This is a genomic window from Streptomyces sp. A 4/2 (genome assembly GCF_940670765.1).
Classification (GTDB): Bacteria; Actinomycetota; Actinomycetes; order Streptomycetales; family Streptomycetaceae; genus Streptomyces.
Genome location: NZ_CALNVW010000025.1, coordinates 1 through 57671 on the forward strand (window position 1 = coordinate 1; position 57671 = coordinate 57671).

Sequence of the window (57671 nt, forward strand, 5' to 3'; positions counted from 1 at the left end):
CCATCGAAAACAACCGACGACAACGCAGGGAAGAACAACGGCGGTGGCGGCGGAGCCAAGAAGCCCCCACCGGACGACCCGCTCAAAGACGTCATGATCCGGAACACCACCTCGCAGAAGTGCGCCGCTCCCGCCCTGGCCAACGGTTCCGCGGGCAGCCCCCTCGGCCAGTACACCTGCGGCTCGAACCCCGCCGAGGTCAACCAGGTGTGGACCTTCGACACGGTGTTCAAGGGCCAGGGCCCGCACGGCTCGGACCTCGTCCAGATCCGTAACAACACCACCGGCTACTGCATGGATGCCCCCGCCAACGCCGCCACGGACAACGGCACACCGACGTTGCACGAGAACGCGTGTACCCGGTCCCACGACGGCAACCAGCTCTGGTACCTGGAGACACGGCCGGACAGCGGCGGGCTCAACTACTGGATCCGCAACTACTCCAGTAACTCCAAGTGCCTGAACGTCACCGGCTTCGCCAGCAAGGGCGAGGACATGGCGGAGGGCAAAGAGGTGTCCGCGTACCAGTGCAGTGACACCGACGACCAGGTATGGCGCCTCGTCAAGGCCGGTCAGAACTGACCCCGGCCGGCCCTCGCGGAACGAGGGCCGGGCGGGGCACCGTTCACCAGCCCACGTCGCCCGGGACCAGGCGGCCCGCCTTGCGGTACTCCCGGCGGGCACCGGCCAGCAGGTCAGCCGTGGCGACCGGCTCGCCGCGGCCCGCCGCCGTGTAGGCGGCGGTCACCACGGCGCTGCGGATGGAGCCGCCCGACAGCTCGAAGTCCCGTGCGCACGCGCTCGGATCGATGCTCTCGGCGCACGGCACATGGGCCAGGCTGTGCCGCCACAGGGCGAGCCGCTGCTCGGCGTCGGGGAAGGGGAAGTCGACCACCAGGTCCAGGCGCCGGGTGAAGGCGTCGTCGATGTTCGCCCGCAGATTGGTGGTGAGCAGGGCGATGCCGTCGAAGGACTCCAGGCGCTGGAGCAGGTAGGCGCTCTCCATGTTGGCGTAGCGGTCGTGCGCGTCCTTGACCTCGGAGCGCTTGCCGAAGACGGCGTCGGCCTCGTCGAAGAGCAGCACGGCGTCCGTGCTGTCGGCCTCGGTGAAGATCCGCTCCAGGTTCTTCTGGGTCTCACCGACGTACTTGTCGACGACCGAGGAGAGCTGGACCACGTACAGGTCCAACCCCAGTTCCCCGGCGACGACTTCGGCGGAGAGCGTCTTACCGGTGCCGGAATCCCCGGCGAACAGCGCCAGTACGCCGCGGCCCCGGCCGCCTCCGGCGCTGAGCCGCCAGTCGCCGAGGACCCGGTCGCGGTGCCGGGCGCGCAGGGCCAGTTCCCGCAGGTGGCCCAGGCGTTCCTCGGGCAGGACGAGATCGTCCCAGCCGACGGCGGGCCGGATCCGGCGGGCGTGCCGCTCCAGGCCGGAGGCGGACTGCTGCCGGGCGGCGAGCCGCACGTGGTCGGCGGTGAGCGCGGTCCCCTCGAACGCGGCCAGCTCCCGTGCCGTACGGGCGGCGCGGGCGATCCGGTCGCCGCCGAGGCGGTACGGGGCGACGGACGCGGCCAGGTCGAAACCCGGGTCCTCCTCCGTACCCAGACCGAGGGCGGCCGACCAGGTGTCCACCGCCCCCGACGCCGTCCGGGGCACGTCCAGCACCAGCGGATCGCTCTCGCACCACTGCGGGTCGTACGGACCCGTCCCGGCGAACAGCACCGGTACGTCCGGCACCGCCAGCGCCCGGATCAGCGGGCCCGGCCGCTCGGGCAGCGGAGACACGACGATCGCGCAGCCGCGCAGCCGGGCCTCGCGGAGCAGTTCCGGCACCGGGCCGTACGGGGAGGTGCCGTGCCGCTCGTCGGGGGCCGGCTCCGCGCCCTCGGCGCCCTCCGCGCGCCCCGGGCCGCGGGCGGGCGCGAGCTCGGGGGTGAAGTGCAGCGCCTCGCGGCCCGCCGCCCGCAGCACGGTGGCGGCGCACCGGAGTCCGTCGCCGTCCCGGCGCTCGCGCAGGTACACCGTGAGCGGGGTGGTGGCGAGGTGTTCGGCGAGCAGCGGCAGCGGTGACTCAGCCTGCGGCGCGTACGCCCCGTCGGCGTGGGTCTCCAGCGCGCGCACGTACCCGTCGAGCGCGGCGTCCGGGGCGTCGTCGCCGAGCAGATGGGCGGCCAGCCGGTCCGGTACGCGCAACGAGCGGCTGAGGAAGGGCCGTTCCGGCTCCTCCACGATCAGCAGGCCGAGCGCGGACAGGGGTGCCGTACGGCGGAAGCGGTCACGTGCCGCGGCCCGGGTCGGCGGCAGGCCGCACACGTCGAGTGCCAGCCCGACCGTGGCCCGTCGGCGGCTGACGTCGTCGTTCAGATACCCGTACAGCGGCTCGAAGCCGCGGTCGAGGTCCGGGGCGAGCGCGATGAGCAGCACATCGGTGTCCAGCGCGGTCAGCTGGAGGCTGCGGGCGAGCCGGTGCAGGCGGTCGTCCACCGCGGGGACCTCCGCCGCGCCCGCCCACTCCGACGGGCCGTCGGGGTGCCCGTGCGCGGCGTACCGGGGATCAGCGAACCGTCCCAGGTGGTGCTGTACGGCCTCGCCGGAGAGGTACAGGCCGCGCAGCGGGTCGGCCGCGGTGGGGTCGCCCTCGCTGCGCTCCTCGACCAGACCGGCCACCCGCTCGCGCAGCCGGGCCAGCCGGGCCAGCAGTACGCCCTCGGAGGCGTCGGGGCGCGCGTCGGCGCCGACGGGGGAGTCGACGGTCACCGGGGACCCGCTCCGAACCGGACCGGAGCGGCGGACGCGCGGACGCCGCCCGGGTCCGGCGCCTCCCACACCTTGTGGCGCTCCTGGTGCCCCCGCTCCTCGTCCTCCAGGGGACCGTCCATCTCGCGGGCCCGCACGACGGCGCCCTCGGTGACCGGCGGTCCGGCGTCGTAATCGGGGTACGCGGGGAACGGCACCGTGACAACGATGTCCAGTGAAGGTTTCAGTCCGCCGCCGAGAGCCGACCAGATTTCGGCCAGCGAGCGCGACTCCATCTGAATCCCGGAGATGGCCAGCGGCACGCTCAGGCCGAGTTCGGCGAGCGCGGCGGGCAGCTTCTCGGGCGGAATAAGTTCATGCGGCAGCAACGTTGCCAACGCCGCGGAGAGCAGCCGGTGTTCATCTTCCGGACGCTTGGTCCAGGCGGTGATGAGGTACGACAGCCGGAACCAGTGGGGCGGTTTCCTCCGGCGTACGACGACTCCGCGCTCGTCACGGACGTCGAGCAGTCCGCGCTCACGACGTCTGACGTCCTCGCGGATGTCGTAGAGGTAGACGTCGAAGGCGGGAGCGTTGCGCCGGGCCGCCCACTCGCGGGTCGGGGCCTCGAAAGCGATCTCGATGTCGGCGCCGGTCAGGGCGCCGCCCTTCAGCAACGTCCTGAGGAGTTCATCCACTTCGTGAATCACGAGATGTATCCCTCCCGCAGGGCATAAGCGACGGCGTGCGTGCGGTTGCGCAGCGCCAGGCGGGTGGTCAGACCTTGCATGATGTTTTTGACAGTCCGTTCCGAATACGAAAGTTTCTCGGCTATCTGCCCGGTGCCCATTCCGTCCGCCACCAGTCGCAGCACATCGGTCTCACGCGGTGTCAGGCCCGACGGCCGCACACCGGAGGCACCGACCGCGGTGGTCCGCAGGGTGCCGACCTGGTTGATGAGCCGCCCGAGCAGGTCGGAGGGCAGGTCGCCCTCCCGCCGGTAGGCCGCGACCACGGCCCGCAACAACCGCTGCGGAGTGGCCTCGTGCCGCCACACGATGGCCCCGACCCCGCATTCGAAGACGTCGAGCAATTCCGTCTCGCGGATCATGCTCACCACCAGAACGGCTTGCAGCCCGTCCTTGCGTACGAGGCGGCGCAGCCACGCGAGTGCGGCCGGGTCGGGGGACTCGGCGAGCAGCACGGCCACACCCTGCTCCGGGACTTCGGACTCCTCGACGAGTTCGACCACCGGGTGCTGCCGCAGTTGACTGATCATCCCCTCGCGCAATATCGGGTCCGGAGCGTGGACCACGACAGGAATCCGCTCGTCGGGTTCCAAGGGGATCGACCGTGAAGAGTCGTGCAATTTCTCTCCTCTGGAGCGAGGTCGTACGCCAGCCCGCTATAAGGATTCGGCGATCCGCATAGTCTCTGTCGTTCTGGTATTGACGGGAAAAAGATCCCCGGGCCCACAATCACGCCGGCAACTCAGTCTCTGGTTCCCTGTTGTACCACTTTGCCTCGGGGTGACTATTCGCGGTCCTGAGCTGCGGCGGGATCGGTCTGCCGACACAACTACCCTCCGGCCCGGAACCGTTGCCGAGTGCGATGGCGCCCATCTCCCGACGTCGCTGACCTGTTGCTTCCGTCCCGTTCGCAGGGCACCCGAAGTGACCTGCGCGGACCGTGACTTCGAGTGGCGGGATCGGAGCATGTCCGGATCCCGAGACCCCGACGAGTCGTCGCGCGCCGGCGTCCCCCTTCGTCGGGCGGGCGCGTGAACTGGCGGAGATCGAGGCGCTCATGGACCGCGTGCCCGCGGACGGCGAGGCGGGCGGAGCGCCCGCGATGTGCCTGGTGCACGGGATGGGTGGCGTCGGCAGGACCGCGCTGATCCGGGCTGCGGCGGCACGGGCCGGCGCGCGGTTCGGTGACGGGCGGTTCGAGGTGAATCTGCACGGATTCTCCCCAACCGACGCGCCATCCGCACAGAACCGAGGGAGCGCGGTCCGTACCGACGCGGCCCCGTCGGCAAAGAACGAGGCCGTCGCCCTGCTACGCGCGGTGGGGCAGGTGACGGAGGCGGACGCGATGGGGCAGGTGACGGAGGCGGACCTCACGCAGGCGAACCAGGTGACCGACCGTGTGCTCGCCGCGGCCGGCCGCTGGCTGCGACGGGGCTTGATCCCCCGGACGACACCCTGACCGGAAGGCCTACGCCCCCGCCAGCAGTGGGTCGTAAGCGGTCGAACGTCGCCGTCCCGACATGAAGGACAGGAAGTCCTTCACGAACGCGCTGCGGGAGTACCCCGCGTCCGCGTCGGCCACCGTACGCCCGAAGGCCGTCCGGAACAGGGCCCGGTACTCGTCCGCGTCGATGAACTCGTTGCCGTCCGCGTCGGTGACGTCGAAGAGCACTTCCGCGACCCTGATCAGCGCGGGACCCGCCAGGGAGGGGACCGCGGCGGCGTACTCCTCCTTGCTGACGCGACCGTCACCGTCGGTGTCGAGGGCCGCCTGGAGTTCCTTCCACCACTCGGCGTACGCCTGGTAGAGCCTGGTCTCCGCCGGCTCGTCCAGATCGAGCCGCGAGGCCAACTCCCGTGCCATGGACGCCAGATCGGGCCACTCCAGATAGCCGTCGCCGGTCTGGTCCAGGACTTCGGTGAAGAACGCGTCGGCGCTGCGCTGCGGCCCGGGTCCCCCGGGAGGAGCGGGCTGCTCGGCGAACGGTGTGACCAGCCGGAACAGGGCACCGGCCTGCTTCATCCGGCCACGTAGCGCGGTGAGCGTCGCAGCGGGCGAGGCGTCGCCGTCCGAGGACTGGAAGAGCAGGTCGGTGAGGCTCTCGGTCCGGAGCCAGTTGTCGGGCAGGAAGCGTGCCAGGCCCGCGGCCACGTAGGCGCTCTGCATCAGCGTCCGGGCGCCGGGAACGTCGGGCAGCCCCGCCCGCCGGCGGAAGGACTCGGGCAGGGACGCCACCGTGATGGTGCCGATGACCGGGCCCGCGAGTGCGCGGCCCGCCGCCCATACGGTGGGCAGGCCGTCCAGCAGGGGCGGCGCCGGAAGATGGTCGAAGAGCCGGTAGAGGATGATGCGCAGCGCCTCCGTGTCCTCCAGTTCCTCCTCGACCATGCGGTCGTAGTACGGCCAGAACTCCGCCAGAGTGGGCGGCAGATGACCGGCCGCGTCCCCCAACACGGCGAGGAATGCCTGGTATTCGGCGTAGAGCTGCTCCATGGTGGTCTGGTCGAGCGGCTGCCCGCTCAGTCGGCACATGGTGACGGAACTCTCGAAGAGGGTCGCGACCACCCAGGCACGGACCCCGGGGTCCATCGCGTCGTAGGGCCGCTCCCGCGCGTCGGTACCGCTCAGCCGCGCGTGCATGCGGTTGAGCCGCGCCGCCTCCCGCTGCCGCACGTCGTCGTCGGGGCCGAACATGCGCTGCAGGCTCATCAGGGTGTTGCGCAGCCGCCGCCACGGGTGCGCGACGAACGACGAGTTGTCGATCAGCGCCGCACCGACCTGTGGGTGGGCTGCCTCCAGCACCGTGGCCCTGATCAAGGCAATGGCCCAGCGCGGGTCGTTGAAGAACCGGTGGAACTGCGAGTCGGGACCGAACAGGGAGCCGAGCCGCGGCGCATCGTGCATCGGCTGCGCGGGGTCGCTCGGGTGGTCGGTGGGTCCGGAACTCGTCGAACTGGGGTGGCTGCTGCCGGTGTCCGTCACGGGTGAAGTTCTCCGTTCGCGTGCGGCGTCACACCGCCGAAGCGGCGATTGCGTTGCTGGTAGGCGTGCAGGCACTCCACGAAGTGCGACGCGCGGAAGTCGGGCCAGAGCACCGGCGGGAAGATCCACTCGGCGTAGGCCACCTGCCAGAGCATGAAGTTGGAGATCCGCTGTTCGCCGGAGGTGCGGATGACGAGATCCACGTCGGGGGTGTCCGAAAAGGGCAGGTGAGCGGCGAAGCGCTGCTCGTCGACGGCATCGGCGGACACCCCGCTGCGGATGAGGGACCGTGCCGCCTCGACGATGTCCTGGCGCCCGCCGTGGTCGAACGCCACGGTCAGCGTCATGCCCCGGTTCGTCCGGGTCAGGGTCATCAGGTCGGCGAAGTCCTGGGCCAGCGGCCCGGGGATCCTCGGGTCCGCCACGCCGAGGAACCGGCAGCGGATGCCACGGGCGTGCAGCAGCGGGGCGTGTTTGCGCACCACGCGGCGGACCAGGTGCATGAGGAAGTCGACCTCGCTGCTGGGGCGTTGCCAGTTCTCGGTGGAGAACGCGTACAGGCTCAGCCACTTCACTCCCGACGTGCGCGCCGTCTCGATGACGTCGATCGCTGTCGTCTCAGCGGCCCGGTGACCCGAGGTACGCGGGAGGGACCGCCGCGTCGCCCACCGGCCGTTCCCGTCCATCACACACGCGACATGGCGCGGCACGTCCCGGTTCCGGCCCTCACCGGCCGGGGCGCGTGCAGGGGCGGGGACGGACGCCGCCCGCGCAGGGGCGGGGACGGACACCGCAGCAGGAGCGCCGTCCGCTCGTTCAACCGTCATCCGTGCTCCCCCGGTTGCCGCAGCGCCACTCAGATCGACCCTCAGCAGAGTGCCGGGCCCCGGGCCGGCCCACATCGCGATCCGGGCAGGTTCACCCCCAGTACGGCAGTACGACTTTCACCTGATCCGCCGTGAGCCCCGGAGGGAGCGGGGAAGTCGTGCGGGGGCCCGGCGGACGGGTGTGATGCCCGGGTCGGTGGGCGAAGTGTGGGTGCGGTCGTGGTGGACTGCGCGTACGGCGAACGGAGAGACAAGGTGGCGCGCGGCATGGCCGAGGACGGTAGGGACCAGGGGTATCTGCTCGACAACCAGCAGTCGGAGGCGGGCATCCGTTTCGGCGCGCTGGCCGAGCTGTTCGATCCGGGGACGTTCCGGCACATCGACCGGATCGGCATCACCGAGGGCACGCGGTGCTGGGAGGTCGGCGCCGGTGGTCCCTCCGTTCCCCTGGGTCTCGCCGAGCGGGTCGGGACCACGGGACACGTGGTCTGCACCGACATCGATGTGTCCTGGGCCCGGGACGCCGCCTCCGACACCGTCGAGGTCCTGCGCCACGACGTCGCGGCCGACCCTCCGCCCCCGGGCGGTTTCGACCTGGTGCACGCCCGGCTGGTCCTGGTGCACGTCGTCGACCGCGCCGAGGCACTGCGCCGCATGATCCAGGCGCTGCGACCCGGTGGTGTGCTGCTCCTGGAGGACGCCGATCCAGGCTTGCAGCCGCTGCTCTGCCCGGACGAGTCGGGCCCCGCACAGCGGCTGGCCAACCGCCTCCGGTCCGGGTTCCGCGAACTCATGGCGGAACGCGGCGCCGATCTCGCGTACGGCAGGACGCTGCCCCGACTGCTCCGCGAAGCAGGCCTGTACGACGTACGGGCGGACGCCTTCTTCCCGATCACCTCCCCGGCCTGCACGGTTCTTGAGGCAGCGACCGTGCGGCAGATCCGTGGCCGGCTCGTGGCGGCGGGGATCGCGACGGACTTGGACATCGATCTCCACCTGTCGAACGTCGCCAGCGGCCAACTGGACCTGGCGACATCCCCGATGATCTCCGCCTGGGGGCGTCGCCCGTAGCCGGTGGCGAGGTGACACCTCACCGTCTCAGCGGCCGGCGGTGGCCCGGAGAGGTGGATCGCTCCGGCCCGGACCACCGCCGTCCCGCCGGGCACCGCGAGTCGGGCTCACGCGGCAGCGCTCTCCCGCCGCTCGTCGGCAGCGGCCTCGAACTCCTCCGGGCGTCCCTTCCTGGGCAGCAGGAAGGTGATGGCCAGGAAGGCGGCCAGGAGGCATGCCTGGACCAGCAGCGCATGGTGGAAGCCGGTGGTGAAGTCGCCCGTCCGGGCACGGGCGAAGAACACGGAGCCGAAGACGGCGACCCCGATCGAGCCGCCGATGGACTGCACCGCCGACAGCACCCCGGACGCCGAGCCGATCTCGTCGTCGTCCACCGCGGCGAGGACGAAGCTGAACAGAGCGGCGATCACCATGCCCGCCCCGATCCCGCAGACGGCCACCCCGGGTGCCACGTCCCAGATGCTGAACGCCGGTCCGAGGTGGCCGAGTTCGTACCAGAGCAGGGCCGCGCCGCCGAGCTGGACGAGCGGGCCGATCTGGAGCACCGCGCGGCCGATCCGGTCCGCGAGTACGGCTCCGCTGACCGCGCCGCCGATCGCGGTGCCCACCGCCAGCGGCAGGTTGCCCAGCCCCGCGTCCCCGGCGGTGAAGTGCTGACCGATCTGCAGGTAGAGGGTCAGGACGAGCTGGGTGCCGACCAGCCCGCTGAAGAACAGCGCGATGCCGCCGAGCCCGACCGTGAACGCGGGCTTGCGCAGCAGGGCCGGGGTGACCAGCGGCTCGCGCCCCCGGGCGGCCGTACGGCGCTGCTGCACGGCGAAGAGCGCGAACCCGACGGCGGAGGCGGCCATGCAGAGCCAGGTCCACAGCGGCCAGCCGGCGTCCTGGCCCTGGTTCAGGGGCAGCACGAGCAGTGCACAGGAGACCGCCACCAGGACCGCGCCCACACCATCGACGATCACGGTGCGGTCGCCCGGCTTCCTGGGGACGAACCTCGCGGCGACGGCCAGGGCGGCGATGCCGATCGGCACGTTCACCAGGAACACCAGCCGCCAGCCGAGCCCGAAGAAGTCCCCCTGGATCAGGCCGCCGCCGAGCACCGGACCGACGATGCCGCCCAGCCCCAGGACCGGGCCGAAGATGCCGAAGACCTTGGCGAGTTCGGGGCCGGAGAAGTTCTCCCGCAGCAGGCCGAGACCCTGCGGGAGGAGCATCGCCCCGGCGACGCCCTGGAGCAGCCGGAAGGCGATCAGCGACTCGATGTCCGGTGCGCCCGCGCAGAGCAGTGACGTGGCCGTGAACGAGGCCAGGCCGATGAGGAACATACGGCGCCGCCCGTACCGGTCACCGAGCCGGCCGCCCAGGATCAGCCCGGCGCCCAGCGTGAGGGCGTACCCGCCGATCACCCACTGCAGGCCGACGGAGGTCGCCCCGAGGGACTTCTCCAACGCGGGTCCGGCCACATTGACGATCGACGCGTCCAGCAGATCCATGATCTCCGCGACGAGCATCACCACGAGGATCAGCCACCGCCACCGGTAGGGCGGCGGTGCGGCCGGGTCGGCACTCATACTACCTCAGTTCATTGGTTACCAATATTCTTAGCAATATCGAGAGTATCCTGACCGGCATGGACGTCGAACCGCCTGCCTCCGGACCGCCTACCTCCGGACCGTCCGCCTCCGGAGCGTCCGCCTCCGGTGCGGTGCCCCGCACGGACGGCGCGGGAGACATCCGTGACCAGCTGCGGCAGCTGACCCTGAGCCAACAGCGGTTCGAGCGGCACCTGGGCCGGGAGCTGCGGGTGGACCCGGCCGGACTGGCGGTGATGGACCATCTCGTCACCGTCGGGCCGACCACACCCACCGACCTCGCCCGCCGCCTGGAGGCCTCGACCGCGGCGACCACGCTCGTCATCGACCGGCTGGTGGCCGCCGGTCACGTCAGCAGGCAGCCGCATCCCACCGATCGCCGCAAGGTGATCGTCACCCCCGCCGACCACTGGGAGGCGACCGCCTACCAGTACGTCTCCCCGCTCGTCGAGGGCGTCACCGCCGCAGCGGAGGCCCTGCCCCCGGGGGAACAGGCCACGGTCGCGGGCTTCCTGCGGAAGATCGTCGGCGTCTACGACGAGGCGACCCGCGTCTGATCCGGACGGCCGGACCCGGCCGGGGCGCGCCGCCCCGTACGGCCCGCGAGGTTTCGACAGGCGCGGAACGCTCATGGCGCTACCGTCGGGTCCACGGCCCGCCGGGCCGGAGCGTCCCGCGAACAGCCCTGCGGAAGGAACCCGGCCCGATGAACCCCTTCGAGGAATTCCGCGCACTGCACCACGCCTCGCACCGGGCCCCGCACCACGCAGGGCCCGGCGCGTCCCCCGAAGCCCCGCTCGTCCTGCCCAACGCGTGGGACCACGCCTCGGCCGCCGCCCTCGCCGCCGCCGGGTTCCGGGCCATCGGTACGACCAGCCTCGGCGTCGCGGCAGCCGCCGGGAAGGCCGACGCGACGGGCGGCACCCGTGCGGAGACCGTTCGGCTCGCCCGTGGCCTCGCCCGGCTGTCCGCGCTGATCAGCGTGGACATCGAAGGCGGCTTCAGCACGCACCCGGACGAAGTCGCCTCGCTGGCAGTCGAGTTGGCCGACGCCGGCGTGGTCGGCGTCAATATCGAGGACGGGCGGCCCGACGGTTCACTCACCGGCGTCGACCGGCAGTGCGAGCTGATCCGGGCCGTGAAGGACGCGGTGCCCGAGCTGTTCGTCAACGCCCGTACGGACACGTACTGGCTTCCCGGGCACACGGAGCAGACCACGCACCGGGCCGAGGCCTACCAACACGCGGGTGCGGACGGCCTGTTCGTCCCGGGCCTCCAGGACGCCCAGGCCATCTCCGCACTGACCGGGAACCTCCGGGTGCCGCTCAACATTCTCTTCTCGCCCGCAGGGCCCTCCGTGACGGAGCTGGCCGCGCTGGGCGTACGCCGGGTCAGCTGCGGTTCGCTGCTGTTCCGGGCCGCACTGCAGGCGGTCGTGCAGACCGCCGGAGCCGTCGCCACGGGCGCCGCCCTGCCCACCGGGATCCCCTCGTACGCGGAGGCCCAGGCGCTCTCCACCCGCTTCGCGTGAGGACCCACCGCCCCCGCCCTCGCACCGCGCCGCCACGAACCCGCTACCGGCGGGCGCCGTCCGCCACGGGCAGCTCCAGTTCGAACCGCCCGATGCCCGCGGTCGTGACCATCCCCGCCCGCTCGTAGAGAAGATGCGCACCGGTCAGGCTCTCGCTGTCGACGTCGAGCCCCACGGAGCCGGCCCCCCGCTCGGCGAAGAGCGCGAAGGACGCCAGCAGCAGCGCCCGGCCCAGACCGAGCCTCCGCGCCTCACGGCGCACACCCAACTGACCGACCTCACCGGCCACGTGGCCCTCGACCTCGCGCTCCCGGCAGAGCGCCGCGCCCACGATCCGTCCACGGCGTTCCGCGACGAGCCAGAGCGCCGGGTCGAAACCGTCGTGGAGCAGGTCACCGGCCCACTGCTCGTACGAGCGGCTCACCCGGCCCCAGTGGTCGCCGAACGCCTCCTCGACACACGCGTGCACCCGCCGCAGATCCTCCGGAGTCCCGTCGCAGGCACGGAGGCCGACGCCGTCCGGCCACACGGGCGCGACCGCCGGTCCGCCCAGGGCCATCCGCATCCGGAGGTGGATCCGGGTCCTGCTGTACCCACGCGCGCGCAGCATCCGGTCGGCGGCCCCGTCGAGCAGCACGTGGTTGACCAGGGCCACGGGCGCGGCATCGCCGGCGGCCGGGACGCCCGGCGCCATCTCCGCGGCACGCGCCTCCATCCAGCGCAGCAGCGCCGTCCCGATACCGGCGCCGAGATGGGCGGGGTGGGTGTACGCGTCGGCGAAGATCCGACCCCCGGCCGCCGCGGCGCTCAGCTCCGCGTACCCGCAGACCGCACCGCCCGGCCCGGTCACCACCCGCACGTCGTCGGCCGTGTCCAACTGCGCCCACACATGCCGGAATTCGTCGTCGGTCCGGGCCGCTGCCGTGGGATCGTGCGACCGGGCCGCCTCGTTCACCGCGTGGACCACGGCCGGAAGTTCTGATTCCTTCGGAGCACGTATCGCGTATCCGGCGTGCATGGGGAGTCTCCTCGCTGGTCGGCCGTGCCACGAAATTGCGGCACATATCCGCAGGTGCGCCCGGGGCTTCGGGACACACCCCCGGAGCGGCTGGATATACCTACGCCGGAACATATATGCGGGGAAGTCCTCACTGAACTCCTTTTCCCCGTAAGGCCCTTCACGCGGGACATCGACCGAGGTCAGAAGAGGCTTCCCGAGCAAAGCACGGACAGGGCGGACGGAACGCGGGGCACGGCGAGAGCGTGGCCGCGCACTCCCTGTCGCCGCGCAAGAGAATTCCCCTCACGGCCCGCGAGCTAAAAGAACACAGTTCAGGTATTAACGGAAGGCGGGTTCCCGGGCGCTCTCGTATGCTGACCGAGTCATGTCATCAGAGGAATTCCTCCGGGCCCGCAGGCCGGAACAGAAGCAGCAGCGGCGCGAGACCATTCTCTCGGCCGCCCGCGGGCTTGCACAGGAGCACGGCGTGCGAAAGGTGACGCTGGGCAGCGTCGCCGAGGTCGTGGGCCTCGCCAAGTCCAATGTCATCCGGTACTTCGGGACCCGGGAAGAGATCTTCCTGGTGCTCACCGCCGAAGGCTGGCAGGAGTGGCGGGAAGCGGTGACCGTAAGGCTGGACGCGGGCGAGGACGCCGTCGGCGCGCTCGCCGGGACACTCGCCGGGCGACCGCTCTTCTGCGACCTGCTCAGCCTGACCGCGACCATCCTGGAACACAACATCTCGCTCGACGCGGCACGCGCCTACAAGCACACCGCGCTCGCCAGCGTCGCCGCACTCGGTGCCCGGGTCTCCCGCGCCCACCCCGAGCTGACCGAACGCGAGGCGGTCGACCTCGTCTCGACGGCAGGGGCACTGGCCGGAACGCTCTACCCGATGGCGACGCCGCCGCCCGTACTGGCCGAGCTGTACGCCCTGGAGCCCGAACTGGCCGCGGCCCGCCCGTCGCTGCTGCCGACGCTCACCCGGATGCTCTCCGCGCTGGCCGTCGGTCTGCCCGCGCTGCGCTGACACCCCGCACGGCGCCGACACCCGAACGCCACGGCCTTGTTGGCTCCGCGCGGTGGTGCGGGAAGAGATGCGATCACTCCGAACGCCTCTCCCCGTCCCCGGAAGGACCCGCGTGAGTACAGCCCGTCGCAGCGCCGTGGCCGCACTGGCCGCCGCCGCCCTCGCCGGCCCGCTCCTGCCGACCCCCACCGCCACCGCACGCCCCGCACCCGCCACGTCCGGACCGGCGCATCCGGGAACGGACCACGCGAAGGAAGCCGCGCAGCTCTCCCGGGAGCTGGTGCGGATGTCGTCCGCCGAGGACGCGTACCGGCATCTGCGGAAGCTCCAGTCCATAGCCGACGCGAACCACTCCACCCGCGCCGCCGGAACGCCCGGCCACGAGGCGTCCGCGCAGTACGTCCACGACACCCTGCGGAAGGCCGGTTACCGGGTCTCGTACCAGACCTTCGGCATCACCTACATCGAGACGCGGGCCGAGAAGCTCTCCGTCGTCACGCCCGGAGCTCCCGCGCGCAAGGCGACCGTGTCGGCCATGTCGTACACGAAGTCCACCCCGGTGGGCGGCATCGAGGCCGCGCTCGCCGCCGTACCGCTCGACGCCACCACGGGCTGCGAGGCGGCCGACTACGCAGCCGGGGCGTTCACCGGGAAGATCGCGCTGATCCGCCGCGGCGGCTGCACCTTCACCGTGAAGCAGGCAGCGGCGGCCGGCGCGGGCGCGGTGGCCGCGCTCATCTACAACGACACCGGGGGCGTGCTCTCCGGCACCCTCGGATCCGCCGCGGGCGCGAAGATCCCGACCGGCGGGCTCTCCGGGGCCGACGGGACGGCCCTCGCCGCCGACGCCGCGAAGGGCGCGACCGTCTCCCTGGAGATCCGCCAGCTCCAGGAACCGCGCACCACCCGCAACGTCGTCGCCGAGACACCGGGCGGCGACCCGGCGCACACCGTGATGCTCGGCGCCCACCTCGACTCGGTCACCGCGGGCCCCGGCATCAACGACGACGGCTCGGGTTCGGCCGGTCTCATCGAGGTCGCCCAGCAACTCGCCAGAACCCACCGGCCCCTCGCCGACAAGGTGCGCTTCGCCTGGTGGTCGGGGGAGGAACTGGGGCTGCTCGGCTCGGGCGCGTACGTGAAGGGGCTCACCGCCCCGCAGAAGAAGCAGATCGCGCTCTACCTCAACTTCGACATGATCGCCTCGCCGAACTACGCCCAACTCGTGTACGACAGCACCGCCCCGGCGCCCACCGGCACGGCCCCGGCCCCGGTCCCCGCGGGTACGGACCGCCTGACGAAGGGCATCACCTCCTTCCTGGACCGCAGGCACGTGCCGCACGAGGCCACGGCCTTCGACGGCCGTTCCGACTACGGGCCGTTCATGGCGGCGGGCATCCCCTCCGGCGGCAGCTACACCGGCGCCGAGGAGCTCAAAACGGCCGCCCAGGCCGAGAAGTTCGGCGGAACGGCGGGGGTCGCGCTCGACGCCTGCTACCACGCGGCGTGCGACACCCTGAAGAACATCGACATGACGGCGTTCGACCTCAACATCGACGTCATCGCCGACGCCGTGGGGACGTACGCCTACACCGCCGGCCCATCGGCCCGGCCGTAGACCGACCGTCCCGGACCTACCGGAGGTAAGAGTTCCGCTCGCGACCCTTCCCTTCCCGGCACATTTCTGCCGTTTTGTGGTGCTGCGCCATGGCTGCGCCCGGTGCTGCTTCCCCGGTAGGCTTTCCGTGTGATCTTCAAGCGCATCGGAAGCGGACGGCCGTACCCCGACCACGGCCGGGAATCCACCCGCCAGTGGGCGGACGTCGCCCCGCGCCCGGTCCGGCTGGACCAACTCGTGACCACCAAGGGGCAGCTGGACCTCGAAACGCTGCTCGCGGAGGACTCCACCTTCTACGGGGACCTGTTCGCGCACGTGGTGAAGTGGCAGGGCGACCTCTACCTGGAGGACGGGCTGCACCGCGCCGTACGGGCCGCACTCCAGCAGAGACAGGTACTGCACGCCCGCGTGCTCGACCTGGGCTGACGACTGGTCCTTTCGGGGCCTTTTTTGCCCATCCGGCGGTCATCAGATGATCGGTTAGTTCGCATCGTCTCCGCGCCGCACTACGCTGCGCTCATGAGCATGCTCACACCCCCCGGCATGGGCGGAAAGTATCGCATCACGGGCGACAAGTACCCCCGGATGCACCGCCCCCGACGGCATGGCCGTCTCGTCTTCGGGGCGGTGGCCGCAGTCGTCGCCCTGGGCCTGATCGGCTGGGGATCGGTGCAGCTCATCGACGTCTTCACCGGCAGCTCCAGCAAGGCGTCGGCCGCCGGTCAGCAGCACGACTGCAAGGTCGCGGGCTCCCCCGCGCCCGCGCCGCCGAGGTCCCTGCCGAAACCCGCGAAGATCAAGGTCAACGTCTACAACGCGACCCCGCGCGGCGGGCTCGCCAAGACCACCGCCGACGAACTCAAGAAGCGCGGCTTCACCATCGGCAAGGTGGGCAACGCCCCGGCCGCCTACGACAAGAAGATCGCGGGCAAGGCCGTGCTGCTGGGCGCCGCCACGACCTCGCCCGGTTCGTTCGCCGTCCTCGGTACGCAGCTCAAGGGCGCCCAGGAGAAGACCGACGCCCGCAAGACAGGCGACGTCGACCTGATCATCGGCACCGGTTTCACGTCCCTGGACGCCAAGAAGGACGCCGCCAAGGCGATGACCACACTGGCCCATCCCCTCCCGGCGCCCTCCGGAAAGTGCTGACGCCCCGCACCGGGCGGCCGTAGCGAGCATCCTCGCGACGGCGCCCGGCAGGCGCCCTGCGGCTACTCGGCCGACCCGTACATCCGGTCGCCCGCGTCGCCGAGCCCCGGCACGATGTAGCCCTGCTCGTTGAGCCGCTCGTCGACCGCGGCGGTGACCACCGTGACCGGCGTACCGGCCAGTTCGCGCTCCATGACCTCGACGCCCTCCGGCGCCGCGAGCAGCACCACGGCGGTGACGTCGTCCGCGCCGCGCTCGATCAGCTCCCGGATCGCGGCGACCAGCGTGCCGCCGGTGGCCAGCATCGGGTCCAGCACGTACACCTGACGGCCCGAGAGGTCGTCAGGCATCCGGCTCGCGTACGTGGACGCCTTCAGCGTCTCCTCGTCGCGGACCATCCCGAGGAAGCCCACCTCGGCGGTCGGCAGCAGCCGCACCATGCCTTCGAGCATCCCGAGGCCCGCCCGCAGGATCGGCACCACCAGGGGACGGGGGTAGGAGAGCTTCACGCCCGTCGTCGCCGTGACCGGCGTGTCGATGTCGACCTGCTCGGTCCGCACGTCGCGGGTGGCCTCGTACGCGAGCAGGGTGACCAGCTCGTCGGCGAGCCGCCGGAAGGTCGCGGAATCGGTGCGCTTGTCACGCAACGTGGTGAGTTTGTGCGCCACCAGCGGGTGGTCGACGACATGGATACGCATACGACAACGGTAACCGGGCCCCGAACCGCCCCGCGCTGGCATCACCCGCCCGGTTCAGGGGAAGGTGGGGGCGTACGAAGGTGGTGTTCCATGCCCGAGCCGGAGAACGAGGGCGCGCCCGAGTGCGGGAGCGCCCAGGAGACCGCCGCCGACCGCCGGCGGCGCCGCGCGCAGTTCCTCCGTGAGCTGAACGAGGCGAAGGAGCTGCGCGACCGCGTACAGCCCAGGCGCGCCAAGGTCGCGAGGATGCGACAGGCCATGCGTATGCGCACCTTCCGCTGGTAGCCGCGCACCGGGGTTTTACCGCCGATGGCCTACCAAGGTTTTACCGGGTTCAGGAAGCAACACGCAGACCTGAGGCCGAAGACCTCTCGCGGAGCGCATGTTTCTGCCACGATTCCCACTGGGCGGGGCACAGCGCGCCCTTTCGAGAGACACCCCTTAGACCAGTGGGAGAGTCACGGTGTACTTCGCCGCACTGCTCGCGCGCACCGAAGACGGGTGGGAAGCGAGCGACACGGAACTCGACGACGTGGAAACCCTCAGTGATCTGACCGACCTCGCCCGGGAAGCCTCGGGGGACGAGGACACCGTCCTCGTCTTCATCGAGCAGGAAGGCGCCTGGTTCGGCGTCGTCCGGGTCGACGGAGAGGAAGATCCGCGGATCTACGTCTCGGACGCCGCAGCCGCCAGCCGTTCCTCGTACGGGGAGATCCTTCTCACCGACGAGCTGCTCGGCCGGGATCCTCAGGACCCGGACGCCCTGGAAGAACTAGCCGATCTCGACGGTACGGAGGACGGTGAGCACGCGGAGGAAGAGGACGACCCGGCCGACGAGAGCGAAGCCGTACCGCCGGGACCGCTGGGGGACATCACGATCCTTGCCGATCTCGGAGTGGCCGAGGAGGACCTGCTGATGCTCGGTACGGACGCACTCGCCGACATCGCCGAAGCCCTGGGCGCCGCCGATGTCCTGGAGACTGTCCGGTAGCCGGACCACCCGGTGGCCGGAACTCCGACGGCGGACGTTCCCGGCCACCGGACCCACCGGACGGACTCCCGGACGAACGAGCAGATGAACGATCCCGTACGTGACCCCTGGGCCGAGCCGATGCGGCTGGCCCTGGCCGAGGCCGCACGCGCGGCGCGGGCCGGCGACGTGCCGGTCGGCGCCGTCGTGCTGTCCGCGGACGGCACGCCGTTCGCGGCCGGCCACAACGAACGCGAGGCGACGGGCGACCCGACCGCGCACGCCGAGATCCTCGCGATCCGCCGGGCCGCCGCGGCGCTCGGCGAGTGGCGGCTGACCGGCTGCACGCTGGTGGTCACGCTGGAACCCTGCACGATGTGCGCGGGCGCGATCGTCCAGTCCCGGGTGGACCGGGTGGTCTTCGGGGCGCTCGACGAGAAGGCGGGCGCCGCGGGTTCGCTCTGGGACGTCGTACGGGACCGACGGCTCAACCACCGGCCCGAAGTCATCACCGGGGTCCTCGCGGACGCGTGCTCGGCGCAGCTGACTTCCTTCTTCAGGGACCGCTGACCGGCCCCCAGGGTGGCCGCGGGACAGCCGTCGGCGACCACCTCTCCGGGGCCGATTTCGGAGCACGGCCGACCTTGGGCTAAGCTCTCTCTCGGTAGCGTGTCCGAGCGGCCGAAGGAGCTCGCCTCGAAAGCGAGTGTGGGGAAACTCACCGAGGGTTCAAATCCCTCCGCTACCGCCAGCAGGATCCGCCCCCGACCTGGAAACAGGCCGGGGGCGGTTTTTTTGTGCCCGGAGGCCTCGGATGACGAGATGTCAGCGAGTGGTTCCGCGCTCCGGTGAGGTCGACCCGGTGAGCGGTCACCGACCCTCCCGGGGCACTCCCGGGACCCTCCCGGACCTGGTTGACCTGGACGTTGCCCGCTGTTCGATACAGGGCGGAGCACTCCCGCGAGCGGCGGCCGGACGCGCTCGCTTTCGGAGGATCCGGGAGAAACGCTCCCGTTCCCGCGACGGCGTCAACCGGATCCCGCCGCGTACCCGCTACGTGTCGTACACAAAGTAAAACGCGGCGTGTCCCTGGGTAAAGGGTTGGTCATGTCTGTATAGGTATACGCGTCTTCGTAAAGAAGGCGCATTTCGCCGAGCCCCGACTCATCTCCCGAGCCCCGGTGGCTCCCGGTACCCGTCGCCGGAGTTCGCATCACCCGGGGCGGCACCGCTCAACACCTGTTCCATCCAACGGAATCACCGAACTCCGAACTGCCGCCCGGCGCGTCGACGACGAACCGGGCGCCGGTTCGCGATTCAACGGCAACTGGCAAGGAGACGCTGTGCGTTACGGAACCGCGCTGAGGGAAGAAGTCCACTCTCCGGGCACGACTCCCCTCATCGGCATTTACGACATGTACTCGGCCTCCGTCGTGGCCCGGCACTACGACGGATTCTTCGTTTCCGGATTCGGCTTCGCCGCCTCCCACTACGGGCTCCCCGACATCGGCTTCATCGCCTGGCCGGACATGGTGGCCTTCGTGGAGCGGCTGCGGCTGGCCTTCCCCTCCCACCACCTGCTGGTCGACATCGACGACGGCTACGTCGATCCCGAGGTCGCCTGCCACGTGGTGCAGCGGCTGGAACGGATCGGCGCCTCGGGCGTCATCCTGGAGGACCAGAAGCGCCCCCGCAGGTGCGGTCACGCGGACGGCAAGCAGGTGCTCCCGCTGGAGGAGTACCTGGAGAAGCTCAACCTGGTGCTGGAGAGCCGGAAGGACCTGGTGGTCGTCGCGCGTACGGACGCCACGGAGGAGGCCGACATCCTGCGCCGGGCCGAAGCCCTGGCGGAGACCGACGCGGACGTCGTCCTGGTCGACGGCGTGCGCAGCGTCGAATGGATCAAGCGCATCCGGAAGGTGGTCGGTGACAAGCCGCTGCTCTTCAACCAGATCGCGGGCGGGAAGTCCCCGAGGCTCTCGCTCTCCGAACTGACCGACCTGGAGTGCCAGGTGGCCATCTACAGCACCCCCTGCCTCTTTGCCGCGCACGCCGCCATCGACAGCGCGCTGACGGATCTCAAGCAGTCCGACGGACGGCTTCCCGAGTTCACGGCCCGCGACGGGATCGGTGTGCAGCGCTCCACGCAACTGCTGGAGAAGAACATCAGCAGGCATCACGCCGTGAGCGCGCCCGTGCGTGCGTGAGCGGGTCCGCGAACGCCTGGCACGAACGCCTGGCACGAACGCCTGGCACGAATGCCTGACATGAACGCCTGACGTGGGCGCCGACACCACGCCAGGAGGGGCGGTCCGGCCCTGTGCCGTTCCGCTCGAACGCCGGGGCCCCGGTGGCGCACCGCACGCGCCACCGGGGTTCCGGCGCCCTTCGAACCCCAGCGAATCAGGCCGTGTCCGGACCGGGACCGCGCGGCCGGGAAAGAGAAACCGGACCATGGGAATCACCTCGCCGAAGGCGCGGGCCGCCCTGGCGATCGTCCTCGGGGCCTTCTGCCAGGGCCAGTTGGCCGCCGGTGCCGCCTGGGCCGACGCCCCCGACGGCGGCATGGAGACGCATCACGGACCTTCCTTGATCACCATTGACAACTCCAACGCGGACTCCTGGCTGGAAGTGGACCGGACGCTCAACATCCTCGGCCCCTTCAGCAAGGGCACGGCGGGCAGTGACCACGACGGCGGCGGGGGCGCGATCGAGCAGACCGTGACGGGTTCGCAGAACGGGGGCGTCCAGGCCGCACCGAACGAACGCGGGGACGACGAGGGGGACGAGAAGAAGAACGAGGGGACGACGGAGCCCGGTGGCGGGACGAAGTCCGGTGGCGCGAAGTCCGGGAGCGCGGCGACCGGAGGGGACGACGACGAGGGCGACGCCGACCACGACGCCACCTGCAGGCGGCACGGAAAGGAGGCGAACACCGCCTGCCGGACCTCGCGCTGACCCGGACCCGGCGGAACGAGAAGACGGGCCCCGACCATCACGTCGGGGCCCTTCGCACGTCCCGGGGAAGACCCGTCGCCGGCCCGGCGCTGATCCGGCAGGGGCCGGCACGGGCCCCGAGTGGCCCGTGGGGAGCCTCCGGGGCGCCGTGCACGCCCGTCCCCCGAAGTCCCTTGATCCCCCGGCACATAGTCCGGTTAGACTCTCGCGACTGCTCAGGGAGCTCAGGGGAGGCAGGGCCGAACGGTGCCGGTGAAGAAGGTCATTCTCTACATAGTCGTCGTTTTTGTGCTGTACACGATCATCACTTCACCCGCCAAGGCCGCCGAACTCGTGCAGGTAGGGTTCGAAGGAATCTCGAATGCCGCAAAGGGTGTCGGTCAGTTCATGACCGAACTGGTGAGCTGAGTCCGTACATCTGTGAGGGGTGCTCCTTGATCCGCCATCTGGTCCTCTTCAAGCTCAACGAGGGCGTCACGCGTGACGAGCCCCGCGTCGTCGCTGCCGCGAAGGCGTTCGCCGAGCTCGGCGAGATCATCCCGGAGGTGGAGTTCTGGGAGTGCGCCTGGAACATCACCGACCGGCCGATCGCCTACGACTTCGCCATCAACTCGGCCGCCCGCGACACCGATGCGCTCAAGCGGTACATCGAGCACCCGGCCCACCAGGCAGCCGCCGGGCAGTGGCGTGAGTTCGCCACCTGGGTGATCGCCGACTACCCCTTCTGAGCCGCCCCCGAGCCCCTCGGGCGTACGGCCCCTCACCTTCCGGTGAGGGGCTTTTTCCGTTTCATCCCAGCTCGCCAACCAACACGACGTTATGCGGTGCTTGCACACAGTGCACATGTCTTGTGATGCTATGACCGCTTTTGACGGATGAGTTGACTGAAAAAGGGGTGGCGTTGACCGTGCCGGCCAGTACTGCGCCTGAAGTTCCGCCCCAGACAGCCCTGACCCCGTCTGCACAGGCCCAGTCGCCCCAGAGCCGGTCCGCGCAGGCCCAGCCCGAACAGGCCCCGTCCGAACAGGCCCGGCCGAACCAGCCCGACATCGAGGAGACGCCTCCGGCGAAGAGCCGTGGCGCGGACACCAGGGCGCTGACCCAGGTGCTTTTCGGCCAGCTCAAGGGGCTGGAGCGGGGCAGCGCCGAGCACACCCGGGTGCGGTCGGCGCTGATCGAGGCGAACCTGCCGCTCGTGCGGTACGCCGCCGCGCGGTTCCGCAGCCGTAACGAGCCGATGGAGGACGTCGTCCAGGTCGGCACCATCGGCCTCATCAACGCCATCGACCGCTTCGACCCGGAGCGCGGCGTCCAGTTCCCGACCTTCGCGATGCCGACCGTCGTCGGCGAGATCAAACGCTACTTCCGGGACAACGTGAGGACCGTCCACGTCCCCCGCCGACTGCACGAGCTGTGGGTCCAGGTCACCGGGGCCACCGAGGACCTGACGACGATGCACGGCCGGTCCCCGACGACGGCCGAGATCGCCGAGCGGCTGCGCATCAGCGAGGACGACGTGCTGTCCTGCATCGAGGCCGGCCGGTCGTACCACGCACAGTCCCTGGAGGCGGCCCAGGAGGGCGACGGGCTGCCGGGACTGCTCGACCGGCTCGGTTACGAGGATCCGGCGCTGGCCGGGGTCGAGCACCGCGATCTGGTCCGGCATCTGCTCGTTCAACTGCCCGAGCGGGAGCAGCGGATCCTGATGCTCCGCTACTACAGCAATCTGACGCAGTCACAGATCAGCCAGGAGCTGGGCGTGTCCCAGATGCATGTCTCCAGGCTGCTGGCCAGGAGCTTCGCGCGGCTCCGGTCCGCAAATCGAATCGAGGCGTAACCGGTACGGGTGATCCGTACACAGGGCGGAAATGCCCCACACCCCCTCTTTCCAGCGCAGATTTGTCGACTTGGCGCTACAGCGCGTTGCCGACATGTGACATTCTGCTGGAACCGCGTTTGCCGCAGTCCCCCCTCCGGTATTCAGGTGGAGGCTGCGTTCCTCCGACGGGAGCGTCCGCCGCGACCGTCCGCGACCTCAAGGGGGTGGCATGTCCGCAGAACAGGGCAGCTCGAAGGTGCTCACGAAAGACGCACCTGAGACACTCAGCTCAGAATTGCCGAGCTCTGGCGCCATCGACACCCGCACTCTGTCCCGCTCCCTGTTCCTGCGGCTCGCCGTCCTGGCCGGCCAGGAACCGGACAGCCCGGAGCGCACTTACGTACGGGACACGTTGATCGAGCTCAACCTGCCGCTGGTGCGCTACGCGGCAGCCAGGTTCCGCAGCCGGAACGAGCCCATGGAGGACATCGTCCAGGTCGGCACCATCGGCCTGATCAAGGCGATCGACCGGTTCGACTGCGAACGCGGCGTCGAATTCCCGACGTTCGCGATGCCGACCATCGTCGGTGAGATCAAGCGCTTCTTCCGGGACACGTCCTGGTCGGTACGGGTCCCGCGCCGCCTCCAGGAGCTGCGGCTGGCGCTCACCAAGGCCAGCGACGAACTGGCCCAGAAGCTCGACCGTTCGCCCACTGTTCCCGAACTCGCCCTGGTGCTGGGCGTGTCCGAGGAGGACGTGGTCGACGGGCTGGCGGTGGGCAACGCGTACACCGCGTCCTCGCTCGACTCGCCCTCCCTGGAGGACGACGGCGGCGAGGGCTCGCTGGCCGACCGCCTCGGCTACGACGACACGGCGCTGGAGGGGGTCGAGTACCGGGAGTCCCTCAAGCCGCTGCTGGCCAAACTGCCGCCGCGTGAGCGCCAGATCATCATGCTGCGGTTCTTCGCCAACATGACGCAGTCGCAGATCGGCGAGGAGGTCGGGATCTCGCAGATGCACGTGTCCCGGCTGCTGACCCGCACGCTGGCGCAGCTGCGGGAAGGCCTGATCGGAGAGTGACGTGCCCCCGGACCTGATCTCCGCCGGAGTCGGGCCCGGGGCAGGGACCGGACACAGGCCCCGGGCGCGGACGGAAACCGCTGCCCGCCGGGTTCCTAATTGACGGTCCGTCAGAGACACTGGCGCGATGCGACGCCAGCACTCAGCAATCGCCGCCACCGCAACCGTCCTCTGCCTGGGCGGTCTGGTGGCCGCCTGCGCGGGCGGTACCGCCGACCAGGCCTACGTGGCCGTGGGCGCCGCAGGCGCGGGGCAGACGGCCACCGCCCCCGTACCACCGTCGGGCAAGGTCACCCTGACGCCCCTGGGCGGCCCAGGAGCGTCCTCCGGGCCCGGCAAGGGCGGGAAGTCCAGCGCCGGCGGCTCCACGGCCCCAGCGGGCGCCCCGGGCGCCGGAACCCCTGACGCCCCGGGCACGCCGGGTGCGTCCGGAGCCACGGGCGCACCGGGAGGCGCGGCACCGGGCTCCAGGACCCAGGGCGGTACGGGCACCGGCGCCGGGGGCAGTCCCGCCCCGGGCGACCCCGGCAACTCCGGTTCCGGTCAGTCCCCTTCGGACCCTCCGGCCACCCCGGGACAACCGGGTAACAGCCCGTCGGCCCCGCCGTCGGGCCCCGCCGTACTGAAGATCGGCGATCCCGAGCGGACCGCCACGGACCAGCGCTGGTGCGAAGAAGTGACCGTGCGCTTCAGCAACACCGGTGGTTCACCGATCGCTTCGGGCACGGTCACCTTCTCCACGCACGTCATCGGCGGGGCGGGTGTGGACTGGGCGACCCTGGAGTCGTCCCAGCCACTACCGGGGCCGATCGCCGCCGGTACGGCCCTGTCGAAGACGTACACCGTCTGCGTGGACGACTGGCGGGTACCGCTGGGGATGCACATAGAAACCCGCAGCGTCTCCGCCGACTGGAAGTGACCAGCCGGAACACCGGAGGCTGCGGGAACGGGGCAGTAGAGGACAGGTCCTAGCCGAGCGCGAGCACCGCGACGCCCACGAGAACCACGATCACGGCGACGACCGCGACGATCACGCCGATTCTCGGGCCCGACTGCTGCTGCGGGGGAGCCGCCGGCTGCGCGCTCTGCGGTGCGCCCTCGTCGACGAAGGCGCGGAACATCTGGGTGCTGCCCGCCGGGTCGTAGTTGCCCTCGGGGCCTTGGGGCGCTTGGGGGTTGTGTGCCATGAGGCAGGACCCTAGCGAACCTGCGGGTTCCGCCCAACCCCCGTACCTGCGGGCAGATCGCCCGAAGCGGCCTCCGCCACCTCATTGACCTCACACATGCAAACCTTTTTGGTTTCCTTTGCCTTTCTCAGACGGATTTAATTTGCTTGAGGCAACCAACGGAACTTATGGTTGCCTCAAGCAACAACATAGGGAGGTGTCATGGCCACACAGAGTCAGTACGAAGAACTGGCCAGACAGCTCAGCGCCATCGGCGCGGTCAAGCGGGGCCTCTCCCGCATCCTCCCTCCCGAGTGTCCGACCGGGTCGGCCGCTGTGTTGTCCCTGCTGGGCCAGCACGGCGAGATGCGTATGAGCAGGCTCGCCGAATTGCTCGCCGTGGACATGTCGGTGACCAGCCGGCATGTGGCACACGTCGCGGAGCACGGCTGGATCGAGCGGTCCCCGGACCCTGCTGACAAGCGCTCCCGCATCCTGCGGCTCACCCCCGCAGGCACAGACATGCTCGGCCTGCTCGCCGAGCGACACATCGAATCCCTCGCTCGCACCCTCAGCGACTGGTCCGACGACGAAGTCGGGCAGCTCAATGTGCTCCTGGACCGCCTGCGCGCCAGTTTCGGCGACTGCCGGGCCTGGGCCGGACAGCACGAGCACACCCGTACATCCGCGTAAGTAGAGAAAAAAGGAACTTCATGGCTACGACCACACCAGCCGGTGTGCGGGGCGGCCACGCCAAGCACGGGGGAAATACCACCCCCGGAGACAGTGCGCCGATGACGCACCGGCAGATCATGGAAGCCCTGTCCGGGCTGATGCTCGGCATGTTCGTCGCGATCCTGTCGTCGACGATCGTCACCAACGCCCTGCCCAAGATCGTTTCCGATCTGCACGGCAGTCAGTCCTCGTACACCTGGGTCGTCACCTCGTCGCTGCTGGCGATGACGGCCACCACCCCCCTGTGGGGCAAGCTCTCCGACCTGTTCAGCAAGAAGCTGCTCGTCCAGATAGCCCTGATCATCTATGTGCTGGGCTCGGCCGCGGCCGGTCTCTCGCAGAACTCGTCGACGCTGATCACTTTCCGTGTCGTCCAGGGCATCGGCGTCGGCGGTCTCTCGGCCCTCGCGCAGATCGTGATGGCCGCGATGATCTCCCCGCGTGAGCGGGGCCGGTACAGCGGCTACATCGGCGCCACCTTCGCAGTCGCGACGGTCGCCGGACCGCTCCTCGGCGGTGTCATCACCGACACCAGCTGGCTCGGCTGGCGCTGGTGCTTCTACGTCGGCGTGCCCTTCGCGATCATCGCGCTGATCGTTCTGCAGAAGACCCTGAAACTCCCCGTCGTCAAGCGCGAGGTCAAGGTCGACTGGGGCGGCGCGTTCTTCATCGCGGCGGCCGTCTCGCTGCTGATGGTCTGGATCACCTTCGCCGGTGACAAGTACGACTGGATGTCCTGGCAGACGGGCGCCATGCTCGGCGGCTCGATCGTTCTGGGCCTGCTCTTCGTGCTCGTCGAGTCCAAGGCGAGCGAGCCGATCATCCCGCTGCGGCTCTTCCGCAACCCGACGATCACCCTCGCCTCGGTCGCCTCGCTGTTCGTCGGCGTCGCGATGTTCTCCGGCACCGTCTTCTTCAGCCAGTACTTCCAGCTGGCGCGCGGCAAGTCGCCGACGATGTCCGGCGTGATGACGATCCCGATGATCGGTGGCCTGTTCATCTCGTCGACCGTCTCGGGCCAGCTCATCACCAAGACCGGCAAGTGGAAGGCCTGGCTGGTCAGCGGCGGCATCCTGGTGACGGCCGGACTCGGCCTGCTCTCCACCATCCGGTACGACACCGCGTACTGGCACGTGGCGGTCTTCATGGCGCTGATGGGTCTCGGCATCGGCATGATGATGCAGAACCTGGTGCTCTGCACGCAGAACCAGGTCTCCCAGCAGGACCTCGGCTCGGCGTCCTCCACCGTCTCGTTCTTCCGCTCCCTCGGTGGCGCGATCGGCGTCTCGGCGCTGGGCGCGGTGCTCGGCAACCGCGTCACCCACTTCGTCTCCGACGGTCTCCACGACCTCGGCCCGAAGGGCGCGGCCCTGGCCGGCAAGGGCATGAGCAGCGGATCGGTGCCCGACATCAGCAAACTGCCGCAGCCGCTGCGCTCCATCATGGAGAGTTCGTACGGGCACGCCGTCGCGGATGTCTTCCTGTACGCGGCGGTCTGTGCCCTGGTCGCCTTCCTGGTGACGCTGTTCATCAAGGAGGTCCCGCTGCGGACCCGCGCCGTGGGCGCCCCCGAGGGGGAGGCCGCTGCGGCCGAGGTCCCGCCGGTGGCCGACGCCGTACCGGCCCCCGCGGTTTCCCGCGAAAGTGTTCCGAGTGCTGAGGAGACGATGCCGATGCAGTCCACCCCCACCCCGGGTATCGCGATCCACGGTGTGGTCCGGGGCGCCGAAGGCGCACCCGTGGGCCGTGCCGCCGTCACACTGATCTCGCTGGCCGGACGCCAGTTGGGCCGCGCGGTCGCCGAGGGCGACGGCGGTTACACGGTCGACGCGCCGGGCTCCGGTTCGTACGTCCTGATCGCCTCCGCCGACGGCTTCCAGCCGCAGGCGTCCACGGTGGTCGTCGGGGACGAGGGCCTGTCGTACGACATCCTCCTCTCCGGTACGAGCGGACTCGCCGGCATCGTGAAGTCCGCCGACGGCGGCAAGGCCGTCGAGGGCGCCATGGTCGTCGTCACCGATGTGCGCGGCGATGTGCTGGCCACCGGAAAGTCCGGTGCGCAGGGCGAGTTCACCTTCGGTGAGCTGGTGCCCGGCTCGGTGACCGTCGCGGTCAACGCGACCGGCTTCCGGCCGCTGGCCCTGCCGGTCGACGTCGGCGGCCAGGGTGTGACCCGTATCGAGGCCGCCCTGGAGTCCGGCTCGCTGGTCCAGGGTGTCGTACGCGGCGGAGCCGAGCGGCGCCCGCTGCCCGACGCCCGGGTGACCCTGGTCGACGCGGCGGGCAACGTGGTCGCCACGGCGACCACCGGGATCGACGGGGCCTACGGTTTCGCCGACCTCAACTCGGGCGAGTACACGGTCATCGCGACCGGTTACCCGCCGGTGGCGGGCTCGTTGACGGTCGCGGGGAGCGGCATCGACGGCCACGACATCGAGCTGGCCCACCCGGGCGAGTAGGACCGGTTGCCGGCGGGTCCCAGCAGGATCCGTACGGTCTACGCACAGGCTGCCCCAGCGGATGTGGGGCACGGGCCCCGGGCGTGGTGGTGGCGAGCAGGGGACGGCCCGCCACCACCACCCGGGGCCCACTTTTTGAGGGAGAGTAACGGGATGGGACTTCGCGCACAGGTACGGACCCGGGACGGCTGGGCCGTACAGCACGCCGTGGTGACGGTGACCGACATGACCGGCGCCCAGGTGCTCCGGGCGGCCGTGGACGAGAACGGCGCGGTCAGCGCCGACGCGTCGCTGGCCCCCGGCGCGCACACGGTCATCGTGACGGCCGTCGGATACGCCCCCGCCGCGTCGACGGCGTTCGTCACGGCGAGCGGCCGGGCCGATGTGGGCACGGTCGTACTGGCCAGGCAGGGCGGCGTGGAACTCCCGCCGCCGGGAACATGGACGCTCGACCCGGCGCACTCGTCGGTCGGCGCGGTCGCCCAGCACCTCGGCATCTCCAGCGTGCACGGCAGGTTCACCGAGTTCGTGGGCCGCGTCGAGATCGCCGAGGACATCGAGAAGTCACGGGTCGAGGCGGTCATCGCCGCCACGTCGATCGACACGGGTAACGGCATGCGGGACGGCCATCTGAAGTCCCCGGACTTCCTGGACGTCGAACGCTTCCCGGAGATCACCTACAGCAGCACCGGTGTGATCCCCGCGGGTCCGGACCGCTGGACGGTCAAGGGCCGGCTGTCGCTGCACGGCGTGGTCCGTGAGGTGGACCTGGACCTGAGCTACCTGGGCACCGGCCCCGACCCGTGGGGCGGCGTCCGCGCTGCCTTCCGCGCCACGGCCGAACTGCGTCGCGACGACTTCGCGATGAACTACAACCAGGTGGTCCAGGCGGGCATCTCCGCCATCGGCACCACGCTCAAGATCGAGCTGGACATCCAGGCGGTCCAGGGCGACTCGCTGCCCGCGGTCTGACACCGTCCGGCGCGCGACGCGGCCCCGGGAGCGAGCCCCTACCGGGCCCGGCCCCGGGGCCGCTGTGCCGGGGCCGCTGTGCCGGGGGCCGAAGGGTGTCGGCCCGGAACGGTCGCGTCTCCCGCGCGGGGCCGGACGTATCGTGCGGGCATGGCACCCCACATCGCGACCAACACCACCGTCGACCGGGCCGAGCTGCTGGACTTCCTGCGGACCCGGCACCGGGCGATCCTGCTCACCACCCGTACGGACGGCCGTCCCCAGGGCTCGCCGTTGACCTGTGGCGTCGACGACTCCGGACGGATCGTCATGTCCACGTATCCCGAGCGCGCCAAGACCCGGAACGCCAGGCGGGACGCGCGGACGAGTGTGATCGTGCTGTCGGACGAGTGGAACGGGCCGTGGGTCCAGGTCGACGGGACGGCCGAGGTCATCGACTCCCCCGAGTCCGTGGAACCGCTGGTGGAGTACTTCCGCACCATCTCCGGCGAGCACCCGGACTGGGACGAGTACCGCGCGGCCATGGTCAGGCAGGGCAAGTCGATCATCCGGATCACGCCGGAGCGGTGGAGTCCGATCGCGACCGGCGGTTTCCCGGCGCGGCTGGCCTCCTCGTAACGGCCGGCCTCCTCGTCACGACTGGCCTCCTCGTCACGACTGGCCTCCTCGTCACGGCTGCTCCGCCGTTCGGCGAACGCTCGGCCCGGTGACGCGCTCAGCCGGCCGTCCGTTCGGTCAGCCGTCCGTTCGGTCAGCCGTCCGCTTGGCCTCGATGCCCGCGATCAGCAGGTCCACGGCGAAGTCGAAGTCCCGCTCGCGCATCTCCTCGACCGTGTCACCGCCGCGCGCCTGCCTCATGTGCTGCGCCTGTACGAAGGGCTCGCGCAGGCCCGGCTGTTCGCTGATGGTGCCGATGGCCCGCTGGTAGTACGCGTCCTGGCTCATCCCGGCCCGTTCGCAGCGGTCCCGGAAGTGGCCCTCGACGGTGCCGAATCCGTACACGAACTGGAAGACCGCCGCGAGGCCGCCGGTCCGGCCGTGCAGCGGGAGACCGGCCTCGCGCATCACGTCCTGGGCCGCCGAGGTGAACTTCACCGCGTGCGGGCCGATGTTGAGGAACTCGCCGATGAGGGGCGACACCCAGGGGTGACGCACGAGGACGCTGCGGTAGCCGGAGGCGAGGCGCCGCAGCTCCGTGCGCCAGTCGGTCCCGGTACCGGCCTTCGGGGCGTCCGGTGCCGGGGCAGGCGTCGACAGTTCGCCCATCACCGCGTCCAGGGCCAGTTCGAGGAGATCGTCCTTGGTGTCCACGTACCAGTAGACCGACATGGCCGTGACCCCCAGACCGGCAGCGAGGCGGCGCATGGAGAACTTCGACAGCCCCTCGGAATCCAGGAGCCGCACCGTCTCAGCGGTGATCTTCGCCAGGTCGAGCCCGGCCGGCTGATCCGTTCGGCGGGTACGCGTCGCCTTGCCGTCCAGCCAGACACTGGTCCGCGTGGGGCCCTTCGCACGGGCGGCCGTAGTCACCATGGCGCGTCTCCTCCGGAAATCGATGCATCCACCGGGTACCGATATCGATGTTAGGCCGCTGTTACCGGTGAGTCTGCGCCCCGGAGGCCCGCAAACCAGGCGCGCTCGTCAGGGGCGGCCCACTCCCCTTTACGGCGTAAAGCTGTTTGGGGTCGGGCCGCTGCCGGGTACCTACGCGAGATGAAACTGACTCGTCGTGTTGCTGAAGTGCTTCTGGTCACGGGTGTTTTGGCCGCGACGGTCGCGCCCCCGGCGCAGGCCCACGGCCGCGATGTGCCGCTGCGCGTCGCCTCGTACAACATCCACGCGGGCGCCGGGATGGACAACGTCTTCGACCTGGACCGGCAGGAGGCGGCGATGCGCGCACTGCACGCGGACGTCATCGGCCTGGAGGAGGTCGACGTCCGCTGGGGCGCCCGCAGCGAGTGGCGCGACCTCGCGGGTGAGCTGGCGAAGCGGCTCGGGATGCACGTGTCGTTCGCGCCGATCTACAGCATCGACGGGCGTGAGTTCGGGGTCGCTGTGCTGTCCAGGTACCGCATCCTGCACGCCGAGAACCACGAGATCACCCGGCTCTCCACCCAGGACCCGAACCCGGTCCCCGCGCCGGCCCCCGGCTTCGGAGAGGTGGAGCTGCGGGTGAAGGGCGTACCGCTGCACGTGTACGTGACCCATCTGGATTACCGCGCCGACCCCTCCGTACGGGTGACGCAGGTGGCCGAGACCCGGCGGATCATGGCGCAGCAGCACGGCCGGAAGATCCTGCTGGGCGACTTCAACGCGACGCCGGACGCACCCGAACTGGCGCCGCTCTGGCGCGAACTGCGCGATGTGGAACCGGGGGCGCCGACCTTCCCGGCGCAGAATCCGGTGCAGCGGATCGACTACGTGGCCGTGTCGCCGGGGGTGGGGGTGCGGGGAGCGCAGGTGGCCGACACGCTGGCGTCCGACCACCGGCCGATCGTGGCGGAGCTTTCACTCAAGAGGTAGGGAAGCCGGGGCGCCTGCGGCGGGGCCGGTGGGACCGGTCCCGCCGCGCGCGTTCTTCTCCCGTCTCAGCTACCGCTCTTGACCTTCGTCAGGTCGTACAGGGTCGTCGATCCCACGGTCACCTTCGTGTAGTGCGCCTCGACCCACGACGTGATCTCCGAAGCGGAGCCGCTGTCGGCACCGCCCGTCCCGCCGCCCATCCCGCCGCCCATCCCGCCGCCGGAGACGAAGTAGTGGATCTTCCCCTCCGTGACGTACTCCTTGAACTGCGCGAGGGTCGGTGACGGGTCGCTTCCGTTGAAGCCGCCGATCGCCATCACGGGCTTCTGGGTGGCGAGTTGGTAACTGGCCGCGTTCTGCGAGCCGATGGCCGCGGCCATCCAGGTGTAGCCGTCGGCTCCGGCGCTGATCCTGGCCTTCACCTCGGCGCCGACCTGCTGGCCGTCGAGCAGACCGCCCATACCGCCACCGCCGAAGCCGCCTTCGCCCCTGCCGCCGGGCATGCCACCCCGCTGTGCCTGCCCGTTCCGTGCCTGGCCGTTCGGTGCCTGCCCGTTCTGCCCTGGGCCCTGGCCCGCGGCCTGGCTCTGGCCCGGCTGCCCGGTGGGCGGCTGACCCAGGTTCCCGGCCTGCCCGGCCTGACCGGCCTGACCGGCCTGACCGGTCGGCGGCTGTCCCGTGCCACCGCCGTTCCGGCCGCCGAAGCCGCCCGCGCCGCCTCCGGCACCACCAGGACCGCCACGGCCGCCGGGGCCGCCGCCCATCCCGCCCATCCGGCTCGCACCCGCGGGCCCCGCCGTGACGATCGACCCGGTGTGCGCACTGTCCAGCGTGGACACCGTGTACGCGAACGGCCCGGCCAGCGAGGCCACCAGGCCCGCGCCCGCGGCCCCCAGCGCCACCCGCCGGTCCAGCCGTCCCGACAGCACGAGACCGAGCGCCGCGGCGAGGCCCCCGACGAGCACCACCCAGCGCAGCCACGGCAGGTAGTCCGGCGTCCGCCCCAGCAGGACGTACGCCCAGACCGCCGTCACCGCGACCGTCCCGCCCAGTACCGCGGACCAGCCGAACCTGCCGCGCTCCTCCCACAGCACCGTGACGCCCGTCCCGACCAGGGCGGCGATGTACGGCGCCAGGGCCACCGTGTAGTACTGGTGGAAGATCCCCGCCATGAAGCTGAAGACCAGCGCGGTCATCACCAGCGAGCCGCCCCACACCAGGAACGCGGCGGGCGCCGTGTCCGTACCCCCCTCGTGCGGCCCGGCCGGGCGGCGGCTCCTGGCCCGCCAGGTGAGCACGGTCCCGGCCACCAGCAGGATCAGCGCGGCGGGCAGCAGCCAGGAGATCTGGCTGCCGATCTCGGAGTTGAACATCCGGCCGATGCCGGTCGCACCCCAGCCGCCGCCCTGTCCGCCGCCCCGGCCGCCACCGCCGACGCTGCCCGTCTCGTCACCGCTGATCCGGCCGAGACCGTTGTAGCCGAAGGTCAGTTCCAGGAAGGAGTTGTTCTGGGAGCCGCCGATGTACGGGCGGGACGAGGCCGGCCACAGTTCGACGATCGCCGTCCACCAGCCGCCCGCGACCACCATCGCCCCCGCGGACAGACCGATCTGGCCGAGCCGCCTGCGTACCGTCGTGGGCGCGAACACCGCGTACACGACAGCCAGCGGCGGGAGGATCAGGAACGCCTGGAGCGTCTTCGTGAGGAAGGCGAACCCGACCGCGACGCCCGCCCACACCAGCCACTTGGTCCGTGCGTCCGCCAGCCCGCGCAGGACGAAGTAGACGGTGATCGTCATCAGCAGTGCCAGCAGCGCGTCCGGGTTGTTGAAGCGGAACATCAGTGCGGCGACCGGGGTCGTCGCGAGCACCAGACCCGCGAGGAGCCCGGCGATGGCGCTGAACCTGAGGCGTACGGCGGCGTACAGCACCGCGACCGTGCCGACGCCCATCAGCACCTGCGGGACGAGGATCGCCCACGAGCTCAGCCCGAAGATCCGTACCGACAGGGCCATCGGCCAGAGCGCGCCCGGGGGCTTGTCGACGGTGATCGCGTTCGCCGAGTCGAGCGAGCCGAAGAAGAGGGCCTTCCAACTGGCCCCGCCCGCCTGGGCGGCAGCGGAGTAGAAGGAGTTGGCGTAGCCGGACGCGCCGAGGTTCCACAGGTACGTCACGAGCGTGAGCAGCAGCAGTCCGAGGAACGCGGGGCGTACCCAACCCGGGTCCTCGGTCCGGCCGCGCCACAGGGCGGCGATGTGCCGGTTGCGGGACGGCCGCCCGGCCGTCGCCGGAGTCCGGTGGGTGTCGATGGTGGTCATCGTGCAGTCCTCGGGTCGTCGGTACGCCGCTCGGGGAAGACCCAGGCGCGGAAGAGCAGGAAGCGCAGCACGGTCGCTGCGAGGTTGGCCGCGATCAGCACCGCGAGTTCGGCGCCGTGCGAGGGGTTGCCGGAGGCCGCGCCGAGCGCGGCGAGGGAACCGCTGGTGAGGGCGAGCCCGATCGCGAACACGACGAGGCCCTGCGCCTGGTGGCGTACCGCGCTGTCCCGGCCGCGTACGCCGAAGGTGAGCCTCCGGTTGGCCGCGGTGTTGATCACCGCGGAGACCAGCAGCGCGCCCGCGTTGGCCAACTGCGGGTTCACTCCCGTCCGGAACAGCGAGTACAGCAGCAGATAGAGGAGCGTGGACAGCGCCCCCACGACACAGAATCCGACGAGCTGGCGGGCCAGTCCCCCGGGCACGCCCGGCAGTTCACGGTCGCGCGGATCGTCGCCGAAGGGGCGCGCGAGCCGGTCCAGCGGGAGTGCGCCGACGCCCAGCGCACGCCCCACGCGCCAGACGCCCTTGAGGTCGTCGACGGCCGTCCGCACGATGTGCACGGTGGATTCCGGGTCGTCGACCCAGTCGACCGGCACCTCGTGGATGCGCAGCCCGGCGCGTTCGGCGACCACCAGCATCTCGGTGTCGAAGAACCATCCGGTGTCCTCGACCATGGGCAGCAGCCGTTCCGCGACCTCTCCGCGGATGGCCTTGAAGCCGCACTGGGCGTCGCTGAAGCGGGCGGAGAGGGACGAGCGCAGGATCAGGTTGTACGCGCGGGAGATGAACTCCCGCCGGGGGCCGCGCACCACCCGCGAACTGCGCGCCAGCCGGGAGCCGATGGCGAGATCCGAGTGCCCGGAGATCAGCGGTGCGACCAGCGGCAGCAGGGCGTTGAGATCGGTGGAGAGGTCGACGTCCATGTAGGCGAGTACGGGGGAGTCGGAGGCGGACCACACGGTGCGCAGCGCCCGTCCGCGCCCCTTCTGGTCGAGGCGGCAGGACCGCACCCCGTCGAGTTCCGCTTCCAGTCCGGCCGTCACCTCGGGCGTACGGTCGGTGCTCGCGTTGTCGGCGATCGTGATCCGGAAGCTGTACGGGAAGGTGCGGGCCAGATGGTCGTGGAGCCGCAGTACGCAGGGTTCGAGGTCCTTCTCCTCGTTGTAGACGGGGATCACCACATCGAGTACGGGGGCATCGGCCGTGGTCGCGGGAAGGTGCACCCTTGCGGGCAGGGTGCCCGGAGAAGAGTCGGTTCGCATGACATCGACACTCGCCAGGCCCGCTGTCACGGCTGTGTGGTCAGCCTGTGCCGTACCTGTGAGTCGCGGTCGCGCCGGGTGAATCCGGAGTCCCGGGCGGGACGGTGGGCATGCGCGGGCCGGTGGGCGTGCGCGGGACGGACGGTACTGGCGAGGCGGGAGGGAAGGGCTGGACGGGAGGCGGAAGTGGGCATGGGGGCGGGGGCGGGGGTGGGGTGATCGGGGCCGGCGACGCCGGGAGCCTGACCTCGAAGGCCGTGGCCCCGGGGACGCTCCGTACCGTCACACCGCCGCCGTGGGCCACCACCACCGCCTGCACGATCGCGAGGCCGAGCCCGGTGGATCCCGCGTGCCGGGACCGTGAGGCGTCCCCGCGGGCGAACCGCTCGAAGACGTGCGGCAGCAGACCGGCCGGGATCCCGGGCCCGTCGTCCCGTACCTCCGCCACCGTCCAGGCACCGTCGCGCCGCACGCTCGCGGTGACGGTGGTGCCGGGAGGCGTGTGCGTACGGGCGTTGGCCAGCAGATTGACCAGGACCTGATGGAGGCGGGCGCCGTCGGCCCGCACCACGGCCGGGTTCTCCGGCAGTTCGAGGCGCCACTTGTGGTCCGGCCCGGCGGCGCGGGCGTCACTCACCGCGTCGACGACCAGCGGGGACAGATCGGTGCTCTCGTACGTGAGCGGGCGCCCGGAATCCAGCCGGGCGAGCAGCAGCAGATCCTCCACCAGCCCGGTCATCCGACCGGCCTCGGACTCGATCCGGCCCAGTGCGTGCCGGGTGTCGGGGCCGGTCTCCTCGGTGCCGCGGCGGGTCAGTTCGGCATATCCGCGGATCGAGGCGAGCGGGGTGCGCAGCTCATGACTGGCGTCGGCGACGAACTGCCGCACCCGCGTCTCGCTCTCCTGCCGGGCCGCCAGCGCCGAACCGACATGGCCCAGCATCCGGTTGAGCGCGGCGCCGACCTGCCCGACCTCGGTCCGTGGATCTGCCTCGGCCTCGGGGATCCGCTCCAGGGGCGCCACCTCACCGCTGTGCAACGGCAGTTCGGAGACCCGTGTCGCGGTCGCCGCGACCCGTCGGAGCGGGCGCAGCGCGATCCCGACGAGCGCCGTACCCGCGATGCCCGCGGCGAGCAGCCCGGCCGCGGTGACGCACACCTCGACGACGACCAGGGTGCTGACGGTGGACTGGACACCACTGAGCGGGAAGCCCAGCACGAAGGTGCCGCCGGGGGAGAAGGTCGCCCGGAAGTCGCCCAGTCCGGGAAGGGAGACGGTGTGCGCGTTCCCGTCCCTGGGAACGGACTTCAGGGCTCTGACCTGCGCGTCGCCGAGCGCCACGCTGTCCGTCTGCGCGCCCGGCACAGCGACGCTCTTCACTCCGTCGACGATCTCGTCGCTGCCCGCCACGGTGCGCCCGCCGACCGCGCCGATCGGCAGACCGGGCTGCTGGACGATGGACCGGTCGAGGTCCATCGGGCCGCGGTCGGGCCGTTTCGCCGCGGCGACCAGCTGTTTGTCGAGCTGCCTCACCAGATTGGAGTGCATGGCGATCGTGGTGACCGTACCGATCACTGCCACCACCACCGCGATCAGCGCCACCGCCGACACGACCAGCCGCGTCCGCAGCGACCAGCGCCGGTGCGCCGACACCGTTACTCCCCGGGCTTGATCAGGTAACCGGCGCCGCGCCGGGTGTGGATCATCGGCGACCGTCCCGCGTCGATCTTGCGCCGCAGGTAGGAGATGTAGAGCTCGACGACATTGGCCTGGCCGCCGAAGTCGTACGACCACACCCGGTCGAGGATCTGCGCCTTGGAGAGCACCCGGCGCGGGTTGCGCATCAGGAAGCGCAGCAACTCGAACTCGGTGGCCGTCAGATGGATGTTGGTCCCGCCCCTGGTCACGTCGTGGCTGTCCTCGTCGAGGGTCAGGTCCCCGACGGCGAGCATCGATTCGGTGCGCTGGGCGGCCGTACCGGACCGGCGGATCAGTCCGCGCAGCCTGGCCACGACCTCCTCCAGGCTGAACGGCTTGGTGACGTAGTCGTCGCCGCCCGCCGTCAGGCCCGCGATCCGGTCCTCCACCGCGTCCTTCGCGGTCAGGAAGAGGACCGGCACATCGGGCAGCTCACGGCGCATCCGTCCGAGCACGGCGATGCCGTCCGTATCGGGGAGCATCACATCGAGCACCACCGCGTCGGGCCGGAACTCCCGTGCGGTACGCACCGCACCGGCTCCGTCACCGGCGCTCCGGACCTGCCACCCCTCGTAGCGCAGCGCCATCGACAGGAGTTCGGTGAGCGAGGCCTCGTCGTCCACGACGAGCACCCGTACGGGGCTGCCGTCGGGCCTGAGCATTCCGGTACGCCCCTGGGGCGAGGTCGTAGTCATGGCCACCACCCTGTGAGCGGCCTCTGAGAGCCTCCTTTCCCCAACCTGTGAAATTCCTGAGAAACACCTTCGACCCGGCCCGGCTCACGGCCCGGCTCACGGTCGGGCGCACGGACGGGCTCCCGGTCGGTGGGGTACGGGCAAGGCATGCGCGGGTGGGGGACGGGCAAGGCATACGGGCAGGGGGTGCAGCAAGGCATGCGGGCAGGCGGACATACGGTCGGAGCATGCGGATCCTCACCCTCTCCGGCAGCCTGCGCGCCCGGTCCACCAACGCCTCCCTGCTCCGCGCCGCCGGACGCGCGCGACACATGACGGGAGCCCGGCTGCGGTCCGAACTCCAGGGCGCGCCCACGGTACGAATCCAGGTTCAGTACCGCCCCGCGCGGCACCTGACGAAAGCCCGGTCCGGTCCGAACCCCAGGGCGCGCCGCGCCACGGTGCGAATCCAGGTCAGAACAGCCCCTCCTGTTCCGTGTCCGGCTCCGCCGGGACGGCTCGCACCGGCACGGTCATCCCCGTGCCGGGCTCTGCGCCCGTCACACTCCATCCCGCCATCAGCCGCGTGTCGAGGACGATTACATCCCCGCCCTCCCCGGCGAGATGCAGATCGGGCCCGGCGGCGGCCACCAGCCGCCCGGCGACCACACCCCCGGCCGCCAGCTCGCTCACCACCCCCACCAGGTCCCCGAGCCCCGCCAGCCCGAACACCGCGAAGTGGTCGGCGACTTCGCATTCCAGCCGCTCCAGCGAATCCGGCCATCCCGCCAGTGCGACGGCCTTCCCGTGCACCTCCCGCACCTCGGCCCCGCGCTCCTCCCGTCCCGGCAGCCGGGCCCGCACCGCGCGCTTCTCCGCGTACGGAATCCGGTCCGGCACGCCCAGCGCCGTACGCAGCAGCTCCTCCGTCCGGCGCGCGGCCATCAGCGGCCCCCGCCCCAGCCAGCTGAAAGCCACCGCCCCCTGCTCCATCAGCCGTGCCGGACCGCGCTGTTCCGCGGTGATCCCCACCTTGACCATCCCGGGGCCGAACCAGGCCAGATACACCCGGTACACGCGCGGGTCGTCCGCGATCGTGTCGGCGGCCACCGAGTGCGCCCGGTCCAGCCGCGCGCACTCCGCACACCGCGCCTGCGCACCACGCGCCGGCACCCGGGCCCGCACCGGACAGGCGTTACCCCGTGCCCCCACACAGGTCCGCTCCCCCTCCGGCACGACCCGGAACCCGATCCCGTTCCCGTACACCAACGGACTGGCCCGCTCACGGCCATGCCCTTCCCACACCAGCCGCGGCCCCTCGGCCCCCCACCGCAGCCCGCCGGAACGCCACATCCCCCCTGCTCCCCTCGATAGCTCCGCCCGCCACGGGACCAGCGAAATCCGGATCACTCACAGGATGACACCCGCCACTGACAGTCAGGCGCTACGAAGGGAGGGGCGATCAGCGGGTCAGCGGGTCAGCACGTCAGACGGTGCCCCGGCGCGGTACGCAGGGTCCGGGTGAACTGCACGTACAGATCCACCCGGTGCTGCATCTCCGCGGCGTTCCCGCCGTCGCACTCGGCGGTGCCGTTGAGGCTGCGGATGGTCTCCCCGAACCCCTTCCGGTGGACCATCGCGTCATGGCCGGTCATGGTGCCCGGCCCGGTCTGCGTGTCCCAGTACCAGAGGGCGGTCATCCAGGCCACCGCCGGATCGGTCTCCACGAGCCAGGGATTGTCGAGCAGATCGATCCCCAGGGCGTCGCCCGCGGCCTTGTAGTTGAAGTTCCAGCTCAGCATGATCGCGCCGCGTCCGTAGTACGCGTCGTGGCCCGCCGGGCACCCGTAGGGCTGGGTGGCGTCGCAGAAGACGGGGTACGTGGCCTTGTTCTGCGCGACCACGTAGTACAGGCCGCCGGTCTCGTGGCTGACATTGGCCAGAAAGGCAGCGGCCTCCTGCTTCCGTACCGCTCTGCTGCCGGTGCGGGCGAATCCGGGGTACGCGGCGGTGGCAGTGACCAGACCGTCGTAGGTGAAGAAGGCGTTCCGGTCCGGGAACATCCGGTCGAACTGGGCCTCGCTGACGACGAATTCCGTTCGGTGCCGCGGCGCGGCGGAGGCCGCACCCGGTAACGCGGCGAAGGCCAACCCGCAGAACGCCAGGAACGAGACCAGAACGGCATTGAGGCGTCGTCGTGCACGCCTTACCGGTACTGAAGGCGCTGCGGGCGTTGCGTGCGGTGCGAGCGCTGAAGACACGGCGGGCGTTGAAGGTGCTGAAGATGCCGGGGACACAGGTACCTCACACTCCTCGGACGGCGGGGTTCATCCGAGCGGGAGAATACGACGCGCCTCACCGCAGCGTGTGCCGCGCCGGCCCTTCGCTCTCACGTATGGCCGATTCCCGTACACAGCAGCCGAGTTGACGACTGAGGAGGGGCAAAACGAGGTCATACGATGCCACCGCTCCCGGCACCGGAGGCGGCCGGGGCCAGTTGCACCCGCTCCGGCGCACCGCGCAGTTCGCCCCGGCACTGGACGCCGTCGAACGGCAGTGACCTCCGGCACCCGCCGGATGAAACCGGCGCGGGAAACGCCGGAGGGCCCCGGAATTCTTCCGGGGCCCAGGCCGAGGCCCTGTGAGGCTTGTCGGTCAGCAGGACGCGGGCGGGACACTCTGCTCGTACTGGAAGACGTTGCAGGGGTCGTACTTCTGCTTGATCTTGCGCAGCCGGTCGAAGTTGCCGTCCCAGTAGGCGGTTTCCCAGTCCTGCATGCCGATGTTCGGAACGTTGACGTAGGCACCGTGCACGTAGGGCCGCAGCGCCTGGCTGAACTCGGCGATCCAGGCCTGGGCCCGCGGGGTCAGCTCGTCGCCACTGCCCGGTTCTCCACGGGTCCCCCAGCCGGCACCGGGCTCGGAGTAGAAGAGCGCATCGCGATGCGGGAACGCCGTGCCGCCGCGGGGGCTCTTCCTGACCGCTCCGCCGAAGGCCTGAGTGAAGAAGTTGCTGTCGTCCGTCGGCGCTTCCCGCATGAACGACGCGATCACGCTGATCGCTTTCCCCGGGAACGGCTTGTTGGTGAATTGCGAGAAGAACTTCCAGTTGGCGGGCTCATTCGCGGTGGGAATCTGGAATCCCGCATATACGTCGCCCCAGTTGCCGACCTGCACCGAGACCTCGGGGCGACCGACCGAAAGAATCGGGGCCAGTAGTTTCTTCGCCTCCGCGGGCGTTCCTTCCGCGAGGACCGCGAACAGCAGGATCTGATTCCTGTGAATTTCGACCTGCGTGCCGAGACGGTTGTCGGCGAAGGGAGCCGTGCGCTGCCATGAGTCGAAGACTCTGTTCAGGTCTCCGAGACCGTCCCACGTCGCCTGCACATAGGTGACGCTCTTGAGCGGAGCCAGCTTGTAGGTGAGCGACGTGACGATTCCGAAGTTGCCGTTGCCCGCTCCGCGGAGCGCCCAGAGCAGGTCCGAATTGTTCTTCAGATCCGCCTTGATGACCTTGGCGCAGTCACCGTCCGAGGCGACGACGATCTCGGCCCCGATGAGGCCGTCACAGGCCATTCCGAGGTAGCGGGTGAGGAACCCGAAGCCGCCACCGAGCGTCGCACCGGCCAGACCGACGGTGCCTTCCGTGCCGGTCGTCACCGCAAAGTTCTTCTTCGCGAGCGTGGTCACCGCTTCCAACTGGGTGAGCCCGGCTCCGACCGTCGCCGTACGGCCGGCTGTGTCGATGTGGACCGACTTCAGCTCGCTGACGTCGATCACGATGCCGTTGTCCACGTTCGACCAGCCCTCAAGGCTGTGGCCGCCGCTCCGCACCCGCATCGCGACATCGTGCTGCCGCGCCCAGGTGAGGGCGTTGACCACGTCCTGGGTCCGCTGGGCGTAGACGATCACCAGCGGATAGCGGACGAACAACTCGTCCCAGCCCAGACTCGCCTCCGCGTAGTCGGGGTCGTGGGGACGGACGATGCGGCCGGTCAGCTCCGCCGGCCGGCACTTCGCACTCTCGGCCTCGTGGGTGACGGCGCTCGCGCCCGTGGCCTCCGCGGCCGCGACGCCCGGGAGAACGACCGCGCCCGCGCCGGCGCCCGCAGTGGCCTTGAGCACTCCGCGACGAGAAAAATCCTGCATGGTCCGCATCCTCTCGACCGGACTACGCCCGCATATCGACAGATACACGTCATGTCTGTCGGCTGGCGCGTTCGATCCCTGGTGGACGATCTATGGGTCCCACAGATCAACAGGGGATATCGTGACGGCGCCACAGGACTCGCCGATCGACCGAAAGGCCGACTTGCCGGAGGATGACATATACAGAGGCATTGACTAGCCCAGCCGGACGCATCCGGCAGGGCTTGACCTTCTTGGCTTCTCATTAGTTATCCTATTCCCGAGTAATCACCTCAGGGGGAAACTCGGGAACAGCCTCTATTATGAGCCGTAATTCATCGACCGACGGCTGCGGACAATGCTTTCTTAGCGTCCTGCCGTCGAGCCCTTCTTCGCGCCGGAACAGCGTCCACCGACGGCCTGGCGGTAGGCATAGTGGATGACAGTCACGGAGCAGGCGAAGCGGGGGAGGAATCGTCGGCTTCCGGTCGGCGATGTCGATGCCGGCCTCCTTCATCGCCTCGACGGCGGAGGGGTTGACCTGGCCACCGATGCACTGCGGGGTGACGGCAACGTGTCGGACGATGACGACGGTGCGGCCGGTGTCCTCGTAGCCGTCCGATCGGTCCGACGGCCGCCCCCGGAAGAGGCTGCTGTCAGCCACTGCCGTCACGACATACAGCAGAGGCTCTCAGCCCCCTGGGGGTCTCTGTCCTGTTGTGCACTCGGCAGGATTCAAACCTGCGACCTTCCCGTAGCTCTAGCCGGATCGGCCGGTGCCGGTCATAACGGTTGCGTAGCGGCCGAGAGTGGACATCACTGGGCAGGGGCAGTTGCTGTACTTCGCTGCCCGCACGTACGACGAAGCCCCCGCCTGGTTTCCCTGGCGGGGGCTTCGACCTGCTGTGCACTCGGCAGGATTCGAACCTGCAACCTTCTGATCCGTAGTCAGATGCTCTATCCGTTAAGCTACGAGTGCTTGGCGTCCCGGGCTTTTGTGCCCCGTCGGCGTTGCGAGAACAACATTACATGACCTGCGGCGTCAGGTGAAATCCATTGGCCGCACCCCCGCTGAGCTGGTGAAACGTCCCCCCGGATACGACTGGAGCCCCGTCCTTGCGGACGGGGCTCCAGCGATCCATCTGGCGGAGGCGGAGGGATTTGAACCCTCGATGGGCCGTAAAACCCAAACCGCATTAGCAGTGCGGCGCCATAGACCGGACTAGGCGACGCCTCCAGCACACCAGCCACAGTCGCGCGAGCGCGAAGTGGTGCGTGCAGATGATGACACAGCCTTGCGGGCCGTCACCAATCGCGGCCTACGTTACTAGGCAGTCGGGTGGCAGGGCAAAGTCCTTCCTGTTGCGCAACGCCGGGCGCGTAGGAGCGTTAGGGAGGCAGGGGCGCCGCCCCGAGCCCTACCAGCCGAGGAGTTACCCGTCATGCTGCGCCGCCTCGCCCTCACCGCTGTCGCCTCGCTCGCCGCGCTGGCCGCCGTACCCGGCGCCGCGTCCGCCTTCACCGGTCCCGGTGCGGCGTCCGTCCCCAGCGTCTCGTCTCCCGTCCCCGGTCCTGTGCCCGGCCCCGGCCCCGGACCCGCAGTCGGACAGCTGCCCGGCCACCGGGTCCCCGACCGGCTCAGCGTCGCCGTCACCGGCTCGGGTGATCCCGCGGCCGACGGCACGCACCAGCTGGAGTGCGGCCCCACCGGAGGAACCCACCCCTCGCCGCAGCAGGCCTGCGACCGGCTGGCCCGGCTCGCCGTCGACGGGAAGAGGCCGTTCGCACCGGTGCCCGAGGGCCTGATGTGCACGATGCTGTACGGCGGTCCGGCCACCGCGCACATCACCGGAACCTGGCAGGGACAGCCCGTGGACGCGACCTTCCGCCGCACCAATGGGTGCGAGACATCGCGTTGGAACAACCTGGAGCCCGTGCTTCCGCACACCGTCGCCTGAACGCCCGCGTCGCAGGCCGTCCACAGAACATTGGTGAGAGCTCCCCCTCATCCGCGTCACGCCCGGAGCCGCTGCCTTTAGACTCCCAGCAGTGACACGCCATGGCCCGAGGGGCAAGATGGGCCAGGTTGTCAGCAAGTTGCAGTAGTTCAGGGAGGAAGCGTCGTCGTGAGCAGCAGGCCATCCCGAGGCGCTGCTCGCCTCGCAGCCATACTTGACGCCCTCCCTGACGGGCTGTTGCTCGTCAATTGCAACGGAACGGTCGTCAACGCCAACTCCATCGCCCTCGACGCCTTCGAAACGCCGGGCACGGCGCTCGTCGGCCGGGGACTGCTCGACCTGCTGCCGCAGTTCGACTCGCGGCTGATCCCGGGCTCGATGCGGCGGCCGGAGGGCGCGGACGAGCGGGGCAGGACCAAGCCGACCCGGATGCTCGCCCGGCGCACGGACGGGGCGGAGTTCCCGGTCGAGGTGACCAGCGCGAGCCTGGAGGACGGCCGCGAGGCGTACGACTCGTACGGTGGCGGCTTCACGGGTGACGAGCTGCTGATGCTCGTCGTGCGGGACCTGTCCGGGACCGTCGACACCGAGGCCGAACTGGCCCGCTCGCAGCGGCAGACCGAGATGATCCTGCGCGCGGCGTCCGAGGGGGTCGTGGGCACCGACACGGACGGCCGTGTCGTCCTGGTCAATCCCTCCGTCGCGCAGATCCTCGGCTTCCGGGCGAGCGACCTCGGCGGCAAGGAGCTGCACCCTCTGGTGCAGCACTCGCGCGGTGACGGGGAGCCCTTCCCGTACGAGGAGAGCGCCCTCGCCGACACCCTCAGGTCCGGGCGCAAGCACCGGGTGCGCGGTCAGGTGCTGTGGGCGAAGGACGGCAGCGCGGTACCGGTCGACCTGACGACGGCGCCGGTACGGGACGGCGAGCAGCTCGTCGGCGCGGTCCTGACGTTCGCGGACCGCCGCCCGTACGAGAAGCAGGCCAAGCAGCACGCCGACGAGCTGCGGGCCAAGGACGAGCGGAACTCCGCGGCGGCGGAGCAGCACGCCGCCGAGCTGACGGCTCTGAAGGAACAGCACGCCGCCGAGCTGACGGCCCTGGAGGAGCGGCACGCGGCCGAGTCGAAGGCACGGGACGAGCGGCACGACGCGCTGGCCGGGCGGCACGAGCAGTTGACCGCGGTCCTGGGCGACGCCCTGCGCGGGCCGCTGGAGGAACTCCGCGCCGAGCTGGGCACGCTGGCCGCCGATCCGGCCGGGCAGCTATGGCCCGAGGCCAACCAGATCCTGCACCACCTCGCCGCGGGTTACTCCCGGATGACCACGCTCGTGGACAGCGTGCTCGGCTTCCAGCGGCTCGACGCGGGCACGGAGGAACTGGCCAAGACGAAGGTGATGCTCGACGCGGTCGTCGCGGCGGGTGTGGACGGTGCGGTCGAACTGATCGGTCCCGGCCGGGTGCAGTTCGCGGTGCACGCGCCGCCCATCGAGGCCGAGGTGGACGCGGCGCGGCTGGCAACGGCACTCGCGCATCTGATCGCCGACGTGGCCGGGGTGGACGCCACGGGCAAGGCGCGGGTGGCCCCGGGCGGCGCCTATGTGGACTCGACGATCGTGGTGGCCGCCGCGCAGCGCGGTGAGGTCGTACGGATCGAGGTGCGCGGGCCGTTCAGCGGCGGTGACGCCGTGCACGAGCCGATCGTGCGCGGGATCGTCCGGGTGCACGGGGGAGTGCTGCAGACGCACGAGGTGCCGGGGACGACGGGCAGCGCGTACGTCCTGGAAGTGCCGCTCGGTGCCGGAGCGGGGACAGTGGATCCGGCGGCGGAGGCCGCTCCGGTGCCCGCTCAGCAGAACACGACCTCGGGCGGCGGACGGCGGCGCGGACGTCGCTCCTCGACCGACGCCTTCCTGGACGGTCCGGTGGACGGGGGCACGGCTCCCGGCGCGGGTCCCGGTACGCCGGAGCCGCCTACGGGGCGCCGCAGGGCACGCCGCGAGGAAGCCGGTCCGGGGACAGACGGGAGGGGCACGGACAGTACGGGTGCGGGCGGCGGTACGGGTGCGGGCGACGGTACGGGTGCCGGTGCGCCGCTGCCGCAGGCGTCCTTGCCTGCCGGGGCCCCGGCGCCGGAGAACGGCCCGTCCGACAGCGGGTCGGGCCGTCGGCGCGGGCGCACGGAGCTTCCGGCGCCCGCCGAAGGGTCCGTGGTGACCGCCGCCGAGAACGCGCAGGGGACCGCCCAGGGACCGGCGCGCGCCCAGCGCGGAGCGACGGTACCGCCGCAGGGCGTGCCGTCGGACGCCCACGCCCCGAGCGGGCGGCGCGCACGGCGCGCGGAGGGCATGCGGGAGATCGAGAACGCGCGACCCGCGCTGTCGCCCGCGCCCACCGCCGGTACTCCTGACTCCCCGGGTGCATCCGCTCCGGGCAGCCCGGCGCCGGAAGCTCCCGCGCCGCAGCCGCTCCCGGACGCTCGGCCCGCCCCACAACCCCTGCCCCTGCCCCTGCCCCTGCCCGAGCCCGCCCAGCAGCAGGCTCCCTCCCAGGCGCAGAGCCCGTCCCAGCCGCAGACGCCGCCTCCGGGCCGACGTGCGCGGCGGGCCCTGGCGACGGCGTCCGTTGCCGCACCCGCCGAGGCCGAGCGCCCGCGCAGCGCGTTCGCGCTCCCGCCCGCCGAGGCCGACCGGGTGCCGTCGGCGCCCTCCGACGCCTCGCTGCCGGGCCGCCACGACTCCGTACGGACCGGATCCACGGACACCGGCCGTCGCCCGCAGCACCACCCCGGCGCGGGCGACGAGCAGGCCAACGACGGCACGCTGTACGCGTCGCCGGAGGGCTGGCCCTCCGTCACGGAGCCTGCCGCCCTGCCCCCGGAGGACGGCGCGCCCGCGAGCCGGCCGCTGCCCGCCGAGGAGCCGCTGCCCGCCGACGCCTCCCAGGGGCGGGCCATAAGCGTGCGCACGCTCGGCCAGGGCACCCCCTTCACCGAGCAGATCGCGGCGCACCAGAACCAGCCCCACTCGCTGGGTTCCGGCCGCCGCCGCAGGCTCGCGGCACCGCCCGAGGACGAGCGCCCCGAGGTGGACGCCCGGCCGCATCCGCAGGGCGCGAACCAGCGGACCGCGAACCCGGAAGGGGCCCAGCCCCAGCAGGCACCGTCGCCTCAGCAAGCTCAACAGCGTCTCTCGCCCCACTCGTCGCAGGAGGAGGGCCGCTCGTACGCCATAGGGGCACCCGACGAGGGGTCGGAGGGCCCCGAGCCGCTGGACGGCCCCGGCGGTGCGGTGGAGGTGGCCAACCGGCCGCAGCCGCAGCCGATCGACGACGAACTGCCCCCGGAACCGCTCGACAATCCGCGTCGGCTGCTCGTCTGGCCCGCGCCCGACGTCTCCACCCAGCAGGCGCTGAGCGACCGCGGCTACCGTCCGGTGATCGTGAACTCCCGCGAGGAGGTCGACGCACAGATCGCCGCGTTCCCCGCAGCGCTCTTCGTGGACCCGCTGACCGGCCCGATCACCCGTAAGGCGTTGCAGTCCCTGCGACAGGCCGCGGTCGCCGCCGAGGTGCCCGTACTGGTGACGGCCGGACTCGGGCAGGCCACCCGGGAGGCCGCGTACGGTGCCGACCCGGCCGTGCTGCTGAAGGCGCTGGCCCCGCGCGACAGCGAGCAGCACCCGTCGCGCGTCCTGTTGATCGAGGAGCACGAGGAGATCGCGCTCGCGCTCACCGAGACCCTGGAGCGGCGCGGTATGCAGGTGGTCCGCGCGGCGACGGACGCGGAAGCGGTCACCTCGGCCGCGCAGATGCGCCCGAACCTGGTGGTGATGGACCTGATGCAGGTACGCCGCCGTCGCGCCGGAATCGTCGACTGGCTCCGCGCGAACGGGCAGCTGAACCGCACGCCGCTGGTCGTCTACACCTCGGCGGGCATGGACGAGGCCGAACTGCCGCGGCTGGCCTCGGGGGAGACCGTGCTGTTCCTGGCCGAACGCTCCACCAGCAGCGAGGTGCAGGGCCGGATCGTCGACCTGCTGGCGAAGATCGGGACGAACTGAACTGAACTGAACTGAACTGAACTGAACCGGGCCGGCCGCAGGGCCGGCCCGCGCGGCGTCCGCGTGGGCCGGAGTGAGTCGGGTGGATCGGGTGGGTCGCCCCTGCGCCCGGGACCGGGCCGGTGCCTGCCCCGGGCTGAGACTTCGGTCGGAGCCGAGCCCCGATCACGACGGGAACCACGGTCATGACCGGAACTTCTTCGCTCAGAGCTGCGTCGTGTCCAGCTCCCCGTCCGCGTACTGCTTCCTGAGCACCTTCTTGTCGAACTTCCCGACCGACGTCTTCGGCACGGACGGCACGATCGCCCACCGTTCAGGAAGCTGCCACTTGGCGACGGACCTGGCGAGGAACGCCTTCAGCTCCTCGTATCCGACGCTCTCGCCCTCCTTCAGCACCACCGTCGCGAGCGGCCGTTCACCCCACCTGGCGTCCGGCACGGCGACGACCGCGGCCTCCGCGACCGCCGGGTGGGCCATGATCTCGTTCTCCAGCGCCACGCTCGAAATCCATTCGCCGCCGGACTTGATGACGTCCTTCGCGCGGTCGGTCAGTGTCAGATAGCCGTCCTGGCTGATGACGCCGACATCGCCGGTCTTCAGCCAGCCGTCCTCGCTGAACTTGTCGGCGGGCCTGAAGTCCTCGCCGCCCGCACCTCCGTAGTACGCACCGGCGATCCACGGCCCGCGCACCTCCAGCTCACCGGCCGACTCGCCGTCCCAGGGAAGGATCTCGCCGGTGGGTCCCACGAGCCGGGGCTCGATGCCCGCGGGGAATCGGCCCTGGGTGTTGCGGTACGGCCACTCCTCCTCGTCGGTGAGTCCACCGGGCGGGTTGGCGACGGTTCCCAGCGGCGAGGTCTCCGTCATGCCCCAGGCGGGGCAGAGCCGGACGCCCAGCTCGTCGTAGGCGGCCATCAGCGCGGGCGGGCAGGCCGAGCCGCCGATGGTGACCCGCTTCATGGAGCTCAGATCGCGCGGCCGGTCGGTCACCTCGGCCAGCAGTCCCTGCCAGATGGTGGGCACGGCGGCGGCGTGCGTGGGTTTCTCCTGCTCGATCATCTCCGCGAGCGGGGCGGGCTGGAGAAAACGGTCCGGCATCAGCATGTTGATGCCGGACATGAAGGTCGCGTGCGGCAGACCCCACGCGTTGACATGGAACTGCGGCACGACGACCAGGGTGGTGTCCTCGTCCGTGAGCCCCATCGACTGGGCGGCGTTGACCTGCATGGAGTGCAGGAAGATCGAACGGTGCGAGTAGACGACCCCTTTGGGATCACCGGTGGTGCCCGAGGTGTAGCAGAGGGAGGCAGCCTGGCGCTCGTCGATCTCGGGCCAGTCGTACGTCATCGGGCGGCCCGCGATCAGGTCCTCGTACTCGTGCACGGTCGCCGTCGCACCGGCCAGCAGCGAACGGTCACCGGGGCCGCTCACCACCAGGTGCTCGACGGTCGGCAGGTGAGGGAGGAGCGGCGCGAGCAGCGGCAGCAGCGAGCCGTTGACGATGATCACCCGGTCCGCCGCGTGGTTGACGATCCAGACCAGCTGCTCGGCGGGGAGGCGGATGTTGAGGGTGTGCAGTACGGCACCCATGGCGGGGACCGCGAAGTACGCCTCCACGTGTTCCGCGTTGTTCCACATGGCGGTTGCGACCCGTTCGTCGCCGTCGACCCCCAGCTCGTCGCGGAGCGCGTTGGCCAGCTGCACCGCGCGGACACCGGCCTCGGCGAAGGAACGACGCTGCGGTTCCCGGCCGTCCCCGGTCCAGGTGGTGATCTGAGACGTGCCGTGCATCAGCGTTCCGTGAACAAGAATGCGGGTCACTGTCAGTGGTACGTCCTGCATCGTGCTCAGCACGGCGTCCTCCCGGGGGCAGCTTCGCCTACGCAGCTTCGCCTACGCATGGGTAATGTGGCGCAATTCTGCTCACATACCGATTGGTATGTCACTACCCGCCGCCAGGAATTCCACCGGCTTCCCATCGAAGTCCCCGCCCGTGTCCCTGCCCGTGTCCCCGCCCGAGGTCACCCCCGGGATCCCGTCGGGAACCTGCCGGAATCACCACGACGGTCACCGCACCGGGGACAGCTCCGGGTCCTCGCGAAGCTTGCCGAGCGCGCGCGAAACCGCGCTCTTGACGGTGCCGATCGAGACACCGAGGACCTCGGCGGTCTGCGCCTCGCTGAGGTCCTCGTAGTAGCGGAGCACGAGCATGGCCCGCTGGCGGTCGGGGAGCTTCATCACCGCGTGCCACATCGCGTCGCGCAGCGCCTGCTGCTCGGCGGCGTCGGGTTCGGGCACGGTCTCCGGTTCGGGCAGGTCCTCGCAGGCGAACTCGTCGACCTTGCGCTTGCGCCACTGCGACGTACGGGTGTTCAACAGCGCCCGGCGCACATAGCCGTCCAGCGCACCGTGGTCCTCGATCCGCTCCCACGCGACGTACGTCTTGGTGAGCGCGGTCTGGAGAAGGTCCTCGGCGTCACTCGGATTGGGGGTCAGCGAACGGGCGGTGCGCAGCAGCACGGGCCCCCGGGCCCGCATATAGGTGGCGAACGACGGGTACGGCGTCGCCGCCTTCGCTGCGCTGGTACAGACTGGCGTGGTCATAGCTCCACGCTAGGAGCAGAACACCTGCGAGCAGATCGCCCAGAGGTGCCGAAGGTGAATCCCCCTCAGGTTGTAGGAGTGGTGGTACCTCCACCTCCTGAAGGTGGAGGACGCTCCTCGTGCCGTCAGGGTCCACCAGCGTCGGCTTGACCGGCGCGGGCCGCTGATCAGCCGATACGGGCCACCGGTGCGTCGACCCTGTTCCGGTCGATGCTGAGCTCACGGCCCCCGTGTGTCTCGGTGACGTCTCCCTCGTACTGGTGGATCCGCAGATGCGGGGTCCAGGAGTTGGCCGGGAGGGAGGGCTCGCCGGACACCGAGGGCTTCTTCTGCCACCGGGCGAACCACATGACGGTGGGCAGGTCCGTGGTGCCCGCCCTGCGCGCTGCCCCGATCTGCGCCACGCCGGAGTCCGCACTGCTGTAGAAGCCGGACACGTAGCCGAGACGTTTCACCTCCCGGTCCCAGGAGCGGATGAAGGAGAGCGTGACGTCCGCGCAGGTGCGGTCGCCCGTGTCGTACGCCTCCATGTCGAGGTAGAGCGGCGTGCCCTTCAGCATGCCGAGACCTCCGGCCGCCTGCACGGCCTGACGTGCCTCCTTCGTCCCCTGGCCCGAGGGGTTGCTCCCGATCTGGAACTTCCGCTTGTTCTCCGCTCCCACGCACGGTGACTGCGAGCCGACGAAGACCGGCAGCACCTTCCATCCCATGCGGTAGACCGATGACACCCAGGCCCGGTCGAGCTCGGGCTGATGGGGGCAGCCCCGGCCGCGGCCCGCGTAGTACACGCCGATGCTCCGGTACTTGGAGGAACCCCAGGCCCGCATCGTCGCGAGCGACGGGGTGACGCAGGTGTCGAACCCCCAGCCGTTGAAGCGCACGGTGCCGGTGGACATGGCCGCCTTCGCGGGCGCGGCTGCCTCCCGGGAGACGGCTGTCATTGCGTCCGCGGAAGCGCCCGTGACTGTGGCTCCCCCTGTTCTTGCCGCCGCGTCCGGTGCGGGGTCGGCGACGGCCTCCGGTGCTGTGAGCGTCAGCGTCACGAGCGCTGCTGCGACGAGTGCGCGGGTCAGGAACCTCTTCCGTTGATGCATAGGGCGCAGTGAACGGGTCTCCGGCCGCCCTGCCCAACGCCCACGCCGCTGTGTCAGCCGTCCGCGCCCAGGATCAGCCCGGACGTGGGAACTCCGGTGCCGGCCGTGACCAGGGTCGTGGCCGCGCCGGGTATCTGGTTCACCGAGGTGCCGCGCACCTGTCGGACGGCCTCCGCGATGCCGTTCATACCGTGCAGATAGGCCTCCCCCAACTGGCCGCCATGGGTGTTCAGCGGCAGCGCGTCCTCCGCGACGAAGGCCGCCGCTTCACCCGGTCCGCAGAAGCCGAACTCCTCCAGTTGCATCAGGACGAACGGCGTGAAGTGGTCGTAGAGAATCCCCACATCGATGTCCGACGGCCGCAGCCCCGAGGTCTGCCAGAGCTGCCGGGCGACCACGCTCATCTCGGGCAGCCCGCTGAGATCGTCGCGGTAGAAACTGGTCATCTGCTCCTGCGCCCGGCCCGCCCCCTGCGCCGCTGCCACGATCACCGCAGGTGGACGGCGCAGATCGCGCGCCCGCTCGGCGCTGGTGACCACGATCGCCTGGCCGCCGTCCGTCTCCTGGCAGCAGTCGAGGAGACGCAGCGGCTCCACGATCCACCGCGAGGCGGCATGGTCGGCGAGGGTGATCGGCTTCTCGTAGAAGTACGCCGCGGGATTGCGCGCGGCGTACCGGCGGTCGGTCACCGCCACGTGGCCGAACACCTCGGGGGAGAGGCCGTACGTATGCAGATAACGCTGAGCGGCCATCGCCACCCAGGAGGCCGGTGTGAGCAACCCGAAGGGCAACGCCCAGCCGAGCGCCGCCCCCTCGGCGGAGGGTTCCCTGCGCTGCACCCCCGAGCCGAAGCGCCGCCCCGAACGCTCGTTGAACGCCCGGTAGCAGACCACCACATCGGCCACCCCGGCGGCGATGGCGAGCGCCGCCTGCTGCACCGTGGCACAGGCGGCCCCGCCGCCGTAGTGGATCCGGGAGAAGAAGGACAGCTCACCGATCCCGGCCGCCTGGGCGACGGTGATCTCGGGGCTGGTGTCCATGGTGAAAGTGACCAGGCCGTCCACGTCGGCGGGCGTGAGACCGGCATCGTCGAGGGCTGCCTGTACGGCCTCGACCGCCAGTTTCAGCTCGCTGCGTCCGGAGTCCTTGGAGAATTCGGTCGCCCCGATCCCGACCACGGCAGCCCTGCCGCCGAGCGAGTCCCGCTCACGCATACTCATGTGCCCGCTCCCGTCTCCGCCTGTCCTGAACCGGCCGCGCCACCGATACCCGTACCGATGCCGATGTCGGCGCCCACGCCGACCGTCACGGTGCCGGTGACGTGGTGTCCCCTGGCATTGGCGCCGACCACGCGGACCTCTGCCGAGCCGCCGTCGACCGCGGTGATCTCCCCGGTCAGCACCATGGTGTCCCCCGGGTAGTTGGGAGCTCCCAGCCGGATCGCGACCCTGCGCAAGGTGCAGCCCGGCCCGAAGTGATCGGTGATGTATCTGCCGACCAGCCCGTTGGTGGTGAGGATGTTCATGAAGATGTCGGGCGAGCCCTTCTCCCTGGCGGCCTCGGCATCGTGGTGCACGTCCTGGTAGTCACGGGACGCCACGGCTCCCGCGACGATGAGCGTGCGGGTGATCGGGATCTCCAGCGGCGCCAGTTCATCGCCTACTCTCATACCGGTTCCTCCATTTCTTCCGTGCGCGGCTCCTCGGCGCCCACGATCAACCCGCCCAATTCTTCGAGTACTTCACTCCCGCAGCCCAGATAGGCATCGAGCTGCCGCCCCCAGAGGAAATGCCGGTGCACGGGATGTTCGATGTCCGAACCGAGTCCCCCGTGCAGATGCTGGCCCGCGTGGACGACCCGCTTGCCCGCCTCCGACGCCCACCACGCCGCAGTGAGTGCGTGGGTGGCGTACGGCAGGCCCTCGTCGTGCCGCCAGGCAGCCTCGTACGCCGTGACCCGTATCGCCTCGGTGTCCATGTACGCGTCGGCCGCCCGCAGCAGCACCCCCTGGTTGGTGGAGAGCGGACGCCCGAACTGCTCCCGTTCCGACGTGTACGAAACGGCCTGCGCGAGCGAACCCGCGCACACACCGGCCTGGAGCCCCGCGCATGCGATCCGAGCCGTGGCCAGCACCTGTTCGTACGCCCCGGGCCCGCCAAGCGGCTCGGCCCGTGTCCCCGTCAGGATCAGCCGCCCGGCCGACCAGGGCGCGGTGGTCTCCACCGCCTCCGTCCGTGCGTCCGCCACCCGTACGAGCCAGAGCCGACGGTCCCGGTCGGCGACCAGCACCAGGGTGGCGTCCCGCAGCCACGGCACCAGGGGCACAGTCCCGCTCAGACGGCCTTCCGCGTCCGCCCGTACGCCGCCGTACGCCGGGAAGGCGCCGGTCGCTACCGCTGTCCCGTCCCGGAGCCCGGGAAGCAACCGCTCGCGCTGCTCGTCCGTGCCGTGGGCGGCCACCGCCAGCAGTCCGTACACACAGGTCGCGGTGAGCGGAACCTGGGCGGTCCGCCGCCCCTGCTCCTCCAGCAGCAGTACCAGCCCCAGCAGCCCCGTCTCCTCTGCCGCGGCTACCAGTCCTGCCGCGCCCAGCGCTTTCCACAGCTCGGCGTCCGTCCCGGTGCCCACCGCTGTCAGGCGCTCGTGTGTGGAGAGATCCGCGAAGATCTGCGCAGCCAGTTCACCGGCCGCTTCCTGCTCCTCCGTGGGTGTGAAGTCCATGTCAGCCTCCGCTCCCCTTGAACACCGGAAGTTCCAACTCCGCGTCCACCCGCAGGAATTCGAGCGTCACCGGCATACCGACCCGCACCTTGTCGTACGGAACCCCGGTCACATTGCTCACCATCCGAACGCCCTCGGCCAGTTCGATCAGGCCTACCGCGTAGGGCGGTTCGAAGGCCGGGAACGGCGGATGGTGCATGACGACGTACGAATAGACCGTCCCGGCCCCGCTCGCCTCGGTCGTGTCCCAGTCGAGCGATCCGCACGCATTGCACCCGGGCAGCCAGGGAAAACGCAGCGTCGCACAGGACGAGCAGCGCTGGATCAGCAGTTTGTGTTCGGCGACCCCGGCCCAGAACCCGGCATTGTCCCGGTTGATCACCGGCCGGGGCCGCCTCGCCTCCGGCTTTCCGCCCGCCGCCGCTGCGGAGGGCACCGCGCCGGTCGTCCCCTCCTTCGGCCGCACCGCGGCCGGCGGCTCGACCGCGGCTCCGGACGAAGCCCTGCCCGCAGGTGCGTACTTGAGGATCCGGAAGCGGTGCGTCCCCGCCAGGACACCGTCTCCCCGGACATCCATCCGGGTGGTGACGAAGTACCCCGTCCCCAACTTGGTCGTCTTCCGCTCGGAGACCGACTCGATCACCGCGTCGAAGGTGATCCGGTCCCCCGGGCGGAGGTCCCGCAGATACTCCTGCTCGCAGTCGGTCGCGACCACCGCCGTGCATCCGGCGCCGTCCAGCAGCGCGAACAGCTCGTCGTACGCGTCCGTCCGGCCCGTGTGCCCGGAGAGCCCGCCCATCGTCCAGGCCTGGAGCATCGTGGGTGGTGCGATCGCCGGATAGGCCGGGCTGGTGTCGCCCATCGCCTCGCACCAATGCCTGATCATCGATTCGTTGACGGGGTCCTTCCCCACCCCGGACGTCGCGGCAGGGCGCCCCTCGTACGCCTTCAGCCGCCGGTGGAGCGGGTCTTCCGTCTCCCTCTCCCTGGTCCGCGCCTCGTTCCTCACCTTGTCCACCTCCCCGCTCACCTCTTCCGGCTCCTCATCCCGAGCCGCATCGTCGCGACGATCTCCCGCTGCACCTCGCTCACCCCGCCCCCGAAGGTGTTGATCTGCGCCGCCCGGTTCATGCGCTCCAACTCCCCGTCCCCGAAGGCCCCCGGCGTCCCCGTCCGGATCAGCGCCGACTCCCCTGCGATTTCCTGGCACATTCGATACACCTCTACGGCGCTTTCGGTTCCCAGAAACTTGACCCCACTTGCATCGCCCGGCGCGAGCGTCCCCGCCCCCACGTCCCCGACCAGCCGCCAGTTGAGCAATCTGACGGCCGCGAGCCGCGCGTGCACCTCGGCCAGACGCCCCCGTACCCAAGGCCGGTCGGCGGGCCGTTCCCCGGTGTCCGGATCGGGTGTGCGCGCGTACTCCAGCACCGCCGCGTAGGAGTCCTCCGCCTGCATCCCGATCGCGGCCAGCGCCACCCGCTCGTGGTTGAGCTGGTTGGTGATCAGCCCCCAGCCGGCGTTCTCCGCACCGACAAGGTTGGTTGCGGGCACCCGGATCCCGTCGTAGTACGTGGCGGTCGTCGTCTGTCCACCGACCGTCTCGATCGGCGTCCAGGAGAAGCCCGTCGCGTCCGTCGGCACCAGCACGATCGAGATGCCCTTGTGCTTGGGTGCGTCCGGATCCGTCCGGCAGGCGAGCCAGATCCAGTCGGCGTTCTGGGCGTTGGACGTGAAGACCTTCTGTCCGTCGATCACCCAGGAGTCGCCTTCGCGCACCGCCCTGGTCCGCAGGGAAGCGAGGTCCGTACCCGCTTCCGGCTCGCTGTACCCGATCGCGAAGACGAGGTCGCCGCTGAGGATGCGGGGCAGGAAGTAATCCTTCTGTTCCCGCGTCCCGTACTTCATCAGGGTCGGTCCGACGGTGTTCAGGGTGACCATCGACACCGGCGCACCCGCGCGGTACGCCTCGTCGAAGAAGACGAACTGTTCGTCGGGACCGCGTCCTTTGCCCCCGTACTCGACGGGCCAGCCCAGTCCCAGCATCCCGTCCGCGCCGATGCGGCGCAGCAGGTCACGCTGCGCTCCGGGGTGTGCGCCGGAGCCCGGAGGGGATCCGGGTTCTGCTTCGTCGTGCATCAATTCATGGAAATACGAACGGAGTTCGGCACGCAGTTGCTGCTGCCGCTCCGTCGGGGCGAGGTGCACGTCGGCGGCCTCCCTGGCATCCGGATCAGGGTTTCTGACTGTCCGTCAGATATGCCTCGACTGTCAAGGCCGGAACCCGAACCACGACCCGAACCGCCCGCACACAGAAACAGTCCGGGCGCCGACGCCTCAGCGCCGCCGCCCGGACTGCCATTCACCCCGCGCACTACTCGTGCGTTCCCCGAATGTTCCCCATCGTCCCGACCCCCATCGGGCCGCGTGTCACCAGAGCCGGGTGAAGTTCACCGTGTAGTTGGCCTGGTGGATGGCCGTGAAGGCCGAGCCGTTCACACTCGCCGTGTTGTTCTGGTTCGACGCACCCGCGCCGGTGGCAACCTGCTGCGTGGTGGTCGAGTTGCCGTTGTTGTCGTGCCCGACGCCACTACCGACGACCCCGGCCACGCTGGCGTTGGATCCGCTGCCCGCGATGGCGCCGTTGTCCGCGGAGGCCACGCCCGTGAAGAGGGCGGCTGCCAACGGCAGCGCGGCGACAGCGGCAAGGGCGCGAGCGGTACGGATGTGTGCCATGTCAATTCCTCCAGGAACCAGAAAGGCGGTTGCTTCCGGGAAAGTTGGCCGACCGTCCCGGTGTGGTGCACGACTTGTCGCGAGATCAGAGTTGCCCACCGGGCCCCTGGGGAACCAGCGCGGAAGGCTTGATTCCCTCGCAAGCGTGACGTTAAGTCGATAAACCCCACCAAGGCACTGAACCTGCAAAACGGCAGCCCGCAACCCGTCACCCCCGGGCGCCCCAAGGGATGAATCGTTCCGTCATTTCCTCGGGAACGCCCTGCCCTCCCCTGGTCCGCCCCCCTGATTCGAACACTTATTCGGCAATAAACAACTGGCCGCCACCGACAGGCACTCCGCCCGCCATCCGACCCTCGCCCGTGCGCGCTTCACCGCCGAGCGCGGGCCCGTTGTCCCGTCATCCCGTTGTCCGGTTGTCCCGTAGCCAACTTCCCGCGCTGCTGTCACCGCATCACCGGGACCCCGACCCGGTTCTCTACCGCGTTCTCTACCGCGGCGCCTCCGACCGACCGCCGCACCACCCGATCGGCATCGACCTCGGCACCGAGGCGGAGAGCGGCTCCACGGCCGCTCTTCAACGCCTCGTACTCAAGCATCTGTTCACGATCCCGAGACCGTCGTCGCGCTCACACCCGGTGGGGGCAGCCATCTCCGGCCGACCGGACCACCCGACAGGGTCGTCCCCGACCCGGTGAGCCGACTCGCTCCCGGCATCGACGTCCGTGGCGTCGGCGGGTACCTCATAGG

The 57671-nt window shown here is 70.5% G+C and carries 53 protein-coding genes, 3 tRNA genes and 1 pseudogene (1 of these 57 running past the window's edge); 28 read left to right on the top strand and 29 right to left on the bottom strand.

Translation table 11 applies throughout. From position 1 onward, the window contains the following. Positions 1-582 (top strand): RICIN domain-containing protein (locus NBY69_RS19015; RefSeq protein WP_250302217.1); only part of this gene is annotated, 582 nt, incomplete at its 5' end. 43 nt (positions 583-625) lie between these two features. Here NBY69_RS19015 and NBY69_RS19020 read toward each other — a convergent pair. From NBY69_RS19020 to NBY69_RS19030, 3 genes are read right to left on the bottom strand one after another with little or no spacing between them, the layout of a single operon-like run. Beyond that, on the bottom strand, positions 626-2758 hold the full coding sequence (locus NBY69_RS19020; protein ID WP_250302218.1) for an ATP-binding protein: 2133 nt from the start codon (positions 2756-2758) through the stop codon (positions 626-628). Further along, on the bottom strand, positions 2755-3447 hold the full coding sequence (locus tag NBY69_RS19025) for a DUF4255 domain-containing protein (RefSeq protein WP_250302219.1): 693 nt from the start codon (positions 3445-3447) through the stop codon (positions 2755-2757). The genes NBY69_RS19020 and NBY69_RS19025 overlap by 4 nt, the downstream gene beginning before the upstream one ends. Further along, the gene (locus NBY69_RS19030; RefSeq protein ID WP_250302220.1) at positions 3444-4106 is read right to left on the bottom strand and encodes a response regulator transcription factor; all 663 of its coding nucleotides are present in this window, start codon (positions 4104-4106) and stop codon (positions 3444-3446) included. The genes NBY69_RS19025 and NBY69_RS19030 overlap by 4 nt, the downstream gene beginning before the upstream one ends. 320 nt (positions 4107-4426) lie before the next feature. On the opposite strand from NBY69_RS19030, the gene NBY69_RS19035 reads away from it, so the two are divergent. Beyond that, on the top strand, positions 4427-4945 hold the full coding sequence (locus NBY69_RS19035) for an AAA family ATPase (RefSeq protein WP_284348529.1): 519 nt from the start codon (positions 4427-4429) through the stop codon (positions 4943-4945). Positions 4946-4954: 9 nt separating this feature from the next. Here the strand turns inward: NBY69_RS19035 and NBY69_RS19040 are convergent, their stop codons facing one another. Both NBY69_RS19040 and uppS read right to left on the bottom strand, forming a co-directional pair. Continuing rightward, positions 4955-6391, bottom strand: a complete 1437-nt coding sequence (locus NBY69_RS19040) for an oxygenase MpaB family protein (protein WP_250302424.1) — start codon at positions 6389-6391, stop codon at positions 4955-4957. 74 nt (positions 6392-6465) lie between these two features. Then, positions 6466-7296: a polyprenyl diphosphate synthase gene (gene uppS, locus NBY69_RS19045; protein WP_284348531.1), complete on the bottom strand. Its 831-nt coding sequence runs from the start codon at positions 7294-7296 to the stop codon at positions 6466-6468. A gap of 267 nt (positions 7297-7563) precedes the next feature. Between uppS and NBY69_RS19050 the strand changes: the two genes are divergently transcribed. Beyond that, a complete protein-coding gene (locus NBY69_RS19050; protein ID WP_250302222.1) occupies positions 7564-8367 on the top strand; it encodes a class I SAM-dependent methyltransferase in 804 nt (267 codons plus the stop codon). A gap of 107 nt (positions 8368-8474) precedes the next feature. On the opposite strand, the gene NBY69_RS19055 is transcribed toward NBY69_RS19050, so the two are convergent. Beyond that, a complete protein-coding gene (locus tag NBY69_RS19055; RefSeq protein ID WP_250302223.1) occupies positions 8475-9938 on the bottom strand; it encodes an MFS transporter in 1464 nt (487 codons plus the stop codon). Positions 9939-9997: 59 nt separating this feature from the next. Here NBY69_RS19055 and NBY69_RS19060 point away from each other — a divergent pair, with 59 nt between their 5' ends. Both NBY69_RS19060 and NBY69_RS19065 read left to right on the top strand, forming a co-directional pair. After that, on the top strand, positions 9998-10516 hold the full coding sequence (locus NBY69_RS19060; RefSeq protein WP_250302224.1) for a MarR family winged helix-turn-helix transcriptional regulator: 519 nt from the start codon (positions 9998-10000) through the stop codon (positions 10514-10516). Positions 10517-10665: 149 nt separating this feature from the next. Further along, complete coding sequence (locus tag NBY69_RS19065; RefSeq protein WP_250302225.1) at positions 10666-11490, top strand: isocitrate lyase/phosphoenolpyruvate mutase family protein; 825 nt, start codon at positions 10666-10668, stop codon at positions 11488-11490. Positions 11491-11533: 43 nt separating this feature from the next. Here the strand turns inward: NBY69_RS19065 and NBY69_RS19070 are convergent, their stop codons facing one another. Beyond that, positions 11534-12508: a GNAT family N-acetyltransferase gene (locus tag NBY69_RS19070; protein WP_250302226.1), complete on the bottom strand. Its 975-nt coding sequence runs from the start codon at positions 12506-12508 to the stop codon at positions 11534-11536. A 367-nt stretch (positions 12509-12875) separates the two neighbouring features. Here NBY69_RS19070 and NBY69_RS19075 point away from each other — a divergent pair, with 367 nt between their 5' ends. From NBY69_RS19075 to NBY69_RS19090, 4 genes are all read left to right on the top strand, one after another. Then, positions 12876-13520 carry a TetR/AcrR family transcriptional regulator gene (locus tag NBY69_RS19075; RefSeq protein ID WP_250302227.1) on the top strand — a complete coding sequence of 215 codons (645 nt, stop codon included), beginning with the start codon at positions 12876-12878 and terminating at the stop codon, positions 13518-13520. Positions 13521-13632: 112 nt separating this feature from the next. After that, positions 13633-15138 (top strand): M20/M25/M40 family metallo-hydrolase, encoded by a 1506-nt coding sequence (locus NBY69_RS19080; protein WP_250302228.1) that lies wholly within the window; start codon positions 13633-13635, stop codon positions 15136-15138. A 129-nt stretch (positions 15139-15267) separates the two neighbouring features. Next, on the top strand, positions 15268-15564 hold the full coding sequence (locus NBY69_RS19085; RefSeq protein WP_250302229.1) for a type II toxin-antitoxin system VapB family antitoxin: 297 nt from the start codon (positions 15268-15270) through the stop codon (positions 15562-15564). 93 nt (positions 15565-15657) lie between these two features. Continuing rightward, positions 15658-16287, top strand: coding sequence for a LytR C-terminal domain-containing protein (locus NBY69_RS19090; RefSeq protein WP_250302230.1), 630 nt, complete (start codon positions 15658-15660; stop codon positions 16285-16287). A gap of 62 nt (positions 16288-16349) precedes the next feature. On the opposite strand, the gene upp is transcribed toward NBY69_RS19090, so the two are convergent. Then, complete coding sequence (gene upp / locus NBY69_RS19095; RefSeq protein ID WP_250302231.1) at positions 16350-16985, bottom strand: uracil phosphoribosyltransferase; 636 nt, start codon at positions 16983-16985, stop codon at positions 16350-16352. Positions 16986-17075: 90 nt separating this feature from the next. On the opposite strand from upp, the gene NBY69_RS19100 reads away from it, so the two are divergent. From NBY69_RS19100 to NBY69_RS19150, 11 genes are all read left to right on the top strand, one after another. Next, the gene (locus tag NBY69_RS19100) at positions 17076-17270 is read left to right on the top strand and encodes a hypothetical protein (RefSeq protein WP_250302232.1); all 195 of its coding nucleotides are present in this window, start codon (positions 17076-17078) and stop codon (positions 17268-17270) included. Between the two features lie 178 nt (positions 17271-17448). Then, positions 17449-17976: a hypothetical protein gene (locus NBY69_RS19105; RefSeq protein WP_250302233.1), complete on the top strand. Its 528-nt coding sequence runs from the start codon at positions 17449-17451 to the stop codon at positions 17974-17976. Between the two features lie 84 nt (positions 17977-18060). Continuing rightward, positions 18061-18525 (top strand): tRNA adenosine(34) deaminase TadA, encoded by a 465-nt coding sequence (gene tadA / locus NBY69_RS19110; protein WP_250302234.1) that lies wholly within the window; start codon positions 18061-18063, stop codon positions 18523-18525. Positions 18526-18618: 93 nt separating this feature from the next. Continuing rightward, a tRNA-Ser gene (locus tag NBY69_RS19115) sits at positions 18619-18706 on the top strand. Positions 18707-19298: 592 nt separating this feature from the next. Continuing rightward, a complete protein-coding gene (locus tag NBY69_RS19120) occupies positions 19299-20162 on the top strand; it encodes an oxaloacetate decarboxylase (protein WP_250302235.1) in 864 nt (287 codons plus the stop codon). A gap of 247 nt (positions 20163-20409) precedes the next feature. Beyond that, positions 20410-20913: a hypothetical protein gene (locus NBY69_RS19125; RefSeq protein WP_250302236.1), complete on the top strand. Its 504-nt coding sequence runs from the start codon at positions 20410-20412 to the stop codon at positions 20911-20913. Positions 20914-21159: 246 nt separating this feature from the next. Then, complete coding sequence (locus NBY69_RS19130) at positions 21160-21321, top strand: hypothetical protein (protein ID WP_250302237.1); 162 nt, start codon at positions 21160-21162, stop codon at positions 21319-21321. Positions 21322-21347: 26 nt separating this feature from the next. Then, on the top strand, positions 21348-21641 hold the full coding sequence (locus tag NBY69_RS19135; protein ID WP_250302238.1) for a Dabb family protein: 294 nt from the start codon (positions 21348-21350) through the stop codon (positions 21639-21641). A gap of 320 nt (positions 21642-21961) precedes the next feature. Continuing rightward, complete coding sequence (locus NBY69_RS19140; protein WP_374211302.1) at positions 21962-22750, top strand: RNA polymerase sigma factor SigF; 789 nt, start codon at positions 21962-21964, stop codon at positions 22748-22750. A gap of 211 nt (positions 22751-22961) precedes the next feature. Further along, positions 22962-23813, top strand: a complete 852-nt coding sequence (locus tag NBY69_RS19145; RefSeq protein ID WP_250302240.1) for an RNA polymerase sigma factor SigF — start codon at positions 22962-22964, stop codon at positions 23811-23813. Positions 23814-23940: 127 nt separating this feature from the next. Continuing rightward, positions 23941-24732, top strand: a complete 792-nt coding sequence (locus tag NBY69_RS19150; RefSeq protein WP_250302241.1) for a hypothetical protein — start codon at positions 23941-23943, stop codon at positions 24730-24732. A 49-nt stretch (positions 24733-24781) separates the two neighbouring features. Here NBY69_RS19150 and NBY69_RS19155 read toward each other — a convergent pair whose 3' ends face one another. Next, positions 24782-25000 carry a hypothetical protein gene (locus NBY69_RS19155; RefSeq protein ID WP_250302242.1) on the bottom strand — a complete coding sequence of 73 codons (219 nt, stop codon included), beginning with the start codon at positions 24998-25000 and terminating at the stop codon, positions 24782-24784. Between the two features lie 201 nt (positions 25001-25201). Here NBY69_RS19155 and NBY69_RS19160 point away from each other — a divergent pair, with 201 nt between their 5' ends. From NBY69_RS19160 to NBY69_RS19175, 4 genes are all read left to right on the top strand, one after another. Further along, on the top strand, positions 25202-25672 hold the full coding sequence (locus NBY69_RS19160) for a MarR family winged helix-turn-helix transcriptional regulator (RefSeq protein ID WP_250302243.1): 471 nt from the start codon (positions 25202-25204) through the stop codon (positions 25670-25672). Between the two features lie 20 nt (positions 25673-25692). Beyond that, complete coding sequence (locus tag NBY69_RS19165) at positions 25693-28173, top strand: MFS transporter (protein ID WP_250302244.1); 2481 nt, start codon at positions 25693-25695, stop codon at positions 28171-28173. 153 nt (positions 28174-28326) lie between these two features. Further along, positions 28327-29145, top strand: a complete 819-nt coding sequence (locus NBY69_RS19170) for a YceI family protein (RefSeq protein WP_250302245.1) — start codon at positions 28327-28329, stop codon at positions 29143-29145. A gap of 150 nt (positions 29146-29295) precedes the next feature. Next, positions 29296-29763: a PPOX class F420-dependent oxidoreductase gene (locus tag NBY69_RS19175; protein ID WP_250302246.1), complete on the top strand. Its 468-nt coding sequence runs from the start codon at positions 29296-29298 to the stop codon at positions 29761-29763. A 117-nt stretch (positions 29764-29880) separates the two neighbouring features. Here NBY69_RS19175 and NBY69_RS19180 read toward each other — a convergent pair whose 3' ends face one another. Continuing rightward, positions 29881-30678, bottom strand: coding sequence for a TetR/AcrR family transcriptional regulator (locus tag NBY69_RS19180; RefSeq protein ID WP_250302247.1), 798 nt, complete (start codon positions 30676-30678; stop codon positions 29881-29883). A gap of 180 nt (positions 30679-30858) precedes the next feature. Here NBY69_RS19180 and NBY69_RS19185 point away from each other — a divergent pair, with 180 nt between their 5' ends. Beyond that, positions 30859-31668, top strand: coding sequence for an endonuclease/exonuclease/phosphatase family protein (locus tag NBY69_RS19185; RefSeq protein ID WP_250302248.1), 810 nt, complete (start codon positions 30859-30861; stop codon positions 31666-31668). Positions 31669-31733: 65 nt separating this feature from the next. On the opposite strand, the gene NBY69_RS19190 is transcribed toward NBY69_RS19185, so the two are convergent. From NBY69_RS19190 to NBY69_RS19235, 10 genes are all read right to left on the bottom strand, one after another. After that, complete coding sequence (locus NBY69_RS19190) at positions 31734-33986, bottom strand: glycosyltransferase family 39 protein (RefSeq protein ID WP_250302249.1); 2253 nt, start codon at positions 33984-33986, stop codon at positions 31734-31736. Next, positions 33983-35248: a bifunctional glycosyltransferase family 2/GtrA family protein gene (locus tag NBY69_RS19195; RefSeq protein ID WP_250302250.1), complete on the bottom strand. Its 1266-nt coding sequence runs from the start codon at positions 35246-35248 to the stop codon at positions 33983-33985. Before NBY69_RS19195 ends, NBY69_RS19190 begins: the two co-directional genes overlap by 4 nt. A 40-nt stretch (positions 35249-35288) precedes the next feature. Further along, positions 35289-36902 (bottom strand): cell wall metabolism sensor histidine kinase WalK, encoded by a 1614-nt coding sequence (locus NBY69_RS19200; protein WP_250302251.1) that lies wholly within the window; start codon positions 36900-36902, stop codon positions 35289-35291. Between the two features lie 2 nt (positions 36903-36904). Continuing rightward, complete coding sequence (locus NBY69_RS19205; protein ID WP_284348546.1) at positions 36905-37642, bottom strand: response regulator transcription factor; 738 nt, start codon at positions 37640-37642, stop codon at positions 36905-36907. Positions 37643-38095: 453 nt separating this feature from the next. Then, positions 38096-38974, bottom strand: coding sequence for a DUF2797 domain-containing protein (locus NBY69_RS19210; protein WP_250302252.1), 879 nt, complete (start codon positions 38972-38974; stop codon positions 38096-38098). Positions 38975-39099: 125 nt separating this feature from the next. Continuing rightward, complete coding sequence (locus tag NBY69_RS19215) at positions 39100-39798, bottom strand: chitinase (protein WP_374211303.1); 699 nt, start codon at positions 39796-39798, stop codon at positions 39100-39102. A gap of 478 nt (positions 39799-40276) precedes the next feature. After that, complete coding sequence (locus NBY69_RS19220; protein ID WP_250302254.1) at positions 40277-41770, bottom strand: FAD-binding oxidoreductase; 1494 nt, start codon at positions 41768-41770, stop codon at positions 40277-40279. A 253-nt stretch (positions 41771-42023) separates the two neighbouring features. Next, entirely contained in the window at positions 42024-42413 is a 390-nt protein-coding gene (locus NBY69_RS19225) for a hypothetical protein (RefSeq protein WP_250302255.1), read from the bottom strand. A gap of 242 nt (positions 42414-42655) precedes the next feature. Beyond that, positions 42656-42728 (bottom strand) — tRNA-Arg (locus NBY69_RS19230). Between the two features lie 164 nt (positions 42729-42892). Then, positions 42893-42986 (bottom strand) — tRNA-Ser (locus NBY69_RS19235). Positions 42987-43191: 205 nt separating this feature from the next. Between NBY69_RS19235 and NBY69_RS19240 the strand changes: the two genes are divergently transcribed. Continuing rightward, a complete protein-coding gene (locus NBY69_RS19240) occupies positions 43192-43707 on the top strand; it encodes an SSI family serine proteinase inhibitor (RefSeq protein WP_250302256.1) in 516 nt (171 codons plus the stop codon). 168 nt (positions 43708-43875) lie between these two features. Continuing rightward, a complete protein-coding gene (locus NBY69_RS19245; RefSeq protein ID WP_250302257.1) occupies positions 43876-47766 on the top strand; it encodes a PAS domain-containing protein in 3891 nt (1296 codons plus the stop codon). A gap of 204 nt (positions 47767-47970) precedes the next feature. Here NBY69_RS19245 and NBY69_RS19250 read toward each other — a convergent pair whose 3' ends face one another. From NBY69_RS19250 to NBY69_RS19290, 9 genes are all read right to left on the bottom strand, one after another. Beyond that, entirely contained in the window at positions 47971-49620 is a 1650-nt protein-coding gene (locus tag NBY69_RS19250; protein ID WP_250302258.1) for a long-chain fatty acid--CoA ligase, read from the bottom strand. A 213-nt stretch (positions 49621-49833) separates the two neighbouring features. Continuing rightward, positions 49834-50370: a SigE family RNA polymerase sigma factor gene (locus tag NBY69_RS19255; RefSeq protein ID WP_250302259.1), complete on the bottom strand. Its 537-nt coding sequence runs from the start codon at positions 50368-50370 to the stop codon at positions 49834-49836. Positions 50371-50537: 167 nt separating this feature from the next. Next, the gene (locus NBY69_RS19260; protein WP_250302260.1) at positions 50538-51464 is read right to left on the bottom strand and encodes a DUF1906 domain-containing protein; all 927 of its coding nucleotides are present in this window, start codon (positions 51462-51464) and stop codon (positions 50538-50540) included. A gap of 53 nt (positions 51465-51517) precedes the next feature. Beyond that, entirely contained in the window at positions 51518-52684 is a 1167-nt protein-coding gene (locus NBY69_RS19265) for a lipid-transfer protein (RefSeq protein WP_250302261.1), read from the bottom strand. Further along, positions 52681-53133, bottom strand: a complete 453-nt coding sequence (locus NBY69_RS19270) for a MaoC family dehydratase (protein ID WP_250302262.1) — start codon at positions 53131-53133, stop codon at positions 52681-52683. The genes NBY69_RS19265 and NBY69_RS19270 overlap by 4 nt, the downstream gene beginning before the upstream one ends. Then, the gene (locus tag NBY69_RS19275) at positions 53130-54185 is read right to left on the bottom strand and encodes an acyl-CoA dehydrogenase family protein (protein WP_250302263.1); all 1056 of its coding nucleotides are present in this window, start codon (positions 54183-54185) and stop codon (positions 53130-53132) included. Before NBY69_RS19275 ends, NBY69_RS19270 begins: the two co-directional genes overlap by 4 nt. Position 54186: 1 nt before the next feature. Beyond that, on the bottom strand, positions 54187-55215 hold the full coding sequence (locus NBY69_RS19280; protein ID WP_374211298.1) for a bifunctional MaoC family dehydratase N-terminal/OB-fold nucleic acid binding domain-containing protein: 1029 nt from the start codon (positions 55213-55215) through the stop codon (positions 54187-54189). Then, complete coding sequence (locus NBY69_RS19285) at positions 55212-56393, bottom strand: acyl-CoA dehydrogenase family protein (protein ID WP_250302264.1); 1182 nt, start codon at positions 56391-56393, stop codon at positions 55212-55214. The genes NBY69_RS19280 and NBY69_RS19285 overlap by 4 nt, the downstream gene beginning before the upstream one ends. Positions 56394-56615: 222 nt before the next feature. Further along, a complete protein-coding gene (locus NBY69_RS19290; protein ID WP_250302265.1) occupies positions 56616-56921 on the bottom strand; it encodes a hypothetical protein in 306 nt (101 codons plus the stop codon). 316 nt (positions 56922-57237) lie between these two features. Between NBY69_RS19290 and NBY69_RS19295 the strand changes: the two are divergent. Then, positions 57238-57671, top strand: a pseudogene (locus tag NBY69_RS19295) (bifunctional DNA primase/polymerase); it runs 444 nt beyond the window's last position.

Bases quoted from the DNA above. Each gene is read 5' to 3' on its own strand.
- NBY69_RS19040 (WP_250302424.1), bottom strand. From the start codon at position 6,391: ATGCACGATGCGCCGCGGCTCGGCTCCCTGTTCGGTCCCGACTCGCAG.
- uppS (WP_284348531.1), bottom strand. From the start codon at position 7,296: ATGACGGTTGAACGAGCGGACGGCGCTCCTGCTGCGGTGTCCGTCCCC.
- NBY69_RS19050 (WP_250302222.1), top strand. From the start codon at position 7,564: ATGGCCGAGGACGGTAGGGACCAGGGGTATCTGCTCGACAACCAGCAG.
- NBY69_RS19055 (WP_250302223.1), bottom strand. From the start codon at position 9,938: ATGAGTGCCGACCCGGCCGCACCGCCGCCCTACCGGTGGCGGTGGCTG.
- NBY69_RS19060 (WP_250302224.1), top strand. From the start codon at position 9,998: ATGGACGTCGAACCGCCTGCCTCCGGACCGCCTACCTCCGGACCGTCC.
- NBY69_RS19065 (WP_250302225.1), top strand. From the start codon at position 10,666: ATGAACCCCTTCGAGGAATTCCGCGCACTGCACCACGCCTCGCACCGG.
- NBY69_RS19070 (WP_250302226.1), bottom strand. From the start codon at position 12,508: ATGCACGCCGGATACGCGATACGTGCTCCGAAGGAATCAGAACTTCCG.
- NBY69_RS19075 (WP_250302227.1), top strand. From the start codon at position 12,876: ATGTCATCAGAGGAATTCCTCCGGGCCCGCAGGCCGGAACAGAAGCAG.
- NBY69_RS19090 (WP_250302230.1), top strand. From the start codon at position 15,658: ATGAGCATGCTCACACCCCCCGGCATGGGCGGAAAGTATCGCATCACG.
- upp (WP_250302231.1), bottom strand. From the start codon at position 16,985: ATGCGTATCCATGTCGTCGACCACCCGCTGGTGGCGCACAAACTCACC.
- NBY69_RS19100 (WP_250302232.1), top strand. From the start codon at position 17,076: ATGCCCGAGCCGGAGAACGAGGGCGCGCCCGAGTGCGGGAGCGCCCAG.
- tadA (WP_250302234.1), top strand. From the start codon at position 18,061: ATGAACGATCCCGTACGTGACCCCTGGGCCGAGCCGATGCGGCTGGCC.
- NBY69_RS19125 (WP_250302236.1), top strand. From the start codon at position 20,410: ATGGGAATCACCTCGCCGAAGGCGCGGGCCGCCCTGGCGATCGTCCTC.
- NBY69_RS19145 (WP_250302240.1), top strand. From the start codon at position 22,962: ATGTCCGCAGAACAGGGCAGCTCGAAGGTGCTCACGAAAGACGCACCT.
- NBY69_RS19150 (WP_250302241.1), top strand. From the start codon at position 23,941: ATGCGACGCCAGCACTCAGCAATCGCCGCCACCGCAACCGTCCTCTGC.
- NBY69_RS19155 (WP_250302242.1), bottom strand. From the start codon at position 25,000: ATGGCACACAACCCCCAAGCGCCCCAAGGCCCCGAGGGCAACTACGAC.
- NBY69_RS19160 (WP_250302243.1), top strand. From the start codon at position 25,202: ATGGCCACACAGAGTCAGTACGAAGAACTGGCCAGACAGCTCAGCGCC.
- NBY69_RS19165 (WP_250302244.1), top strand. From the start codon at position 25,693: ATGGCTACGACCACACCAGCCGGTGTGCGGGGCGGCCACGCCAAGCAC.
- NBY69_RS19170 (WP_250302245.1), top strand. From the start codon at position 28,327: ATGGGACTTCGCGCACAGGTACGGACCCGGGACGGCTGGGCCGTACAG.
- NBY69_RS19175 (WP_250302246.1), top strand. From the start codon at position 29,296: ATGGCACCCCACATCGCGACCAACACCACCGTCGACCGGGCCGAGCTG.
- NBY69_RS19180 (WP_250302247.1), bottom strand. From the start codon at position 30,678: ATGGTGACTACGGCCGCCCGTGCGAAGGGCCCCACGCGGACCAGTGTC.
- NBY69_RS19185 (WP_250302248.1), top strand. From the start codon at position 30,859: ATGAAACTGACTCGTCGTGTTGCTGAAGTGCTTCTGGTCACGGGTGTT.
- NBY69_RS19190 (WP_250302249.1), bottom strand. From the start codon at position 33,986: ATGACCACCATCGACACCCACCGGACTCCGGCGACGGCCGGGCGGCCG.
- NBY69_RS19195 (WP_250302250.1), bottom strand. From the start codon at position 35,248: ATGCGAACCGACTCTTCTCCGGGCACCCTGCCCGCAAGGGTGCACCTT.
- NBY69_RS19205 (WP_284348546.1), bottom strand. From the start codon at position 37,642: ATGACTACGACCTCGCCCCAGGGGCGTACCGGAATGCTCAGGCCCGAC.
- NBY69_RS19210 (WP_250302252.1), bottom strand. From the start codon at position 38,974: ATGTGGCGTTCCGGCGGGCTGCGGTGGGGGGCCGAGGGGCCGCGGCTG.
- NBY69_RS19220 (WP_250302254.1), bottom strand. From the start codon at position 41,770: ATGCAGGATTTTTCTCGTCGCGGAGTGCTCAAGGCCACTGCGGGCGCC.
- NBY69_RS19240 (WP_250302256.1), top strand. From the start codon at position 43,192: ATGCTGCGCCGCCTCGCCCTCACCGCTGTCGCCTCGCTCGCCGCGCTG.
- NBY69_RS19255 (WP_250302259.1), bottom strand. From the start codon at position 50,370: ATGACCACGCCAGTCTGTACCAGCGCAGCGAAGGCGGCGACGCCGTAC.
- NBY69_RS19260 (WP_250302260.1), bottom strand. From the start codon at position 51,464: ATGCATCAACGGAAGAGGTTCCTGACCCGCGCACTCGTCGCAGCAGCG.
- NBY69_RS19265 (WP_250302261.1), bottom strand. From the start codon at position 52,684: ATGAGTATGCGTGAGCGGGACTCGCTCGGCGGCAGGGCTGCCGTGGTC.
- NBY69_RS19270 (WP_250302262.1), bottom strand. From the start codon at position 53,133: ATGAGAGTAGGCGATGAACTGGCGCCGCTGGAGATCCCGATCACCCGC.
- NBY69_RS19275 (WP_250302263.1), bottom strand. From the start codon at position 54,185: ATGGACTTCACACCCACGGAGGAGCAGGAAGCGGCCGGTGAACTGGCT.
- NBY69_RS19290 (WP_250302265.1), bottom strand. From the start codon at position 56,921: ATGGCACACATCCGTACCGCTCGCGCCCTTGCCGCTGTCGCCGCGCTG.